This window comes from Zobellella endophytica (assembly GCF_003012775.1).
In the GTDB taxonomy this organism is placed as follows: Bacteria; Pseudomonadota; Gammaproteobacteria; order Enterobacterales; family Aeromonadaceae; genus Oceanimonas; species Oceanimonas endophytica.
Genome location: NZ_PXYG01000001.1, coordinates 1 through 56415 on the forward strand (window position 1 = coordinate 1; position 56415 = coordinate 56415).

Here is a 56415-nt window from a genome sequence, read left to right on the forward strand (position 1 = left end):
CATCCGGGTCAACGATGACGGTCCGACCGCCGCGGACGACAGGGCCGGCCAGGCGAATGAAAACGAGCCGGTCACCATTGACGTGTTCGCCAACGACAGCGCGGGGGCGGACGGCGTCGACCTGGCCGGCGGCGTGGCGCTGGTGGCGGGCAGCCTCACCGGCAGTGGCAGCCTGGTGTACCACCATGACGGCAGCTTCAGCTATACCCCGGCGGCGGGCGAGGAGGGCGAGGTGCGCTTCCAGTACCGGCTCACCGACGGCGACGGGGACAGCACCACGGCCACCGTGACCCTCACCCTGCAGGACGACTCGACGCCGACGGTCTCGGTGCTGCTGGCCGAGGGGGACGACGGCGTGGTGTGGGAGTCGGCGCTGCCGGCCGGCCGTGGCGGCGGCGACCTGACCGCGTCCGGCGCGCTGGAGATCGACACCGGCCACGACACCCTGGCGCTCATCGAGGTGCAGGACAAGGACGGTGCCTGGATCAGGATCGAGGCCGACGGCACCCTGGTGCAGGGGGACTACGGCACGCTGTCGGTCAACCGGGACGGCAGCTGGAGCTACACCCTCGACACCAATACCCTCGAGCATGATGACCCGAACGCCATCGGCACCGACGACCAGGTGCAGGACCCGTTCCCGGTGCGGGTGACCGACGACGACGGCGACGTCTCGCCGGCGGCGACGCTGACCATCCGGGTCAACGACGACGGCCCGACCGCCATTTCACCAGAGATGTCTTTCCTGTTGAATCAGGCCAACTCCTGTGTTTCTGGAGTAAGGCTGGATCTGGACAAGAATATAGACAACAACTTTGGGGCCGATCAGGGAGGAACTCTCAAGTTTACCGTGGCAAGCGGCACTGTCAGTCCCTTCACAACCAATGGGGCGCCGATTTATCTATACGTAAGCAACGATGGCAAGTCATTGCTCGGCTCTACCTTGAGTCACTCCTCTTATACCGAGGCATCCGGAGTAGCAAAAACAGCCCAACTGATATTTATGATTGAGCTGGCTTTGGACGGCGATTTGGCAACGGCAGATGATACCTATAGTTTCGCGTTATTTCAGCAGATTGATGGCGGTGCCGGGGAGTTCTCGGTAAATGACTCCGGGTACTCGCCCAGTGGAGGAAACAGCCAATATGCTTATTACAACGACAGCTCATCCAATGATCTGGATGTGCTACTGACACCTGTTGATGGTGCTACCGTCAATACCAGCAATAACTCCTGGGGGGTGGCGGATGGCCAAAGTATCGGGTCAGGAGAAGCACTACGAGTGGATTATGTGCATAACGTCAGCGGCAATCCGGCCTCCGGTGGGAGCAGTGGCGGAACCATTTACGATTATGATGAACACTATGTTGTTAATGGGGCCAGTGCCTTATTTACGGCAATTAACGGTAGTTCCGCCATCCGCATCAAGGCATTTGATGATCCAGACAGCAATACCGTCGTTGGGGACGGGACGCCGGATAAAATCACCCATGTGTTGATTGCCTTTGATAGTGATCGGGCTACCTTCAATGTTGCCAGCCTTCCCTCTGTTATCGAGGTGGGAGGACGTGTATTTACTATTACAGTAGATGGCAATGAAGTGATCGTGGGTAATGTGGCCACAGGTACTGAAATTGGTGTATCCACGCTGAATGGTCTCAATAGTGTCGAGTATTATTATGAGTCTGGCGATACCTTCAAGGTCGGCAGCTTTGGCGCTTTGGCGTTTACCCCCGGTGATGCCATCCGGCTGGATTTTGATCTGGCACTGGTTGACGGTGATGGAGACGCGGTGGAAATGGCCAATGCCATCAAGGTCCAGCTAAGCCCGGATACCCATGTTCTTCAGGAAGCGGGCGATGATGGTGCGGTTTTGGGGGTGGCTACCGGCACAGAAGGTACGCTACTGGGAGGCGCGGGAGACGATATCCTGGATGGGAATAGCGGCAACGATATCCTGTTTGGTGCCGATGGTGACGATATGCTCAATGGCGGGGCTGGTAACGATATCCAGTATGGTGGCACCGGTAACGACGAGCTGAACGGTGGTCTGGGTAACGACATGCTGGATGGCGGCTCCGGCGGCGATATCCTGACCGGTGGTGCCGGTAACGACGAGCTGAACGGTGGTCTGGGTAACGACATGCTGGATGGCGGCTCCGGCGGCGATATCCTGACCGGTGGTGCCGGTAACGACGAGCTGAATGGTGGTCTGGGTAACGACATGCTGGACGGCGGCTCCGGCGACGATATCCTGACCGGTGGTGCCGGTATCGATACCTTTACCTGGGAGCCGGGTGCTGACGGCACCCCGTTGTCGCCGGAGGAAGATATCATTACCGACTTCGACAAAGGGGTCGACAGGCTGGATTTCAGCGACCTGCTGGTGGGTGAAGAATCCGGTGACATCGACGATTATATCAATGTGGCGATGGACGGAACCGACACCGTCTTTACCCTGTCACCCGCTGGCGATGGCAATGTCAGCCAGGAAGTCAGGCTGGAAAGTGTCGATCTGTTCAGTCTCTATCCGGGCGCGACCACCAACAGCGAGCTGTTGCAGCAGATGATGGACGACAATACCCTGATTGTTGATAAATGATTAAGTGATGCGAACCGGGCCACCTCAGGTGCCCGCTATTTAGTTGGAGAACAAACCCATGGCCAAAGTCATCGCTGTCGAGCTGCAAGGGGTCAGCTACCGCTGGAACGGTGAGCATATTGTCATCGCGGCCGGTGCGGACAGCTCCTGGATCATGGAAGGGGCCTCGCTGGAACAACTGGAGCTCGTCGATGAAGAAGGCGAAGTGGAAGGGCTGTTCTCCATCGATTTTGAACGCCAGCAGTGGCGCGGTTCCGGCCGTTTGAGCGACGGCGAGCTCACCCTGATCGGAGATGATGGCAGCACCCTGGCTCCCGGGCCGGAGGAGCCGTTGCCGCTGCTGACGGAGACCCTGGAGCTGCCGGTTTTTTCCGACATCGGGTCAACTTCCGACGCAGATCGCCAACTGGCAGATTCGGTGCTGGAGGATATCTTCGAACAGGAACCGCTGCCGCTGCCGGCGATGCAGGGCGGGGCACCGCCCCCGGCGTCGTTGGACAGCGAGCTCATCAACGATGTGGTCAACTGGCTGGACGTATATTCCCATCATGGGTGAACCTACAGGAACCTTTCGGGTCTTATCTCGCAACCACACTCACGGGAACATATCATGCGTTCATTCAAAGCGACTCTTCTGCCCCTGGCACTGTTGTTTAGTACTTCTGCACTGGCGATTACCGTACCGGAAGGCCCGCACCTGATCACTCAGGGCGAAGCCCAGATCAAGGTGGCGCCGGACATGGCCACCCTGTCCCTGGCGGTCACGGCGCTCAAGGACGACAGCCGGGCGGCCAAAGAGGAGGTGGATACCAAGGTCGCGGCCCTGTTCAGTGGCCTGAGCAGCCTGGGTATCAAGAAAGAGGATATCGACAGCGGCAACCTGGTCACCCGGCCCGATTACAGCTACCCGCGCGAAGGCAAGCCGGAACTGAACGGCTATCTGGCAGAGCGCACCATTACGGTGCGCCTGTACCAGCTCGACAACCTGAGCCAGGTGCTCGACAAGGCGCTGGATCAGGGCATACAGAATGTGCAGCATATCGCCTATGGTGCGCGGGAGGCGGAGTCGTACCAGCAACAGGCCAGGGCGGCCGCCATCGCCCATGCCAAGGCGCTGGCCGCGGAACTGGCCGAGGGCTTTGAGCGCCCGCTGGGGGACATCTACGCCATCGAATACCAGAGCCAGCCCCCCGCCTTGCCGCGCCATTACGGCATGGCCAAAATGGCCGCGATGGAATCTGCCGATGCGGGTTATCAGCAGAATGAAATCGAATTCAGGGATCGTATCCAGGTGGTGTTCGCCCTGAAATAACCGCCCTTAATCCAGCCTGCCCGGTCCGGGCAGGTTTAAAAAAAAATTTATAACTTAAAAAAACGTGACTTTAATTACAGAAATTCCCTAAAGCCGATGTTTTTGATACTTTATGGCCCTATAACGCAGTTGTCATAAAGGACCAGGTAATGGCTAACTATTCTTTAGATAAAGAAAAAATCAAAATTTTATTATTGGAAGGTGTGCACCCGGGCACAGTTGAATCTTTCAAAAATGCTGGTTACAGCAATATCGACTATCTGAAGACCTCGCTGGCAGAAGATGAACTTAAAGAGCGCATCAAAGACGTTCATTTCGTCGGTATCCGCTCCCGCACCCAACTGACCGAAGCGGTGCTGGATGTAGCGGACAAGCTGGTGGCCATTGGCTGTTTCTGCATCGGCACCAACCAGGTTGACCTGGCCGCCGCCGAAATTCGCGGTGTTCCCGTATTCAATGCTCCCTTCTCCAATACCCGCAGTGTGGCCGAGCTGGTGCTGGGCGAACTGTTGCTGCTGCTGCGTGGTATTCCCGAGCGCAATGCCCTGGCACACCGCGGTATCTGGCAAAAGACCGCTACCCAGTCGTTTGAAGCCCGGGGCAAGAAACTGGGGATCATCGGTTACGGCCATATCGGTACCCAACTGGGTATTATTGCCGAAGGCATCGGCATGCAGGTGTTCTACTACGACATCGAGAACAAGCTGTCGCTGGGCAATGCCACCCAGGTTGCCAGCCTGGAAGAGTTGCTCAACATGTCCGACGTGGTGTCGTTGCATGTACCGGAAACGGCCCAGACCAAGAACCTCTTCGGCGCCGAAGAGCTGGCGATGATGAAGCCGGGCGCCATTCTGATCAACGCCTCCCGCGGCACCGTGGTGGACATCGACGCCCTGGCTGCCGCCCTGGCAAGCAAGCATGTCGGCGGTGCCGCCATCGACGTGTTCCCGGTGGAGCCCAAGTCCAATGACGAAGAGTTTGTGACCCCGTTGCGTGAGTTCGACAACGTCATTCTCACTCCCCATATCGGTGGCTCCACCCAGGAAGCCCAGGAAAACATCGGTTACGAAGTGGCCGGCAAGCTGGTCAAGTATTCCGACAACGGCTCCACCCTGTCCGCGGTCAACTTCCCCGAGGTGTCGCTGCCCAGCCACGCCGGCACCAGCCGTCTGCTGCATGTCCACCACAACAAGCCGGGTATCCTGAGCCAGATAGCCCAGGCCTTTGCCGCCGACGATATCAATATCGCGGCGCAGTACCTGCAAACTACGCCCAGAATCGGTTACGTGGTGATCGACGTGGAAACCGCCCAGAGTGAGCAGGCCCTGGCCAAGCTCAAGGCCATCAACGGCACCATCCGCGCCCGGATCCTGCACTAAGCAGCAAAAAGAAGGGGCGAAAGCCCCTTTCAGCTTGATGTCAAAGTTCATTACCTGCTTTTTTCCTGATATTCCCTTTGTTTCAGCTATTTAACCATAGTCATCTCCGCGAAGGCGGAGATCCGTGAAACATTGCACTGGACTCCCGCGTGACTACAGAGAACGACGAAGCTTTGTCAGCGGTCTGAAGGAGCGAACCCCCCTTTTTTCTTAGAGCCTGTTTACGATCTTCGCGAGTCTTGTCTGTTGCCTCTTTCAAGCCCCGACACCGTCTGGTGGTAGCGGCAGCAGGCGACACTGGTGCTCATGGGGAGGGCAAAGTGTGCTGCTCTGCCGACCTTCTGTTTCAGGGATGAAACAGAGAGCGTACAGGGAGGTATTCATAGCGTACCGGCGGAGCAGTGCGCTTTGGCCGAATACACCAGATCTCAAACAGGTCCTTATAACGTTTCCGGATGAATATCCAGTTCGTCCACAAATCGTTCCACGCTCAGCTCCGCCTGTTTCACCTCGTCGAAGGTGGCTATGTGACAGACCGCGTCGCCCTCGTTGACCAGCGGCATGGTCAGGCAGCCGATCACGATGCCGTTCTTGGGCGCAATCACCTCGCAGGGCTCCATCCCCAGGGGGGCGGTGATGGTGCCCAGGCATTCCCCCTTGCGGACCCGGTCGCCCAGCCTGGCCCTGAGGTGCAGCAAGCCGTCCTGCTCGGCCCGGATCCAGGTGCTGGACTTGGCGATCATCGGTGTGACCCTGGGCTTGCCGGATGCGGCCTTGAGCATCCCGAGGGTACGCATGACATTGATGATGCCGCGCACCCCCGCCTTGATGGCCAGGGGATCGAAGCGCAGCGCTTCACCGGCTTCGTACAGGATCACCGGTACGCCGCTGGTTTCGGCCACCGCCCGCAGCGAGCCGTCCCGAATACTCGCATCCAGAATAATGGGCGCCCCGAAACTCTCCGCCATCTGCCGGGTAACGGTGCAATCGAGCTTGGCCCGGATCTGCGGCAGGTTGGCGCGGTGGATGGCGCCGGTATGCAGATCGACGATATGACTGCACTTGCTGACGATTTCGTCCACGAAAAAGTGGGCGACCCGCGAGCCGAGCGAGCCTTTTTCCGAGCCGGGGAAGCAGCGGTTCAGATCGCGCCGGTCCGGCAGGTAGCGGGACTTGTGGATAAAACCAAACACATTGACCACCGGCACCGCCACCAGGGTGCCCTTCAGTCGGGCCGGACTGATCTTGCCCAGGACCTGGTTGACGATTTCGATGCCGTTGAGTTCGTCGCCGTGAATGGCGGCACAGATCAGCAGCACCGGGCCGGGTTGCTTTCCGTGCACCACCTCCAGCGGCACCGTCAGCGGTGACTGGGTATACAGCTGGGCCAGGGCCAGCTGCAGCACCTGCCGGCTGCCGGGCGCAACCTGGGTGCCGGCGATGGCAAAGGGGGCCGTCATCAGCCGCGCTCCCGGGTCTTGCGCTTCTTGCCGGCGTGCTTTTCGATGTACTGGATCATCAGATCCGCCACGTCCTGGCCGGTGGCCAGCTCGATGCCTTCCAGTCCTGGGGAGGAATTGACCTCCATCACCAACGGGCCTCGTTTGGAGCGTAATAGATCGACCCCGGCCACGCTCAGGCCCATGGCCCTGGCCGAGGCGATGGCGGTCTTTCGCTCCTCGGGGCTGATGCGGATCAACTGGGCCTCGCCGCCCCGGTGCAGGTTGGAGCGAAACTCGCCTTCTCTGGCCTGGCGTTTCATGGCGGCGATGACCTTGTCACCCAGCACGAAACAGCGGATATCGGCGCCGTTGGCCTCCTCGATAAACTCCTGCACCATGATGTTGGCCTTGAGCCCCATAAAGGCCTCCAGCACGCTTTCCGCCGCTTTGCGGGTTTCCGCCAGCACCACCCCGATGCCCTGGGTGCCTTCCAGCAGCTTGATCACCAGGGGCGCCCCGCCCACCATGTCGATCAGATCCGGCACGTCGTCGGGCTTGCAGGCGAAGCCGGTGATCGGCATGCCGACCCCCTGGCCGGACAGGATCTGCAGCGAGCGCAGCTTGTCCCGGGAGCGGCTGATGGCGGCGGAATGGTTCAGCGAGTAACAGCCCATCATCTCGAACTGGCGCAGTACCGCCGTGCCGTAAAAGGTGACGGTGGCGCCGATACGCGGGATCACTGCGTCGAACCGGTCCAGCTCCCGGCCCTGGTAGTGAATAGAGGGCTTGCTGTCGTTGATATTCATGTAGCACTTGAGCGCATCGATAATGGTGACCTCGTGGCCTCGGGCCTCGGCCGCCGCCAGCAGGCGACGGGTGGAGTACAGGGAGGCGTTGCGCGAAAGAATGGCGATTTTCATGGGGTTGGCATGGCTCTCTATTCCGTGGATCCCCGAGGGGGAAATTCAGGCTCCCTATCTACGCTATCTGAATGATTTGTGCCAACAAGAAAAAACGGGGCTGAACCGAAAAAAATTCATTTTTGTCATTGCCCCGAGGAGCTCATTCGGTGCCTGACAGGGATACGCCGGGTTGCCGGGTTGCCGGGCGATTTGCCGGCGGCGGCTTTATTTGTGTGGTGTTCTGTGCCTAAATAGTTGATCGATATGCCCAGGCGGCATGCCATCGTTGCCGCCCGCCATTGCGATCATGAAAGGAGGAATTATGTCTTCCGGCTCTGCTACTTCATTTACCGATCACCTGACGCTGGGAAACCAGTCCTATCTGTACTACAGCCTGGAGAAAGTGCCCGACGCCAAGGCGCTGGCCAGGCTGCCCAAGTCCCTCAAGGTTCTGACCGAAAACCTGCTGCGCAACCTGGATAACGACACCGTCACCCTGGATGACATCGGCGCCATGGCGGACTGGCTCAAGGCCGGCCGCACCGAGCGGGAGATCGCCTTTCGCCCGATACGGGTACTGATGCAGGATTTTACCGGGGTACCGGCGGTGGTGGATCTGGCTGCCATGCGCGATGCGGTCAAGCGCCTGGGAGGCGAGGTGGAACGGGTCAACCCGCTGTCGGCGGTGGATCTGGTGATCGACCACTCGGTGATGGTGGACGCCTTTGCCGATGATCGCTCCTTCGCCACCAACGTGGACATGGAAATGGCCCGCAACGGCGAGCGCTACGCCTTTCTGCGCTGGGGCCAGAAAACCTTCGACAATTTCCGGGTGGTGCCGCCCGGCACCGGCATCTGCCACCAGGTGAACCTGGAATACCTGGGTCAGGCCGTGTGGCAGCAACGGCAGGATGGGACCCTGATCGCCTGCCCGGATACCCTGGTAGGCACCGACTCCCATACCACCATGATCAACGCCCTGGGCGTGCTCGGCTGGGGCGTGGGCGGCATAGAGGCGGAAGCGGCCATGCTGGGCCAGCCGGTGTCCATGCTGATCCCCGAGGTGGTGGGTTTCAAGCTCTCCGGCAAGCTGCGCGAGGGCATTACTGCCACCGACCTGGTGCTGACGGTGGTGCAGATGCTGCGCCGGAAAGGGGTGGTCGGCAAGTTCGTGGAATTCTACGGCGACGGCCTGGCGACATTGCCCCTGGCGGATCGGGCCACCATCGCCAACATGGCCCCGGAATACGGCGCCACTTGCGGCTTTTTCCCGGTGGATGAAGAAACCCTGCGTTACCTGCGGCTCACCGGCCGCAGCGAGGAGCAGGTCGGCCTGGTCGAGGCCTACAGCAAGGCTCAGGGATTATGGCGTCATGGCGGCGACGAGCCGGTGTTCACCGATACCCTCAGCCTCGACATGAACGAGGTCGAAGCCTGCCTGGCCGGACCCAAGCGGCCCCAGGACCGGGTCGAGCTGTCGAAGGTGCCGGAGGCGTTCGGCCTGAGCAGCGAGCTTAAGGTGGACAGCTCCCAGCAAAACCGACTGGAAGGCGAGGGCGGCCAGACGGCGGTCGGCGCCGGCCAGTCGCTTGCAGGCACCGCCTTTTCGCTCAATGGACAGACTCACCGGCTACAGGATGGCGCCGTGGTGATCGCCGCCATCACCTCCTGTACCAATACTTCCAACCCCAGCGTGCTGATGGCCGCCGGGCTGCTAGCCAAGGCGGCGGTGGAGAAAGGCCTGACCCGGGCGCCCTGGGTCAAGAGCTCGCTGGCCCCTGGCTCCAAGGTGGTGACCGACTACCTCAAACAGGCCGGGCTGATGACCTGGCTGGAGCAGTTGGGCTTTTACCTGGTGGGCTACGGCTGCACCACCTGTATCGGCAACTCGGGCCCCTTGCCCGAGCCCATTGAGCAGGCCATCAAGGAGGATGACATCACCGTGGCCTCGGTGCTGTCGGGCAACCGCAACTTCGAGGGGCGCATCCATCCGCTGGTGAAAACCAACTGGCTGGCCTCGCCGCCGTTGGTGGTGGCCTACGCTCTGGCCGGCAGCATGAAGGTCGATCTGACCCGGGATCCCCTCGGCACCGGCAAGGACGGCAAACCGGTGTACCTCAAGGATATCTGGCCTTCCCAGCAGGCCATTGCCGAGGCGGTAGAGCAGGTAAAAAGCGAGATGTTCAGCAAGGAATACGCCGAGGTGTTCGACGGCGACGAGCGTTGGCAGGCCATTGCGGTGGAGGGCAGCAGCACCTTCAACTGGCAGGCGGATTCCAGCTATATCCAGCATCCGCCGTATTTCCGCACCATGGGCAAGGAGCCGGAACCGGTCGAGGACATCGAGCAGGCCCGGCTGCTGGCCATACTGGGGGACTCGGTCACCACCGACCATATTTCCCCGGCGGGTAACATCAAGGCCGACAGCCCGGCGGGGCAATACCTGCAATCCCTGGGCGTGGAGCGCAAGGATTTCAATTCCTACGGCTCCCGGCGCGGCAACCACGAGGTGATGATGCGTGGCACCTTCGCCAATATCCGCATCCGCAACCTGATGCTGGACGGTGTCGAGGGGGGTGAAACCCGCCATTATCCCAGCGGCGAGCAACTGGCGATTTACGACGCGGCCATGCGCTATGAAAAAGAAGGCGTGCCACTGGTGGTAGTGGCCGGCAAGGAATACGGAACCGGCTCCAGCCGCGACTGGGCGGCCAAGGGCACCCGTCTGCTGGGCGTGCGCGCGGTAATCGCCGAATCTTTCGAGCGCATTCACCGCTCGAACCTGATCGGCATGGGGGTGGTGCCGCTGGAGTTCACCGGAGGCGACAGCGCGGCCGGCCTGGAGCTGAAAGGTGACGAGCGGCTCAGCATCCGCGGCCTTAACGCGCTGACACCCGGCAAGACGCTGAAGGTGCAGATCGAGGACGCAGATGGCAAGAGCCGTGAGATCGAGGTGCGTTGCCGCATCGACACCGGCAATGAGCTGACCTACTACCGCCACGGCGGCATACTGCACTACGTGATCCGCAAAATGCTCTGAAGCCGGAAGCTTGAGGCTGGAAGCAGACCGAGTGGTGGGTAAACTTGGCTTCCAGCTTCCGGCTATCGTCACCCCAGGGTGGCGAGGATCACCTGGTCGGGGGCGAAGCAGGCGAAGGCGCGGCTGCCCGGGGCGGGCAGGGGGTCCTGTGCCGGGCGCAGGGCGTGGATATCATGGCCCTGATCCAGCCGCAGGGTGATTTCGTTGAACTGCTCGCCGCTGGCCACCTCGGTGATGGTGCCGGCCAGGCGGTTGCGGGCGTCGTCGGCCGGCGCCGTTTCAACGGCGACCCAGGGCGCCTTGACCAGCGCCAGTACCTCCTTGCCCGGCGTCAATCCCAACCGGTGGCAGCTGCGCGTGGTGATGTCCGCGTAGAGCAGGGCGCCGCCGTCCAGCCGCAGCCGTACCTTGCGGCTGAGATCGCTCGGATCCAGCCCTTCCACCCGGGCGAAGAACTGATTGCGGGCGCTGGTCTGCAGGCCGAAGCGCGCCACCACCGCCAGCAGGCTGTCGAGGGAGGCGGCCTCGTCCTGCAGGGCGTCCACCGCCATCCGCTCTATCTGCGCCAGCAGATGGTAGATCTTGAGCAGCCGCCCGCCATAGGGGGTGAGGCGGGCGCCGCCGCCGCCCTTGCCGCCGGCCTCGCTCTCCACCACCGGCTGCCCGGCCAGCTCGTTCATCTCGCGCACCGCGTCCCAGGCCGACTTGTAGCTGATGCCGGCAGCCCGGGCGCCCTGGCTGATGGAGCCCTGTTGCTGGATTTGCTCCAGCAGGCGGATGCGCTTGGGGTTGACGAACAGGCGACCCTCACGGTGCAGGCTCAGTAACAGTTCCAGATCCATGGGGTCCTCATGGCTAAATAAGCGCATTCTGACGCGGGAAGGAGCAAGGCACAAATTATTATCCTGACTTTTTAGTCAGTAAGTGGCGTTGTGTTTTTTCTTATATAGCGTTAGAGTGGCCTTCGCTATATACATCTTTATATAACCAAAGGATGGTCTGACCATGAACACCAGGTTCCGCTGCTCCCTGCTGGTCGGCTTGCTGACTACCGCGACCTCATTGTCCGCGGATGAGGTGCGGGTGGCCGTCGCCACCAACTTTATCGATGTCATGACCCATTTGTCCCGGCAGTTCGAAGCAGAGACCGGACATAAGGTGATCCTGTCTTCCGGCGCGACCGGCAAGCTCTATGCGCAGATCAAGAACGAGGCTCCCTTTGACGCTTTCTTCTCCGCCGATGAAGAACGCCCGCTACTGCTGGAGCAGGAAGGGGTGGCGATGCCCGGTAGTCGCTTTACCTACGCCCTGGGCAAGCTGGTGTTGTGGAGCCCGGATCCGGACTATATCGACGAGGACCAGTCGGCCCTGCGCGAGAAGCGGTTCCGTTTCCTGTCCATCGCCAACCCGGCCACGGCGCCCTACGGCCGGGCCGCCCGGGAAGTGCTGGAACAACTGGGGCTCTGGGATGAGCTCAGCGAGCAGACGGTGCGGGGAGAAAACATCGGCCAGGCCTACCAGTATGTCTACAGCGGCAACGCCCAGCTCGGTTTCGTGGCCAAGGCGCAGGTGTACCGGCAGGGTGAGTACGCCGATGGCTCATACTGGCAGGTGCCCGACGAGCTCTATTCCCCCATCGTCCAGCAGGCGGTGTTGCTGCAGGACTCCGAGGCGGCCCGGGCCCTGCTCGACCATGTACGCAGCCCGCAAACGGTAGAGTTGATCGAGTCTTATGGTTACGGTGCCGAGGCCGGGGAACCCGTTGCCCGGCATGCGCACTGAGGAGGACGCATGCTCTCTCCCCAGGATATGGCCGCCCTCGGCCTGACGCTGCGGCTGGCGGGGGTGACGGTGCTGGTGCTGCTGGTCATCGGAACGCCGCTGGCCTGGTGGCTGAGCCAGAGCCGGTGGCGATACAAGGCCCTGATCGAAGCGCTGGTGGCCCTGCCGCTGGTGCTGCCGCCGACCGTGATCGGCTTCTACCTGTTGCTGGCATTGGGGCCGAGTGGTCCCATCGGTGGCCTGTCCCGGGCCTTGGGGGAGGGCACCCTGGCCTTTACCTTCACCGGCCTGGTGATCGGCTCGTCCTTTTATTCCCTGCCGTTCGTGGTGCAGCCCCTGCAGGGTGCCTTCAGTACCATCGGCCGGCGCCCGCTGGAGGTGGCGGCCACCTTGCGGGCTTCCCCGCTGGACTGCTTCTTCTCCGTGGTGCTGCCGCTGGCCCGCAACGGCTTCCTGACCGCCATCGTACTCGGCTTTGCCCATACCCTGGGTGAATTCGGCGTGGTGCTGATGATCGGCGGCAACATTCCCGGGGTGACCCAGGTGATCTCCATCGCCATCTACGATCACGTGGAGACGCTGCAGTACGCCGAGGCCCACCTGTTGTCCGGCATACTGCTGGTCTTGTCGTTCACTATCCTGATGGCGGTCTATGTGCTGAATCGCCGTTTCGCGGTGGTGCACCCATGATGCTCAGCGCCGAATTCAAACTTCAGCGGCGGGAGTTTTCCCTGGATGTCGGGTTCGAGTTGCCGTTGTCGGGGGTGACGGTGCTGTTCGGCCCTTCCGGCTGCGGCAAGACCACCCTGCTGCGCGCCCTGGCCGGGCTGGAGCCGTGCCAGGGCCGGCTCTGGCTGGGAGATGAATGCTGGCAGGACGGCCAGCGGCGGGTGCCGACCCACCGGCGCCGGCTGGGCTATGTGTTCCAGGAAGCCAGCCTGTTTCCCCACCTGTCGGCCCGGGGCAACCTCGACTTCGGCTGGAAACGGTTGCCGCCGGCAGAGCGCCAGCTCGAACCGCAGACGGTGATCGACTGGCTTGGGCTGGCTCCCCTGCTCGGTCATCGGGCCCACGAACTGTCTGGAGGGCAGCGCCAGCGGGTGGCCATAGGGCGGGCGCTGTTGACCAGTCCCCGCATCCTGCTGCTGGACGAACCCTTGTCGGCCCTGGACCGGGCGGCCAAGCAGGAGATCCTGCCCTACCTCGAGGAGCTGGCCGCCCAGAGCGGGGTGCCCATCTTTTACGTGACCCATGCGCCGGAAGAGGTGGAGCGGCTGGCGGACAGGGTGATCCTGATGGAGCAAGGACAGATCAGTCGCATCGAGTCCCTGCGCGACGCCCTGGCCCGCCCGGATTCCCCGCTCTTCGTCGAGGAAGGGGCGGCCAGCATTCTGGAAGGGGTAATAGGGCAGGGCCTGGACGATGGCCGAACTCCCTTCGATTTCGGCGAACAGCGACTCTGGTTGGTCAAGCCGCTGCGCCGGCCCGTGACCCGGGCCAGGTTGCGGATACAGGCCTCGGATGTCAGCCTGTCGCTGACGCCGCTGGAAGGGGTCTCCATCCTCAATCAGTTACCGATGCAGATCCGCCGGGTACATCCGGTCAGGGAGGGCAGGGTGCTGGTGAGCGGGGAATTGGCCGACGGCCAGGGCCTGCTGGCCGAGGTGTCCGCCTATTCCGCCGGCCAGCTCCGGCTGGCGGAAGGACAAGGTTGTTATGCCCTGATCAAGGCGGTGGCGCTGCTGAGCTGAAGGCTTGGCCCCACAGGGGCCACCGGACATCCTCAGGCGCCCTTGCGCATCACGCCCTCGGGGGTGCCGATCAACAGTACATCGGCGCCACGCTCGGCGAAGAGGCCATTGGTGACCACGCCGACAATGGCGTTGATGCGGGTCTCCAGGCCCTTGGGATCGGTGATCTTGAGATCGTGCACGTCCAGGATCTGGTTGCCGTTGTCGGTGATCACCCCTTTCCGGTATACCGGCTTGCCGCCGAGCCTGGTCAGCTCGCGGGCCACGTATTCGCGGGCCATGGGGATCACTTCTACCGGCAGTGGAAAGGCGCCCAGCACCTCGACGGTTTTAGTACCGTCGACGATGCAGACGAACTTGTCGGCCACGGCGGCCACGATTTTCTCCCGGGTCAGGGCCGCGCCGCCGCCCTTGATCATCGCCATGGCGCCGTCGATCTCATCGGCGCCATCCACGTACACCGCCAGCTCGCCGACCTCGTTGAGATCGAAAATCTGGATGCCCAGTTGTTGCAGCCGGGCGGTGGAGGCCTCGGAACTGGATACCGCCCCCTTGATCTGGTCCTTGATGGAGCCCAGGGCGTCGATAAAGTGGTTGACGGTGGAGCCGGTGCCCACACCCACCAGGGTGCCCGGGGTTATGTACTCCAGCGCCGCCCAGCCGGCGGCCTTTTTCATTTCGTCTTGTGTCATGGCTGTGCTGTCTCCTGCAAAAGTGCCGCGCATTATAGCAAAGGCGGCCCTGCTTGCATGCGGCTTTTACCAGCGCCAGTGCCGGCTCGGGGTGAGCAGCTCGGGTAGGGGCACGTCCCAGTGGTCGGTGGGAATGGTGGCCAGTTGCTGGCAGTCGTGGGCCAGGCCCACCGGGCGTGGGCCCTGGCCCCGGTGCCAGCCGGACAGGGTTCTGTCGTAGAAGCCGCCGCCCATGCCCATGCGGTTGCCGGCGGCGTCGAAGGCCACCAGCGGGGTGTAGATAAGATCCAGCTCCGACTTGGGCAGCAGCAGGCGCACATCGAGCCGGGGCTCGGGAATGCCGAAGCGGTTGGCGATGAGCGCCGTGTCCGGATCGTAGCGCAGAAACAGCAGGTGGCCGGGGCTGAAGTGGTGCAGTACCGGCAGGTAGACCTGGGCGCCCTGGGACCAGTACCAGTCGATCAGGGGCCGGGGGTCGAGCTCGCCGTCGTTGGCCAGGTACAGCGCCACCCGTCGGGCCGAGGCCAGGTGGGGGGTGTCGGCCACCCGCTCCGCTATGGTGCGGGCTGCGGCGTCCTGTTCGGCCGCAGTCAGTCGGCGGCGCGCCTGGCGTATCTGCTGCCGGATCTGGTGTCTGTCAGTCATGGCGGGTTCCGGTAAAAAAGAGACTAGTCGCAGGTTATCGCACTCTTCGCCGGCAATGCAAAGCGGCCGTCAGCGGTGCCAGGGGCTGTTTTTCAGCCGCAGGTACAGTGCCTCGACCTCGGTGCGGGCCCAGGGGGTGCGGCGCAGGAACTTGAGGCTGGACTTGATGCTGGGATCTTTTTTAAAGCAGTTGATATTGACCCGGCGGGCCAGCTCTTCCCAGCCGTAGCGTTCGACCAGCTCGGTCAGCAGGGCTTCCAGGGTGATACCGTGCAGGGGATTGTTGGGCTGTTCATGCATCAGGGATGGCCTTGCTGAAGAAAATTAAGTGGATCTGACCAAACCGGCTTGTGCCGTAAGGATGCTTCGGCCATGCCGGCGGGAAGCGAAAATATACGGTGAAGGGGTCCCCAGGGTGCCGTTGCGGGTGTTAGTCCTTGAACCCTGTGGTTCAAGGCGGAAACCCGGTATCTACCGCAGGCGTCTCGGTCGGGCCGAGCATGCTCAATAGTAAATAACGCGGCTTTCCTTTGCTGTTGATATCGGCTCAGGGACGCCACCCTACTGACGAACACCCCAGGGAAAACAAAACGTGTTGTGAAGCCGCTCAGCCTACCTTGCTGGCCAGCGCGTCCTCTATGGTATGCTGCAACATCTTGATGCGCTTGTCCATGGCGTCAGCATATTGATGATTCTTGTCCTTTTCAAGCTCGAGCTCATGGCAGACATTGAGCGCTATCATGATGGCCAGTTGCTCGTTGGAGGCGGACTTGCCGTTTTGCTTGAGCTCGCGGATCCGCTCGTTGAGCATGTTGGCCGCCCTGTGCAATGCCGCTTCCTGTCCGACAGGACAGGCCACCTTGTAAGGGCGCCCGAGAATAACGATGTCGATTGCCGCTGTGGTCATGTGGTCCTCAGGTGGCTTGCAATAGGCAATAAAATTGTGGCGACTATATAGTGGCGCTCCAGAAGTTTCAAGGGGTTGCTGGCCTGGGACGGGCGGCAATGCTAGGATCCGGGGTAATAACGCCCATCTTTTCCCGATTGAGTAAACGATGAACGACAACGCCCGTCTCAACTACGAAGCTTTCACCTCCCTGCTGGAACAGCACAACATGGTGGTCACCGCCGCCGAGGTGCATGGCGTCATCAGTGGCTTGATCTGCGGCGGCATGGCCAAGGACGACGTTCGCTGGCAGCGGCATTTCGACGAGCTGCTGAACGACGGCTTCGGCTTGCCCGCCGAGCTGAAAAAGGCCGTGAACCTGCTGTTTTACCGGGTCTATGACGAACTGCTCAGCCAGGCCCGGTTCGAGCTGCTGCTGCCCGAGGACGACATGCCGCTCGATGAACGGCTGGATGCGATGATGGAATGGGCCGGCGCCTTCCTGGCCGGCTTCGGGGTGGTGCAGCAGGAGCTGAACAAGGCTTCGCCCGAGCTGCAGGAAATGATCCAGGATATCAGCAACATCACCCAGGTTTCCGGCGAATTCGAGCAGGAAAACGAAGAGAACGAAGCCGCCTTCGTGGTGCTGTACGAACACCTCAAACTCGGCGCCACCCTGGCGTTCGAGGAGTTCGGCAAGGGCCAGCCGGCCGCCCGGCGGCCCACCCTGCACTAAAGGCCACCAGAACGCAGACAGGTTATGACTCATTATGACGTGGTAATCAACGGTGCCGGCATGACCGGCGCCGTGCTGGCGCTGGGATTGGGCGCCCTGCGCCGGACGGACGGCTCGGCGCTTAGCATCGCGGTCATCGAAGCGGCCTCGCCGGATCTGCAGGCCCATCCGGGCTTCGATGCCCGCAGCATCGCCCTGGCACAGCACAGCCGGGAGCTGCTCGAGCGGCTCGGCCTCTGGTCCTGCTTTGCGCCACTCGCGACCCCCATCACCCGTATCCAGGTATCGGATCAGGGCCACATTGGCCAGGTGCTGATGGCGGCGGAAGAATACCGGGTGCCGGCCCTGGGCTACGTGGTGGAGCTGAACCCCGTCGGTCAGTCGCTGTACTGGCAACTGGCGGCCGCGGACAACATCCGGCTGATTTGCCCGGACCGGATCGCCGGTTTTCGCCAGCATGCCGACGGCGTCGAGCTGGTGCTGGCGAGTGGCCAGTCGCTCGGCACCCGGCTGTTGGTGGCCGCGGACGGCAGTCGTTCGCTGGTCAGGGAGCAGTTGCGGTTGCCGAGCCGACAACTGGACTACGGCCAGAGCGCGGTGATCGCCAACGTGCAGACGGCCGAGCCGCCCGACGGGCGTGCCTTCGAGCGGTTTACCCGGGAAGGGCCCCTGGCCCTGCTGCCGATGAGCGAGGGGCGCAGCTCTCTGGTCTGGTGCGCCTCCACGGCGCGGGCCGAGGCCATCATGGCGCTCGATGACGACGCCTTCCTCGCCCAGTTGCAACGGGCGTTCGGCTACCGGCTGGGACGCTTGCAGCGCACCGGCACCCGGCACTGCTACCCCTTGCTGCTCGATGAAGTGGAAAAGCCCTGGCACCACAGGGTGGTGTTGCTGGGCAACGCGGCGCACCTGCTGCATCCCATCGCCGGCCAGGGCTTCAACCTGGGGCTGCGCGACGTGGCCGCCCTGGTGGCGGCGGTGGGCTCGGCACTCGGGCTGGGGCAGGATTTTGGCGGCTACCCGGTGCTGGCCGGCTATGGTCGGGAGCGACAGCCGGATCAAGCCGCCATCGTCGGCCTGACCACGGGGCTGGCCCTGCTGTTTTCCAACGACAACCCGGCCCTGGCGGCCGGGCGCAACCTGGGGCTGATGGCCATGGCGGCCTGCGCCCCCTTCAAAGAGCAACTGGCCTGGCGGGCCATGGGCAAGAGGTAACAGATGCAAGCGGCGGACATCATCATTATCGGTGGCGGCATGGTCGGGCTGACCCTGGCGCTGGCCATGGAGCACAGCGGTCTGCGGGTGGCGGTGGTGGAAGGGCAGGAAGACGACGGCGAGCTGCCCGCCATTCCCGACAACCGGGTCAGCGCCATCAACCTGGCCTCCCAGACTCTGCTGGAGCGGCTCGGCGCCTGGCCGGGCGACAGAGGCCGACTCGGCCCTTACACCGAGATGGAGGTGTGGGAGGCGGACAGTGCCGCCCGCATCGGTTTTTCCGCCGCCCTGCTGCACCAGCCCCGCCTCGGCCACATCGTGGAAAACCGGCTGTTGCTGCAGTCCTTGCTGGCCCGTGCCCGACGGTGTCCCCATATCAGCCTGCATATGCCGGCGCGGGCGGCGTCGCTGTCGGTGAGCGAGCAGGGGGCCTTCGTGCTGCTCGACGACGGCACCCCCATCACCGGACGGCTGCTGGTGGGGGCCGACGGCGCCCGCTCCTGGCTGCGTGGCCAGTTGCAGCCGGGCATGACCGAGTGGGACTACGATCACTGCGCCCTGGTGGCGACCGTGGCCACGGCCGAGCCCCATGGCCGCACCGCCCGCCAGATCTTCCGCGGCAACGATATCCTGGCCTTCCTGCCCCTGGCGGATGCGCACCAGTGCTCCATCGTCTGGTCCTGCGCCCCGGAGCGGGCCGGAGCCCTGGTGGCCCAGCCCGAAGCCGGATTCAACAAAGCGTTGTCCCATACCTTCGATCTGCGCCTGGGCCTGTGCGAGGTACTGGGGCCGCGCATGGCGATACCGCTTAAGGCCCGTTTCAGCCAGCAGTTCTGCGGCCCGCGCTGGGCGCTGATCGGCGACGCCGCCCACACCATACACCCGCTGGCGGGGCAGGGGGTCAACCTGGGGTTGCAGGATGCCGCCGCCCTGGCCGACACCCTGGCGCGCCTGCACGGCCAGGGTAAGGATATCGGCACCTTGGCCGGGTTGAGATCCTTCGAACGCTGGCGCAAGGCCGAGGCGGCTACCCTGCTGGCAACCATGGAGGGACTCAAGCGGCTGTTCGGCACGGCCCACCCGCTGGTGAAGGGGATGCGTGGCCTGGGGTTGGGGATGACCGACCGGCTGACCCCGCTCAAGCGCAGGCTGGCCGCTCATGCCCTGGGGGTCGGCGGGTTGCAGCCGAGGCTGTCCAGCCTTGAGAAAAACTAATCCGAGTGCTTTTAAAGATTAGTTTTTCTGGCATTATTTTTTGCCGCCCGGTGAGCAAATAATTTGTGCTTGTGCTTATTGGTAGGCTTTTAAATACCTAAAATATTAATTTTTTGTTATTTATTGGTGTAAAAAACCAAATTAAGCGCTTCCTTTCGTTTAAAAAACTGTTGCTTGCTGGCTCACATTTTATCTTGGTGGATAAAACGATAAGTTTTTTTTAAGTGTTCCTCGGTTTTATCCCGGGCCGGCTTGAGTATAATCGGAGGGCAATACCGGATTATCGCTCACAGGCCAGGCCTGGAATAAAAGGAAGCGCCATGACTCAGCAAACAGTTCTGCACCCCCAGCACCTGGAAGCCGGTGCCAAGATGGTGGATTTTCACGGTTGGGAAATGCCCATCAACTACGGCTCCCAGCTGGAAGAGCACCATGCGGTGCGCCAGGACGCCGGCATGTTCGACGTCTCCCACATGACCATCGTCGACGTCAAGGGCAGCCAGGCCAAGGCCTTCCTGCAGAAGCTGCTGGCCAACGACGTGGGCCGCCTGACCCAGCCCGGCAAGGCCGTGTACAGCGGCATGCTCAACGAGCAGGGCGGTGTCATCGATGATCTGATCACCTATTACTTCGCCGAAGACGATTACCGCATGATCGTCAACTCCGCCACCCGCGAGAAGGATCTGGCCTGGATGAACCAGCAGGTGGCAGGCTTCGAGGTCACCCTCACCGAGCGGCCCGAGCTGGCGATGATCGCGGTGCAGGGCCCTAACGCCAAGGCGAAAGCCGCCACCGTGTTCAGCGCCGAGCAGAATGCCGCCGTGGACGGCATGAAACCCTTCTTCGGGGTGCAGGCCGGCTCCCTCTTTATCGCCACCACCGGTTACACCGGGGAAGACGGCTATGAAATCGTGGTCCCCGCCGAGCAGGCCGCCGCCCTGTGGAACGCGCTCAGGGACGCCGGCGTGCGCCCCTGCGGCCTGGGCGCCCGGGATACCCTGCGCCTGGAAGCGGGCATGAACCTTTACGGCCAGGATATGGACGAGTCGGTTTCTCCGCTCGCCGCCAACATGGCCTGGACCCTCGCCTGGGAGCCCGCCGAGCGCGACTTTATCGGCCGCCAGGCGCTGGAAGCCCAGCGCGCCGCCGGCGACCAGCCCAGGCTGGTGGGCCTGGTGATGAAGGAAAAAGGCGTGCTGCGCGCCGGCACCATCGTTCGTTTTACCGACGGTCAGGGCCATGAACAACAGGGCGTTATCACTTCCGGCACCTTCTCGCCTACACTGGGTTTCAGCATTGCCCTGGCGCGGGTGCCGCGCTCCATTGGGGCCAATGCACAAGTGGAACTGCGTAAAAAATGGATGCCGGTGTCCGTGGTGAAGCCGACTTTCGTACGGTTCGGCCAAGCGGTCGCCGAGTTTTGAGAATCAAGAGGAACAACTGATGAGCAATATCCCCAGTGAATTGAAGTATGCCCGCTCCCACGAATGGGTACGGTTGGAAGGGAACGGTGAGGCGGTGGTCGGCATTACCGAGCACGCGCAGGATCTGTTGGGTGATATGGTGTTTGTTGAGCTGCCCGAAGTGGGCCGCACCCTGGACGTGGGCGAAGACTGCGCCGTGGCCGAGTCGGTCAAGGCCGCGTCCGACATCTATGCCCCGGTGAGCGGTGAAATCATCGCCGTGAACGAGGATCTGGAAGACAGCCCCGAGCTGGTCAACTCCGATCCTTACGGCGATGGCTGGTTGTTCCGTATCAAGCTGGCCGACGAGTCCGATCTGGACGAGCTGCTGGACGCCGAAGGCTACGAAAACAGCATCGACGAAGAGTGATCCCAAGCCCCCTTTTCGGGGGCTTATTGATATTTGATGCCTTTGGCCGACTTGCAATCCCACCTCAGACATTTGCCGGCAAGCGGAATCCCGGGGCCGGTTGCCTGCATGCCTTCAGGCTGCCGGCCTATTAAGGAAGTGAAAGAAAATGACCCAGTCTTTGTTAGAACTTGAGCAGAACAACGCATTCATCGGCCGCCATATCGGGCCCTCCGAGCAGGAAGTGGCCGAGATGCTGGCGGTGGTGGGCGCCGAGTCCCTGGACGATTTGATCCACCAGACCGTCCCCGCCAACATCCTCAACGACCAGCCGCTCGGCATCGGTGCCAGCCGCACCGAGGTGGAGGCGCTGGCCTACCTGAAATCCCTGGCCCGGCAAAACAAGGTATGCAAAAGCTATATCGGCATGGGCTACCACGACACCCATGTGCCCCTGGTGATCCAGCGCAACGTGCTGGAAAACCCGGGCTGGTATACCGCCTACACTCCCTACCAGCCGGAGATCGCCCAGGGCCGGCTGGAAGCGCTGCTCAACTTCCAGCAAATGACGCAAGACCTCACCGGCCTGCCCCTGGCCAGCGCCTCGCTGCTGGACGAGGCCACCGCCGCCGCCGAGGCGATGGCCCTGGCCAAGCGGGTGAGCAAGAACAAGAAGGCCAACAGCTTCTTCATCGCCGATGACGTCCATCCCCAGACCATCGACGTGGTGCGCGAGCGGGCCGAACACTACGGCTTCGACATCATCGTCGCTCCCGCCGAGGCGGTGGTGGAGCACGAGCTGTTCGGTGCCCTGTTCCAGTATCCGTCCACCACCGGCCAGATCCGCGACCTCCAGGATCTGATCGCCAAGGTGCAGAGCCAGAAGGGCATCGCCTGCGTGGCCGCCGACATCCTGTCGCTGGTGCTGCTGAAGGCGCCGGGCCAACTGGGTGCCGACGTGGTGCTGGGCAACGCCCAACGCTTCGGCGTGCCGATGGGCTACGGCGGTCCCCACGCCGCCTTCTTCGCCACCCGCGACGAGCACAAGCGTTCCCTGCCGGGGCGCATCATCGGCGTGTCCAAAGATACCCGTGGCAAGCCGGCCCTGCGCATGGCGATGCAGACCCGCGAGCAGCATATCCGCCGGGAAAAGGCCAACTCCAACATCTGTACCGCCCAGGTGCTGCTGGCCAACATGTCCAGCTTCTACGCCGTTTACCACGGCCCCGAAGGCCTCAAGCGCATCGCCGAGCGGGTGCACCGGCTGACCGACATCCTGGCCCTGGGCCTCCAATCCAAGGGTGTGCAGCTCAAGCACGACAGCTGGTTCGACACCCTGACCATCGTCACCAATGACAAGGATGCCATCCAGGCCCGGGCCCTGGCCGCCGGCGTCAACCTGCGCACCGATCTGGACGGCGCCCTGGGCGTGTCCCTGTCCGAAACCACCACCCGCAATGATGTGGCCGAGCTGTTCGACCTCTTCCTGGGGACAGGCCACGGCCTGGAGGTGGCGGCGCTGGACGCCGTTGCCGCCAGGGGCACCGGCTCCATTCCCGAGCGCCTTCTGCGCGACGAGCCCATCCTGACTCACGAGGTGTTCAACCAGTACCACTCCGAGAGCGAGATGCTGCGCTACATCCACAAGCTGGAGATGAAGGATCTGTCGCTCAACTACGGCATGATCTCGCTCGGCTCCTGCACCATGAAGCTCAACGCCACCGCCGAAATGGTGCCGGTGAGCTGGCCCGAGTTCGCCCGGATCCACCCCTTCGCGCCGCTGGATCAGACCCAGGGCTACCAGCGGATGATCGGCGAGCTGGAAGACTGGCTGGTCAAGATCACCGGCTACGATGCCATCTGCATCCAGCCCAACTCCGGCGCCCAGGGCGAATACGCCGGCCTGCTGGCCATCAAGAAATACCACGAGTCCCGGGGTGAAGGTCATCGCGACATCTGCCTGATCCCGAGCTCCGCCCACGGCACCAACCCGGCGTCGGCCCAGATGGCCAACATGAAGGTGATAGTGGTGGCCTGCGACAAGAAAGGTAACGTGGACATGGCCGACCTCAGGGCCAAGGCCGCCGAGGCGGGCGAGAACCTGTCCTGCATCATGGCCACCTATCCCTCCACCCACGGGGTGTACGAGGAAAGCATCCGCGAGATCTGCGAGGTCGTGCACAGCCATGGCGGCCAGGTGTACATGGACGGCGCCAACATGAACGCCCAGGTAGGCATCACCTCGCCCGGCTTTATCGGCTCCGACGTGTCGCACCTCAACCTGCACAAGACCTTCGCCATCCCCCACGGCGGCGGCGGCCCCGGCATGGGCCCCATCGGCGTCAAGGCGCACCTGGCGCCCTTCGTGGCCGGCCACGCCGTGGTCAAGACCGGCAAGGAAAGCCGGGACAATGGCGCCGTGTCCGCGGCTCCCTTCGGCTCCGCCAGCATACTGCCGATCAGCTGGATGTACATCGCCATGCTGGGCGACGAGGGGGTCAAGCGCTCCACCCAGGTGGCCATGCTCAACGCCAACTACCTGATGAAGAGCCTGGCCGAGGACTTCCCCATCCTCTACAGCGGCCGCAACGATCGGGTGGCTCACGAGTGCATCGTCGACCTGCGCCCGCTGAAGGAAGAGTGCGGCATCAGCGAGATGGACGTGGCCAAGCGGCTGATGGACTACGGCTTCCATGCCCCCACCATGAGTTTCCCGGTGGCCGGCACCCTGATGATCGAGCCGACCGAGTCCGAGTCCAAGGTGGAAATCGACCGCTTTATCCATGCCATGAAGCAGATCCGCGAGGAGATGCGCCAGGTGCAGAGCGGCCAGTGGACGCTGGAGGACAACCCCCTGGTCAATGCCCCGCACACCCAGGACGACGTGATGGACGCCGAGTGGAGCCGGGCCTACAGCCGCGAGCAGGCGGTGTTCCCCTCCGCCGAGGTGCGCCGCGCCAAGTTCTGGCCGACCGTCAACCGCATCGACGACGTCTACGGCGACCGCAACCTGTTCTGCAGCTGCCTGCCCACCGAGGCCTACGGCGAATAAGAGTACCAGGTTCCGGATAACGACAAGGGCGCCCGCGAGGCGCCCTTTTTGTCGCCTGGGGGGGATGCCGGTGGTGGAGGCGTTGTTTTCAAGGCCGAAGGGTCCCGCTGGGCGGGAAGGCAGGCGAGCCGCCTGCGCTCCGGTTGGTGCTGGCTGCAGGGCCTGAGCATGTATCGTGCTCAGCAAAAAAAAAAGCGCCACCAGGGCGCTTTTAACGTATTCCGCGGTGATGGACTCAGGCGGCCTTGGGCTTGCCGGCGGCCAGGGTGCGCTGCACCAGCTTCTTGATCAGCGGGGAGAACAGCGACAGCGCGGCCAGGATCAGCAGCCACATGGAAATGGGCTTGTCGACGAAGGTCATCCAGTCGCCACCGGAGATCTGCAGGGCACGGCGCATGGACTCTTCCATGATGGCACCCAGGATCAGCGCCAGGATCAGCGGCGCGGTGGGGAAGCCGAACAGCTTCATGCCGAGGCCGATCAGGCCGAAACCGAGCAGCAGCAGCAGGTCGAACACGTTGAAGCTGAGGCCATAGACGCCGATCATGCAGAAGATCAGGATCATCGCCAGCAGCAGCGGCTTGGGCATGTCCAGGATTTTGGCGATGTAGGGGATCAGCGGCAGGTTCAGCACCAGCAGGAAGATGTTGCCCACGTACATGCTGGCGATTACCCCCCAGAATACGTCCGGACGCTGTTCCAGCATCATGGGGCCGGGGGTCACGCCCATCACCAGCAGGGCGCCGAGCAGCACGGCGGTGGAGCCGGAGCCGGGCACACCCAGGGTCAGCAGGGGCACGAAGGAGCCACCGCAGGCGGCGTTGTTGGCGGACTCGGGGCCGGCGACGCCCTTGATGTTGCCCTTGCCGAAGGTGTCTCCGTCCTTGGCCAGGCGTTTTTCCAGGCTGTAGCCGAGGAAGGACGCGACGGTGGCACCGGCGCCGGGCAGCACGCCGATAAAGAAGCCGAGTACCGAGCTGCGGCCGATGGGGCCGGCGATTTCCTTGACTTCACTCTTGCTGAGCTTGAGCGAGCCGATGTTGTTGCGCGGCTGCTCCTTGCTGCCGCCCTTGAGCAGCATATAGAACACTTCCGCCAGGGCGAACACGCCGAGCGCCACCACCAGGAAGTCGATGCCGTCGATCAGCTCCAGGCTGCCGAAGGTGTAGCGCTCGGTACCGGTCTGCAGATCGATACCGACGATGGAGATCATCATGCCGATCACGGCGGCGATCAGGCCCTTGACCAGGGACTTGTCGGACAGGCTGACCACGGCGGTCAGGCCCAGCAGCATGAGCGCGAAGTATTCGGCAGGGCCGAAGCTCACCGCCACCTTGGACAGCAGCGGGGCGATCAGCATCAGGCCGATCACCGAAACGGTACCGCCGATAAAGGAGGCGTAAGCGGCAATCGCCAGGGCTTTGCCCGCCATGCCCTTCTTGGCCATGGGGTAGCCGTCGAAGGAGGTGGCCACGGTGCCGGCCACGCCCGGGGCATTGAGCAGGATGGAGGAGGTGGAGCCGCCGAAGATGGCGCCGTAATAGACCCCGGACATCAGGATCAGGCCGGAGGCGGGATCCATGCTGAAGGTAATGGGGATCATCAGCGCCAGGGCACTGATGGGGCCCAGGCCGGGCAGCATGCCGATAATGGTGCCGGCGAAGACACCGACGAACACGTACATGATATTCATCGGGTCCAGGGCGATGCCGAAGCCGTACACCAGACTGTTGAATGCATCCATCATAATGATAAACCTTTGATTTTTCCTGATTAAAGGTAAGTCAACGCGACCGCTCTTTTAGAAGGGCAAGATCCCGGTGGGGAGATAAACATCCATCACGTAACTCATCATGAAATACAGTGCCAGCACGACACCGCTCGATGCCAACAGGTTGGCCTTGTGGTTGCGATAGCCGTAGTAGTAGGCCAGGCCGCAGCACAGCAGGATGGAGGTGACGACAAAGCCAATCGGCTGCAGGGCGAAGGCGTAGGCGATAATGGCCACCGAGGTGACTGCCACCCGCATGCGCGGGCTGGTCCAGAAACCGCCTGTTTCCTCGATGATGTCGTCCTGCTCGTCGTCGTCCTGAACGTGTTGCCTGGGTTTTTCCAGGAACAGCAGTACGGCCAGCACCAGCAGGGCGCTACCCAGGGCCTTGGGGAAGGTGTCCGAGTCGACGGGGCGGGGCAGCGAGAACCCGGGGATCTGGAACGCCATCCAGATGTAACCCAGGGCAAACAGAGCCAGAATAATACCTATTTTCTGGTTGATGTTGAGTTTGTTCATAACAATACCTGTACATGGCTGGGTGACGGGGAAGTCCCCGTCACCGCTATCCGTTAGCGCCGCAGCAGACCCAGGTCACCCAGGATGGTGCTGAACTGATCGAGCTGGGAGTCGAGGAAGGCGCCGAAGGCCTCACTACCCTGGTAGGCGTCGATCCAGCCCATCTGGGCGCTGGCCTGCTTCCACGCATCGGTTTTCACCATGCGGGCGAACAGGTCTTCGTAATAGGCCCGCGCTTCGGGTGACATGTCCTTCGGACCCATGACGCCACGCCAGATGTCGAAGGTGTAATCGAGTCCCTGCTCCTTGAAGGTGGGCACACTGGCCAGGGTGCCGCCCAGGCGCTCGGGAGAAGAGACCGCCAGCGCGCGCAGCTCGCCGCCTTCCAGCTGGCCCGCCGACTCGCCGGCACCGCTGACCACCGCTTCCACGTGCTTGCCCATCAGGCTGATCATGGCTTCGCCACCGCCGGAGAAGGCGATGTAGTTGACATTACGCGCTTCCAGGCCGGCCTCGGCGGCGGCACCGGCGATGGCGATATGATCCATGGAGCCGGCCGCCGAGCCGCCGCCCACGCTCAGGCCGGGGTTGGCCTTCATCGCGTTGAACAGGTCATTTACGGTCTGGTAGGGAGAATCCTTGCGCACCAGAATGATGGAGTAGTCGGTATTCAGCTGGGCGATGGGGGTGAAGTCCTTGTGGCTGAAACGGGAGGTGCCGGCCAGGGGCACCAGGATGATGGGCGGACTGGTGGCGAACAGCTTGTGATCGTTCTTGGCATCGCGGGCGATCTGGGCCCAGGCCACGGCGCCGCCGCCGCCGGGCACGTTGATGGGGGCGAAATTCTGCGGCGCCAGCTTCTCGGCCTGGATCACCATGCCGGCGGTGCGCACCAGGGTATCCCAGCCGCCGCCCGGATTGGCGGGGGCGATGAACTCCACCGGTCGGGTCGGCTGCCAGTCCTGGGCCTGGGCCGGCATCTGGGCGCCGAGGGCCAGCAGCGGCAGGGCGGCCAGGCCCAAGCGTTTGAACGGTTTGCGTAGAGCGTTGAACATACAGTTCTCCTTGGTTCGTCCTTGTTAACATCTGGTGTAAAAATAGATGCACAGCTGTTAGGCAACAAGCTTTGGGGCATAAATAGAAAAAACGGCATTAAGGCGATTTTGTTTATTTTGTTCACAGGCGGGAAAATAATGACGGCCCCGGGGCGGGCTGCTATTGCTTAACAGTGGCAGCGGCGGCCACCGGCGGTCGGTGGCCGTGCGCACTTGCCGGCAGCGGGGGATTTATGAGTCATGTTTACAAGCTGATCGAGGTCGCGGGCTCGTCCACCAGCGGTTACGACGATGCCATCAGGCAGGCGGTGGCCAAGGCGGCCGAAACCGTCGAGCACCTGGACTGGTTCGAGGTCACCGAGATGCGCGGCCATATCAAGGACGGCCAGATCGCGCACTTTCAGGTGGTGGTGAAAATCGGTTTCCGCCTGAGCTGATCAGCGGTTGAGGCGGTAACGCCGCTCGGGCCGGCCCACTTCACCGTAGGCCTGTTCGGCGCAGGCCCGGCCCTGGGCCACCAGGTATTCCAGGTAACGGCGGGCGGTGGAGCGGCTGGCGCCGATGGTCTTGGCCAGTTCCACCGCGGTTTGCGGCGCCTGGGTCTGGGCCATGGTATTGACCACGGTATCCAGGGTCAGGCGGTCGATGCCCTTGGGCAGGGTGCCGGTGCCCGGCGCCGCCGGTGCCGGCTCGCTGACCACGGGCCGGCGGTTCAGGGCCATGTCCAGTTCTTCCTGGCTCATTTCCTGCTTCTGTTCGAGCAGGGTCCGTTCCTGTACGAAGCGGCTGAGCATATGGGCCATGCGCTCGCTCTGGGTGGGCTTGATCAGGTAGTCGAACACGCCGCCGCGCAGGGCCTCCTGGATGGTGTCCACTTCCCTGGCGGCGGTCACCATCACGATGTCGATATGCCGGTACAGCCGGCGGATCTCCCACAGCAGTTCCAGCCCGGTGGCATCGGGAATGTAGGCGTCGAGCAGCACCAGGCTGATCTGGTCGGCATGGTCGGCCAGGAACGCCAGCGCCTCGGCCTTGGTGCGGGCCTCATGGAGCACCTTGAAGCCCGCGCTCTGCTCCACGAATTGCCGGTTGATTTCGGCGATGCGAAAGTCGTCCTCGATAATCAGTACGCCGTGGTTCTTCAGGGTCATGCCAGGGTTTCCTCCTGCCCGGCCATCCGCGCCTTGGCCAGGGTGACGATAAAACAGGCGCCGCCGAGGTCGCCGTCTTCCAGGCTGACATCACCGCCGTACTCCAGGCACAGCTGGCGCACCAGGGCCAGGCCGATGCCCATGTGCTTGCCGGGCTTGGTGGTGAAGCCTTCCCGGAAGATGTGCGCCAGCAGGGCGGGATCCACCCCCGGGCCGTTGTCTTCCACCTCGAACAGCAGCTGTTCCCCGAGATCGGTGAAAAACAGCCGCACCCGGGGTGGCGTCTGTCTGCCCAGCAGGGCGGCGTCGACCGCGTTGTTGAGCAGGTTGCCGAGCACCGAGATCAGCACCTCCTGGCCCTGGGGACCGAGCGGGGTATGCAGGGCGCTGTCTTCCACTATCTCCAGCTGCACCCCCTTCTGCTCGGCGTCCGCCAGCTTGCCGAGCAGAATGGCGCCCACCAAGGGGTCTTCCACCTGCTCCAGCACCGTCGCCAGGCGGGCCTGCTCGCGGGCGGTCTCCTGGTTGATCAGCGCCAGCGCCTGCTGTGGCTTGTCAAGCTGCAGCAGGCCGGAAATGGTATAGAGCTTGTTGGAAAACTCGTGGGCCTGCACCCGCAGGGCATCCCGGTCCCGGTTGACCGCGTTCAGCGCCAGGGACAGATCGCGGATCTCCTGGCGGCTGCGGAAGGTGGCCACGGCGCCCTGCACCCGGCCGCCGTGGATGATGGGAACCCGGTTGACCACCACCGGGTGTTCGCCGATCCACATTTCCTGATCGAACTGGCGCTCGCCGCTGGACAGCACCTCCCGCAAGCGGGAATTGGGCACCAGCTCCTGTACCGGCCGGCCCACCGCATTGCTGTGCGGCGGCAGGCCGAGAAAGCGCCGGGCGGCCTGGTTGAGCAGGGTGATCTGTCCCTGTTGGTTGACCGCCACTATGCCTTCGTGGATGGACTGCAGAATGGCGTCCTTTTCCATCACCAGACGGGCGATTTCGTGGGGTTCCAGCCCCAGTATCACCTTTTTCAGGTGCTGGGCCAGCCAGCCGGCGCCGGCCAGGCCGAGCACCACCATCAGGCCGATCAGGCCCCAGCCGAGGGCGAGGGAGTTGTCGATATCGATATCGACCTTCTCCAGCATGAAGCCGACCGAGACGATACCGATGATGTCGCCGTTGGCGTCGAACACCGGCGCCTTGCCGCGAATGGCTTCGCCCAGCGAGCCTTCGGCCTCGGAGATATAGGCTTCGCCGCCGAGCAGGGCCCGGTCGTTGTCGCCGCCCACCATCGGCAGCCCCAGCCGCTCGGGCAGGGGATGGGCGTAGCGGATGCCGAAGCGGTTGCCGACCACCACGTAGCGGGCACCGGTCTCGATGCGGATCTGCTCCGCCAGCGGCTGGATGATGGCGGCGGGATCGGCGCTGTCGAAGGCGTCGATGATAGCCGGGATCTGGGCCACGGTTTGCGCCACGCTCATGGCACGCATGCCTATCTGTTCGGTGATGATCTGGCTCTGGCGATGATTGAGGTAGGCGCCCTGCACCAGCAGGGTGGCGGCCACCAGGGTGCCGACCAGCAAGAGTACCTGGGTGCGGAATCGGAGTGGGGGGAAGAAGCGCTTTGTGTTAACGGACACCTGAACACTGCCTGTAAAGGGGAGCTGGCCCTATTGTACCCCCCATCTGCCAGCCGGCCCAATACGGGACGGCAATAATGTGAGGGCTGTTCTGCCCGGTGTTTGCTGAATCAGCTGCGGTAGTCCCCGATATCGGGCCGGCGGCTGGGGCCGTGCAGGGCCAGGTCCACCGGATGGAAGGCCTTGATCGCCTCGAAGCAGAAATCCCCCACCGCCCGGTGCAGCGCCTGGGGATCGTGGTTGGTGATGATGATCACGCTCTTGGACAGGTTGCGCCGGCGGCGCAGCAGGTGGCCGAGAAAGCTGGACTGGCTTTCCGCCAGCCGGGCGCGGTTGGCCGCCACCTCGTCCAGGATCAGCAGGTCGACCTCCTCCAGTGCCCGGCGGTACTGATTGCGGCTTTCCTGATCCTCGATCACCCCGAAGAACAGCCGGTCCACCACCGAGGCCCACTGCTGGAAGATCACCGACTTCTGGTGCTGGCGGATCAGCTCGTGGGCGATGGCGCCGGCCAGGGTCGACTTGCCGGTGCCGAAGTCACCGTAGATCAGGATGGCGGCGCCGCCTTTCTGCTCCCAGTGATCGAAGGCATTGATAAAGTGATGGGCGGTATCGATATGGTGACCGAGCGCCGGATCGTCCCTGTCCATGTTGGCGAAGATCCAGTCCGGATTCAAATCGGCCTGGGCCAGCAGCCGCTCGGTCCGTTTCTGGCGCGCTTCCTGCTGGGCCTGGCGTACCTCGGCGTTGGCCTGCTGCTCGTACTGGCGCTTGAGGGCGGCATAGTCGTACTGGGGCAGGGTGCCGCTGGCGCGCAGCCGCTGCAGCCGGCTCAACAGTCCCTGTACCTGCCGATCGCCGCCGGCGGCCGGTGACAGATCCGGCTCGGGCCGTTTGCGCCGCCGCCGGGCGATATCGGCCAGGTCGGCGGCGATTTCTTCAGGCGTCTTCTTCATCGTGTTCTCCGTGAGCGCCGCCGCCGAGACGCCGGGCTTCTTCCATCATCTCCCGGGCCCGTTTGCTGGGGCCGGTCTCGGTTCTGGCCGGTGGTGGCTGGTAGCCGGTGGTGGCGGCCGCCGCCACGGCGGGCGGGCGCCTGATGCTGCGCTGGCTCTTGAGCTGGCGCACGAACTTGAGGGTCCACTGGTGCTGGTTGGCGAATGCTTCGGGCCGGCCCAGCCAGTAGGCGATAAATTCACCCAGTTCGGCCTCGTCGAAGTGGCTGTCGAGCAGGCCGCACAACCTGGCCAATTGGTCGAGCTGCGGGTCCGGGCGCCACTCCGGATGCATGGCAAACTGCCGGGGCGGCAATGGCGACAGCCCGGCGAGCCGTTTCAGCGGCAACATGAAAGTGGCGCCATGGTAGTGCTGGGAATGCGGCTTTTCCTGCGGGCTCAGCAGCCCCGCCGCCTGCAGCTCGTCGAGCAGGGCGGTCAGCTTCAGCGGCGTCACCCGGTACTGGTAGTCGCCGTCCTTCTGCACCGCCAGGGCCTTGCCCAGGCTGGGGTAGTCGAGCGGCGGGGTACAATCCCCCCGGGCCTGGTGCCTGAGATGCAACAGGTACAGGCTGCGTGCCGGATGAGACAGTCTGGGGGAGGTCAGTGCCTGATATTCTGCCGGAGTCATAATGCCACTGTTGCTGCATGGGACGGCCATTATCCACCAAAGTGCCGGCAGAATACAGCCGCCCGCCCGGGCCGCTTTCACTGTGGCCAAAATCAGCTAGTCTCAGTGTATACATTCTCATTACCAGAAAAGCAGGCCCATGTTCGACTTTTGCCCACAGATCCTACTGATAGAAGACGACCCGGTATTCCGTCGGCTGATGGTGGCCTATCTCGAGCTGTGGGGAGCAAAAGTAACCGAGGCGGACAGCGGTGAGGACGGGCTGCAGCAGGCCTTCCGGCAAAAGCCCGACCTGGTGCTGAGCGATTTATTGCTGCCGGCGCCCGCCGGTCACGAGGTGATCGCCTGCCTGAAACAGCGTTACCCGGAACTGCCGGTGATCGCCATTTCCGGCCAGCAGAAAATGGCGGACGTGTCCCGGGCGCTGCGCGCCGGGGCGGAAGATTACCTGATCAAACCCATCCGCAACTGGGCCATGGTGGCGGAGGTGATCGGCGCCAGCCTGCGTCCGGATCCGCAACGGCTGCTGGCCGAACTCAACGAACACCTGGCCTTCTACCGCAAGGAAGACATCGCCGCCAGCCGGCTGATGCAGAGCTGGCGGCAACAGCCCGAGCGCGAGTTCGGCCCCTGGCGGCTGAGCTGCCGGCAGAGCTCGCCCTGGGTGCTGACCGAATACCTGCACCTCAACCAGGATCTGCTGCTGCTGCTGGCCGAATTCGACCCGCTCAACATGGACACCCCTGTGGTGATGTCGCTGGTGGCGTTCCTGCTCAACGAGCCCCTGCGCCACTACCGCGGCGACCAGGACAACATGCTCGACAGCCCGGCCCGGACCCTGGAGTACATCAACCGGCTGATCCTTGATGTGGGCCTGGATACCCGGGTCAACCTGGCGCTGTTCCGGCTCGATGCCCGGGCCCGGGTGGTGGAGGTGGCCAACGGCGGCATGGCCGGCAGCGACTGGTTGGAGCATTGCGACGCGGGCCCGCTGGGGGTGGAGGAACTGAGCGTCAGCCAGTTCCGGTACCCGTTTTCATTCCCGCTGGAGCTGAGCCTGAAGGGCGGTTTCGGCAGCGAAATCCAGTTCACCGCCCATCACGGCGATCACTGAACGGGGAGCCCGCGCAGGTAGTCGGCAAAGTCCGCCCCCAGCTCGGGATGGCGCAGCCCGTATTCCACATTGGCCTTGAGGTAGCCCAGCTTGCTGCCGCAGTCGTGGCTCTTGCCCCGGATATGATGAGCCTCGACCGGCTCCTGCTCCATCAGCATGGCGATGGTGTCGGTCAGCTGGATCTCGTCGCCCTTGCCGAGCGGGGTTTTCTTCAGCAACGGCCAGATATTGGCGGACAGCACATAGCGGCCCACCACCGCCAGGTTGGAGGGGGCCTCTTCGTGCCGGGGCTTCTCGACGATGGCGCAGAGCGGGGCAGAGCGGCCCTGCTCCAGGGTACCGCCGTTGATATCGACGATACCGAACTGATCCACCCGCTCATGGGCGACCGGCTCCACCAGGATCTGGCTGTGCCCCCCGTCGGCAAAGGCCCGGATCATCGCTGCCAGGTTGTCCTGGCGCAGGTTGCTGGCCGCCTCGTCGATCAGCACATCGGGCAGCAGTATGGCGAAGGGGGCGTCGCCCACCAGCGGCTGGGCGCACAGAATGGCGTGGCCCAGCCCTTTGGCCTCGCCCTGGCGGACGTGCATGATGGTGACGTCGTGCGGGCAGATGTTCTGCACTTCGCTCAGCAGCTGGCGCTTGACCCGCTTTTCCAGGGTGGCCTCCAGCTCGAAACTGGTGTCGAAGTGGTTTTCGATGGAGTTCTTGCTGGCGTGGGTGACCAGCACGATTTCTTTTATTCCGGCCTGTACCGCCTCGTTGACCACGTACTGGATCAGGGGCTTGTCGACCACCGGCAGCATTTCCTTGGGAATCGCCTTGGTGGCGGGCAGCATGCGGGTGCCGAGACCGGCGACGGGAATGACCGCTTTGCGGATCGGGGGCTGAGAGGACATCACGGGCACCAAAAAAACAACGGACCCGTATCATAACCAATAGCGCCACTCCCGGCCATGGCCGGGAGTGGCCGGAGCTTCAGTGGCTCAGCAGGTGGCGGTTTTTCTCCACCGTGGCCGGGCCGATGCCGCTGACCTTGGCCAGGTCATCGACCGAGCCGAAGGGGCCGTTGGCTTCCCGGTACTCGACGATGGCCTCCGCCTTGGCCGGCCCGATGCCGGTGAGCAGCGACAGCTGTTCCGTGGTGGCGGTATTGATGTCGATGCTGGTGACCGCGGCCTGCTCGGCGGCGGCCTGGGCATGGACCAGGGCGGGGGTGGTGACGGCCAGCAGGGCGGCCAGCAGGGCGGATAGCAGTGGTTTGTTCATTCCCGTCTCTCCTTGTTGTTGGGCATGCTGAGGTTTGTCCCCAGACGCTTCAAGCCTTGCCAAGGACGGCGCATTGCGCAATGCCCCTCGGGCAAAACCACCCAAACGGGTGAGGAGAGCCGCAGGGGGACAAACAGCGGGGAGAGCGTTGCAAACAAGGGGCAATGCAGGAAGCCGGCGTTGTCGCCGGCTTCCCGTGATTATCGTCGGTTATCGTGGATTACCTGCTGATAGTCTGCTGCAGGGCGTCGATCGAGGACTGGATGCCCGCCTCGGTGGACATGGTGAAGTCTTCCATCTCCAGGCTGACCCAGCCGTTGTAGCCCTGCATGCGCACCACCGAGAAGAACTCCTTCCACCACTGCAGATCGTGGCCGGCGCCGACGGCGACGTAGTTCCAGGCGCGGTTGGCCACGTCGGTGACCTCCTTCAGCTCGAGCAGGCCGTTCACATCGGCCAGGCCGCGCTCGATGCGGGTGTCCTTGCCGTGCACGTGGTGGATGGCATCGCCCAGGGCGCGGGCCGCGGCGATGGGGCAGGCCCCCTTCCAGAACAGGTGCGAGGGGTCGAGGTTCAGACCGACCTTGGGGCCCACTTCATCGCGCAGGCGGAACAGGGTCTCGGGGTTCCACACCAGCATGGCCGAGAAGTTTTCCAGCGCGTATTTCTCCACGCCCACTTCGTCGGCGAGCTTCACCAGCCGGTGCCAGAGCGGGAAGGCGCAGTCTTCCCACTGGTAGCGGTCGCGCTCGGGCATCTCGTCGGGCCAGCTCTTGGTGTAGACCAGCCAGTTCGGCACGCTGTCGCCGGGGGCGGCGGCGGGCAGGCCGGACATGGTGACGATCTTCTTCACGCCGATTTCGCCGGCCAGGCGGATGGTCTGCTCCATCTCCTTGAGGTGGCGCTCGCCCATGGCGCCCGGATCGAGCGGGTTGGCCGAGCAGTTGAGCGCGGCGATCTCGAGGCCGCGGGCCTCGATTTCGGCCAGCTTTTTCTTCAGCAGGCCCTTGTCGGCCAGCAGTTCGTCGGCGCGGAAATGGGGCCCCTTGGACCAGCCGCCGCCGGTCATCTCCAGGCCTTCGACGCCCAGTGCCACGCAGTTGTCGAGCATCTCGGTGAAGGAGAGGTTACCCATCACATCGGTACAGATGGAAAGTTTCATGTTGGTTGATCCTTGCTTGCTAAGACGGTTGATGACCGGTTATTGGTAGTCGACCCAGGCGGCGCCGGCGTCGGCCGAGCGCACGCAGTTTTCGAGCCAGCGCACACCTTCGGTGCCGGCCTCGATGCCCGGGTAATGATGGCTGCTCAGGAAGGCCTCGTCGCCGCGTTGTTTGGCGTCGATGGCCTGGGCGATCCACAGGTAGATATTGGCCCAGCTGTCGCCCAGGCCCTCGGTGTGCAACGCGCCCATGCGATCGACCGCCAGGCTTTCCTCTTCGAGATAGGGCATGCCGTGGTGCAGGGTGCGGTTCGGCTCGCCCTGTACTTCGTAGATCAGCTGGTCGGGATGGGCGTCGGACCACTCGACGGAGGCCCTGGAGCCGACGAAACGGTAGCGCTGGGAGCCCATGTTGCCGGCGTTTACCGACGACACCCAAAGACGGCCGCGGGCGCCGTTGTCGTAGTGGGTCAGCACGGTGGCGTGATCTTCGAGCGGGGCCCGGGTCGGAATGAAGGCCTTGCGATCGCACAGCAGCTTGTCGATCTTCAGGTGCGGCAATACCACCTCGGACAGGTAGTAGAGGTGGGTGCCGATATCGCCCAGTACGAAGGTCGAGCCCGCAGTGGCGGGGTTGGTACGCCATTTCACCGCCTCGCCCGCACCGGTGTCGTCGCCGGAGTTGAAACCGTGGGTGTACTGCATGTCGACAATGCGGATATCGCCCAGCATGCCTTTCTTGACCATGGCGGCCATCTGGTGCACCAGCGGGTGGCCGGTAAAGCCGTAGGTCACTCCCACGATCAGTCCCTTTTCCCTTGCCAGGGCTGCCACCTCATCGCACTCGGCGACGGTGAAGAACAACGGCTTTTCGCAGATCACGTGCAGGCCTGCTTCCAGGCACGCCTTGGTGATCTCGAAGTGAGTGAAATTGGGGGTGGCGATTGACACCACCTCGACACCGTCCTCGCGGGCGGTTTCGCCCGCGATCAGCTCCTGATAGGTGGCGTAGCAGCGATCCTCGGCCACGCCGAGCCGGGTGCCGAAATCGCGGCCGCGGGCCGCGTCCAGATCGAAGGCGCCGGCCAGCAGCTGGTAGGTGCCGTCGCGCAGGGCGCCGGTGCGGTGCTTGTAGCCCACCTGACCGGTGCGGCCGCCGCCGACCATGCCCCAGCGCAGGGGCCGCGCTATTGTTCTCTCTCCGTTTATCATGATCTTATCCTCTTCAAAGCGGCGACCGAGTCGCTCGTGTTCTGCCTGGTCTTGCAATCGGGTGCAAGACAACTTGAAAATTTTTGCCGAATCGGGCCGGGTGGTAATGCACCCGGTTGCAAAATGGTTTATTAAAAAACCGACGAGCGTCGTCGGTGACTCAGTGAACCGAGGGGAGCATTAATCCCTTTTCTTTTGCACCCGGTTTCAAATACACTAGATCGCATGATAAGAAACTGTCAACAGTAAATTTAAAAATGGTTAAAAACACACAGGAACAGGGAACGCGCAAAGCCACCGCCAGCGACGTGGCGGAGCGGGCCGGCGTCTCCAAATGGACGGTGTCCCGGGCCTTTACCGAGGGGGCGTCCATCTCTCCCAAGGCCCTGGCACGGGTGCGGCAGGCCGCCGAGGAGCTGGGTTACAAGCCCAACCTGCTGGCGCGCAGCCTGACCACCCGGCGCACCAATATCGTCGGGCTGGTGGTCGACGAGCTGGGCAACCCCAATCTCGCCATGATCCTGGACGAGATCACCCGCCAGCTGCAGCGCAAGGGCTACATGGCCATGCTGCTCAACATCACCTCGGAGCAGAGCTACCGCGCCGCCATGTCGCTGGCGGACCAGTTCCAGGTGGACGGGCTGATCTTCCTCGGTACCATACTGAGCGACGAACTGCTGCAACTGGCGAGAAATATCGGCAATATCCCGCTGATCGTGCTCTATCGAAACAGCGATAATCCGGATATCCACGTGGTCAGCACCGACGGCTATCGGGCCGGACAGGAAATCGCCGCCCTGATGGTGGCCGAGGGACACCGCCGCATCGGCTATATGGCGGGGCCGCCGTCGGAAAGCACCCAGCTCCGGCGCCTGGACGGCTTCCGGGACGGCCTGGCCGAGCGGGGGAAAGAGCTGGCGCTGATGCTCGGCGCCGAGCATTACCAGCGGGAGCAGGGTTATCGGAGCCTGCTCCATTATCTGGACACCACCCCGAGGGAGGCCCGGGTAGAGGCGCTGTTCTGCGAGAACGACATACTGGCGATAGGGGCCATGGAGGCGCTGAAGGTGCGGGGGGAGGAGGGCAGTATGGCCATCGTCGGTTTCGACGACATCGATCAGGCCGCCTCGCCCTGTTACCAGCTGACCACTTACCGGCAGCCGCTGCAGGTGCTGATCGGCGAGGCCATCCGGCGGCTGACGGCAGACGAGGCACCCTCACGCTACCTGGCGCCCGGCGCCCTGGTGTTGAGAACATCGCATTTACGAGGGGATCAGTAATCAAAAAAACCGGTCCGGGGCCGGCTTGGCGAACTCAGGGCAGGACTTTCCTGAAGGGCTTGACGATAACCGAAGCGTAGACGCCGGCGGCGTTGTAGGGATCGGCGTCGGCCCAGGCGCGGGCGGCGTCCAGCGAGTCGAACTCGGCGATCACCGTGCTGCCGGTAAAGCCGGCCTCGGCGGGGTCTTCGGCATCGATGGCCGGGTTGGGGCCGGCCACCAGCAGCCGGCCTTCATCGGCCAGGGCCTGCAGCCGGGCCAGGTGGGCCGGGCGGGCTTCCTTGCGCTTGGGCAGACTGTCGGGGGTGTCTTCACTGAAAATCACGTACCACATGAGCGTTATCCTTACTGGGGTTTATTGTCTTGCGCCGGTTGCTGGCGATAGAGGTAAAAGGCGGTGGCCAGGGTAAAGGCCAGGGTCAGGCCGAGCAGGCCGAATACCTTGAAGTTGACCCACAGCTCCTGGGACAGGTTGAACGCCACGTACACATTCAACGCGCCGCAGAAGGCGAAAAAACCGACCCAGGCCAGGTTGGCCCTGTCCCAGATGGTGTCCGGCAGGGTGAGCTCCTTGCCCAGCATCTGCTTGATCAGGTTCTTGCCGAAGCCGTAACGGCTGACCAGCAGCCCCAGGGCGAACAGGGCGTTGACGGCGGTCACCTTCCATTTGATAAAGGCGTCGTCCTGAAAGAACATGGTCAGCCCGCCGAAGAACAGCACCAGCACCAGGGTCACCAGGTGCATCTTTTCCAGTGTCTTGTGCCGGAGCCATTGCACCAGCATCTGCACGCAGGTGGCGGCCATCAGGGCGCCGGTGGCGGCGTAGATGTCGACGGTCTTGTACACCACGAAGAAAATGATCAGCGGGATGAATTCGGCGAACTGCTTCATTGAGATAACCTGTACTGCGAATGAGCGCCCAGTTTACCCCCATGGCCGGCCACAGGCCAAGTGGCCGTTGTTTATTCACTGCAATCTACTGACAAATCTTCGGAGTCCCTATTTCGTCATGCCCGCGAAGGCGGGTATCCAGTGCAATATTTCATGGACCTCCGCCTTCGCGGAGGTGACGGACATTAAACAACGGTGCTGACAGGGAAATATCTGGCGAAGAAACGGATGGTGAACGTTGCCATCAAGCCGAAAGGGCCCCGCTCCGATACGGAGCCAGGGCCCTTTGTTTATGGGGAGACGACGAGGGGGGCGGAGGCTTAGCCCTGCACGCCCTCGGCGATGAAGTTCATGCTGGCCTGCACCGCCGGCACCGGCTCGTCCAGCTCGCACACTTCCTTGGCGAAGGGTTCGAACGAGAAATAGCCCTGGTAGCCCTGGCCGAGCAGGGTCTTGATCTGCGTCAGGTTGTGCAGCCGGTCTGCGGGGCCGACCAGCACCCGGTGGGCGTCCAGCATCTGCTCATAGCCGATGGTGGTGTCTTCCACCCCGGAGATGTGCACCAGGCCGGTGAACTCGGGGAAGAACTCGGTCTCGCCCGCCACCATGTGGTGGAAGGTGTCGTGCACCAGGGCGAAGCGATCTTCGCCGCCCACCGCCTGAATGGCGGCCACCGCGTCTTTCTTCAGCCGCAGGGAGGAGACGGGGAAGCCCAGCGGCTCCACAAAGCCCTTGAGGCCGTGTTGCTCCAGTATCGGCTTGAGGCCGTGCAGGGCCTGCTCCAGGCTGGCGGCATCCGAGCCCTGGAAGCTGCCGTCGTTGAGCGGGCACAGCACCAGGCCGGTGGCGCCACAGGCGGCGGCCAGCCCGGCCAGCTTCTCGGCCTGGGCGGCGCGCTCCTCGTTCCAGATGTTGAACGGATAGAGGGCATTGATGCTCAGGATCTCGATGCCGAGCTCGTGGGCCTTGGCGCCGATGGCGCGGGCGTGATCCAGCTCGCTGACGCTGTTGTCGGCCACGTCGTTGCGCAGCTCCACCGCCTTCAGGCCCAGGGCCCTGGCGGTGTCGAGCAGTTCGAAGGCGCTCAGCTTGGGCGCCGTCATATGGTTCAGGGAGAAGGTCGGGGTCAGTCGGGACATCTTGGTTCGGCTCCGTACATCATTTGTTGTAGAAGGTGGGGCGCTCGGCCATCACCACCGGTTCAATCTGGCCACTTTCCTGGGCCAACACGCAGGCATCGGCGGCCACGGCGGCGGCATAGCCGTCCCAGGCGGTGGGGCCGGACAGCTGTTGCTGTTCAATGCCCTTGATAAAGTCCTGCAGCTCGATGTCGTAGGCTTCGATAAAGCGCTGTTTCCAGTCGGTGAGGATGTTGGTGGCCAGCTTGGCCTCGGTGCGCAGCAGCAGGCTCTGGGGCTCGGGCAGGTTGGCGACACCGGTTTCGCCCACCACCGAGCACTGGATGTCGTAGCCGTACTGGCAGTTGACGAAGATTTCCAGATCGATGCGCACACCTTTCTGGGTTTCTATCAGCACTATCTGCGGATCGGCCAGGTGCTCGAAACGGTGACGGGTGCGCTTGGGATAAACCACCTGCACCGTCTTGTAATCGTCGTCCAGCAGCCAGCGCAGCACGTCCAGCTCGTGAATGGCGGTGTCGACGATGGCCATGCTGGTGACATAGCTGTCGGGCACCGTCGGATTGCGGTGGGCGCAGTGCACCATCAGCGGCTCGCCGATCTGGTTGTTGTCGATGGCCTGTTTCAGCAGCTGGTAGCCCTTGTCGTAGGGGCGCATAAAGCCCACCTGTACCAGGCGCTGGCCGGCGGCCACCTCGGCCTCGACGATATTGAGGCAACCCCGGGCGGTGGTGGCCAGGGGCTTTTCGCAGAACACGTACTTGCCGGCCTTGATGGCGGAAAGCACGAATTCCTCGTGGGTGGGGCCCCAGGAGGTGACCAGCACGGCGTCCACATCCGCGGCCTGGATCAGCTCATGACCGTTGTCGTAGACCTTGGCGTCCAGCCCCAGGCGCGCCACCACCGCCTCGGCCTGGGCCCGGTTGACGTCGTTCACCGCCACCACCTGGCCGCCGGACAGGGTCTGGGTAATGCGTCGGGCATGGTCTGCGCCGATGGCGCCCGTGCCGATAACACCGATTCTGATTGTCATGACTTCCTCCAGATTAAACATCATCTTGCCGGCTCGAGTCGCCGACGGTCCGCGGTATCCATCCCACCCGGCCCGCATCTTTCGATGTTACGGGCTGTTGGAATTTATGTTTCATGGTCATCACTATAGGCAGCGGTGGGGATAAAACGCCAAGGCGATGATGATGGAAAGCCATCATTGCGGCTATACTGGAACAATTTCCGGGATCTGGAGTGAAAAAACATGAAGAAGATCACACTGGCGGAGGTGGCCAGGCAGGCCGGGGTGGGGGAGGCCACGGTGGATCGGGTGCTGAATGAGCGGGGCAATGTGGCGCCGGCCACCGCCGAGCGGGTGCTCCGTATTGCCCGGGAGTTGGGGCTTAAGCGGGTCTTGCCCGACGAATGGCGCCGCTTGCGCCACGTGGAGGTCTTCCTGAGCGACAGCGACACCTATTTCTTCAAACAGCTGAGTCAGAGCTTTATGGCGGCGGCGGAGACTCTGGGCAAGCGGCGCCTGGTGCTGCATCGCACCTTTGTCGGCGAGCGGGAACCGGATCGACTGGCGAAAAAACTGACTCAGGCCGCCGCCGGGCGGGACGGCATCATACTGTTCGGCTCGGATCACCCGGCGGTGGTGGCGGCGGTGAACGCCGCCACCGACCAGGGCGTGCCGGTGATCACCCTGGTCACCGCGCTGCCGGGCACCCGCCCCCTCGCCCATGTGGGCATCGATCAGTATGCCGCCGGGCGCACCGCCGGCTGGCTGCTGGATCAATGGTGCCGGGATCCCGGGGAACTGCTGGTGGTGTGCGGCCCGCAGGAGGTGCTGGTGCACCGGGAGCGGGTGCGCGGCTGCCGGGAGCGGCTGGCGGAGTCCGGCTCCCGGCTGTTGCCGCTGGTGCTGGAGGGCCGGGAGCGGAACGAACTGATCGAATCCCTGGTGCGGGAGCGGTTGGCATCGGGCCGGGTGGCGGCGGTGTACAACACCGGGCCCGGCAACGCCATCATCGCCCGCCTGCTGGCGCGCCGGGGGCTGGCCGGGCGCTGTATCTTTATCGGCCACGAACGCCACGCCACCACCGAGGCCCTGCTGCGCCAGGGGCAGATGCACCTGACCCTGGATCAGAACCCCAGGCTGCACGCCTTTCGCGCCCTGGAGCTGTTGCTCTGCCAACTGGAGCAGGGAACGCCGCCGGCCGCCGGGGGGCATATCGACTTTTCCCTGATCACCCGGGAGAACCTGGGTCACTGAGCGGTTGCCTCCGCCGTTGAAATTTATATTTCATTTTATACCTGCCAGCGCCGGGCCGTTTCCAGCCCGGGAGAGCCTGTTTTAGCGTTTTTCCTCCCGATTTCACCGATCGCTGTCAATTATATGATTTAAAAGAAAATTTCATACTAACTCCGGGGCTGTCACGGCGCCGCCCGCCACCAGAACACGATCCATGTCAAAGAATTGTTATTTTTTTGCTGTTCGACGGTGAAGTCGCCTTGCGAAAAATCATAAATTCCAACATTATTAATTTTGAAATAAACGTTCAATGAATGGTTCGCCATCACCGGTAGCGATTTTATCGGGCTGTTGAGTGGTTGAATGGCCCGGTCAAGGAATGAAACACCCTCGGTTTCTCACAAGGAGTAAGACCATGAAATTTAAAAAGCTGATTGTTGCCTCCGCCCTGGCCGCCACCCTGCCGTTCGGCGCCTATGCCGACGAGATCAAGCTCGGCGTGTCCATGGCGCTGTTCGACGACAACTTCCTGACCCTGGTGCGCCAGGCGATGCAGGAGAAAGTCGCGGAACTGGAAGGGGTTGATGCCCAGTTCGAGGATGCCAAGAACGACGTGGGCCAGCAGCTGCAGCAGGTGGAAAGTTTCGTTAATCAGGGGCTGGATGCCATCGTGATCAACCCGGTGGATACCCAGGCGGTGGCGCCGATCATCAAGCGCGCCGCCGATGCCGGCATTCCGCTGATCTTCGTCAACCGTCGGCCCGAAGCCGAACTGCCCGAGGGAATGGCCTTCGTGGGTTCCGACTCCAAGGTGGCCGGGGTGCTGCAGATGGAATATATCGCCGAGCAGCTGGGCGGCAAGGGCAACGTGGCCATCCTGATGGGCGCCCTGTCCGACGAAGCCACCCGCGACCGCACCCGCGGGGTGGAGGAAGTGGCCGCCAGGTACCCGGACATCAAGATCATCACCAAGGAAACCGCCAAGTGGGGACGCAAGGAAGGCATCGACATCACCAACAACTGGTTGTTGTCCGGCTACGAGATCGACGCCATCGCCTCCAACAACGATGAAATGGCCATCGGCGCCATCATGGCCCTGGGCAAGGACCGGCTGGAAAATGTGATCATCGGCGGGGTGGACGCCACTCCCGACGCCCTGGCCTTCGTGGACAAGGGCATGCTGGACGTGACCGTGTTCCAGGACGCCAAGGGACAGGGGTCGGCGGCCATCGAGACCGCCTACAAGATGGCCAGGGGCGAAGCGGTGGAGCAAAGCGTAATGATCCCCTACGAGCTGGTCACCCCGGAAAACTACAAGGAATACGTTGGACGTAACTAAGCCATCAACAGGGGCCCGCGGGGCGGGCCCCTTGATACGTCTTGGAGGTAATCAGATGTACCCATATGTGCTCGAGGCCGAAGGCATCAGCAAAGGCTTCCCCGGTGTCAAGGCACTGGACAACGTCACCCTGAAAATACGGCCGGGCAGCGTGCATGCGCTGATGGGCGAAAACGGCGCCGGCAAGTCGACCCTGATGAAATGCCTGATCGGCATCTACACCCCGGATACCGGCACCATCAAGGTCAAAGGCAAGGCAATGAACTTCCGCGATACCATGGACGCGCTGCACTCCGGCATTTCCATGATCCACCAGGAGCTGAACCTGGTGCCGCACATGACGGTGGCGGAAAATATCTGGCTGGGCCGGGAGCCGATGAAAGGGCCCTTCGTCGACCACGACACCCTCTACCGGGAAACCGACAAGCTGCTCAGGCAGCTCAGCATCAAGGTCAAACCCGATGAACTGGTGGGCGAGCTGAGCATCGGCACCCAGCAGATGATCGAAATCGCCAAGGCGGTGTCTTACGACGCGGACGTGGTGATCATGGACGAGCCCACCTCGGCGCTGACCGAAGGCGAGGTGTTCCACCTGTTCCGCATCATCAACGATCTCAAGGAGCAGGGTAAGTCCGTCGTCTACATCAGCCACAAGATGGACGAGATTTTCGAAATTACCGACGAGATCAGCATTTTCCGGGACGGCGCCTACGTCGGCTCGGACAAGACCGAACACTTCGACCGCCAGAGCCTGATCACCAAGATGGTGGGCCGCGAGCTGACCCAGATGTTCCCCAAGTTCAACGACAACATCGGGGAAGAGGTGCTGGCGGTGAACAACCTCTGTCGCGCCGGCAAATTCCACGATGTCAGCTTCTCCCTCAAGCGCGGCGAGATCCTGGGGGTGGCCGGCCTGGTCGGCGCCGGGCGCAGCGAAGTGATGGAAAGCCTGTTTGGGGTATACCCGGCCGACAGCGGCACCATAGTGCTCGAAGGGCAGGAGGTGCAGATCCATTCCCCCGCCCAGGCCATCGACCTGGGGCTGGCCTTCCTCACCGAGGACCGCAAAAAATCCGGCCTGTTCCTGGTGCTGTCGGTGCTGGAAAACATGAGCATCGTCAAGATGCCCCAGTACATCGACAAGAAAGGCTTCGTCAAGCATTCCGACATGGCCAGGGACTGCCTGGAGCAGATCCAGAGACTCAATATCAAGACCCCGACCATGGATCAGATCATCAACAACCTGAGCGGCGGCAACCAGCAGAAGGTGCTGATCGCCCGCTGGCTGCTGGCCCAGCCCAAGCTGCTGATCCTGGACGAGCCGACCCGGGGCATCGACGTCGGCGCCAAGGCGGAAATCTACAAGCTGATCAGCGAGCTCGCCAACCGGGGCGTGGCCATCATCATGGTGTCGTCGGAGCTGCCGGAAATCCTGGGCATGAGCGACCGGGTGATGGTAATGCACGAGGGGCATATCACCGGCATTCTGGATAAAGTGGACGCCACTCAGGAAAAAATCCTCGAGCTGGCCTCGGAATAAGCGGTTAAAAGGACTTGGATTATGGAAAACGTAAAGATGAACAAAGACGTGGCGGCGACCGCTGCTAACCAGGCCAGCACCTGGGACAACCTCAAGAAGAAAATGCCCAAGGACATGGGCATCTTCCTGGTGATGATCGGTATCGCCCTGGTGTTCGAAGTGTTGGGCTGGGTGTTCCGCGGCCAGTCCTTCCTGATGAACCCGGGCCGACTGGTGCTGATCGTGCTGCAGGTGGCGATCATCGGTATCATCGCGGTGGGGGTGACCCAGGTCATCATCACCACCGGCATCGACCTGTCTTCCGGCTCGCTGGTGGCGCTGACGGCGGTGGTGGCGGCCAGCCTGGCGCAGACCGCCGACAGCATCTCCCCCATGTATCCGGCCCTGCTCGACCTGCCGGCCATCGTGCCGATACTGGCGGGCATCGGGGTGGGGTTGCTGTGCGGCGTGCTCAACGGCTGGCTGATCACCAAGACCGGCATTCCGCCCTTTATCGCCACCCTCGGCATGATGGTGTCGGCCCGCGGCCTGGCCCAGTTCTATACCCAGGGCAACCCGATCAGCTTCCTGTCCGACGGCTTTACCTCCATTGGCCAGGGCTCGGTGCCGGTGGTGATCTTCCTGGTGGTGGCGGTGATCTTCCATATCGCCCTCAAGCACACCCGCTACGGCAAATACGTGTACGCCATCGGCGGCAACATGACCTCGGCCCGGGTATCCGGCATCAACGTCGATAAATATCTGATCATCGTGTACTCCATCGCCGGGGCGCTGTCCGGCCTGGCGGGCATCGTGATGGCGGCGCGGGTGAGCAGCGGCCAGTCCAGCATGGGCCTGGCCTACGAGCTGGACGCCATCGCCGCGGCGGTGATCGGCGGCACCAGCCTGATGGGCGGGGTGGGGCGCATCACCGGCTGCGTGATCGGCGCCATCATCCTCGGGCTGATGAAGAGCGGCTTCACCTTTATCGGGGTGGATACCTATGTGCAGGACATCATCAAGGGCGCCATCATCGTCGGGGCCGTGGTGATCGACATGCGTCGCAACAGAGTCAAACGCTGATTCAATAGCTGTTCGTAGGGCAGCTCAGCGGAGGCACGACATCATTCAGGCCACGCCGGATAAGCAGCATGCTCGGCGTGGTCTGAAACGTTCCTGGAGATAGTAAATAATGCGCTTTGGAGTCGTTGGATACGGTACTGGCGGGCAGCATTTTCATACCCCCTTCATTAAAGCCGCAAGGAATTGTGAACTGGTGGGCATTGTTGCGCGTGCGCCCTCGACCATTGCAAAGGTGAAGGCCGACTGGCCCGAGGTCAGCATCTTCCCGAGTCTCACCGCGATGATTGAGGCCGGGGTGTGCGACGCGGTCACCATCACCACGCCCCCCGCAACGCGCCGCGAACTCGTACTTGAAGCCATTGAGGCGGGATTGCATGTGATTGCCGACAAGCCCTTCGCGCCCGACGCCAAAGGTGGCCGCGAGCTTGGCGACGCGGCCAGGGCCAAGGGCGTCACGCTTGGCGTCTATCAAAACCGCCGCTTCGACTCCGACCTGCAAACGCTGCGCAAGCTCATCCTGGATGGCAGGCTCGGGGATATAAGGCGTATTGAGTCGCGTATGGATCAAGACAGCCCGGAGACCCTGGAAGCGGGGCCAATGGGTGGCCTGCTGCGTGATCTTGGCAGCCATGTCGTCGATCAGATGCTGTACCTGCTTGGCCCGGTGACGTCGGTCGATGCGCAGATGGACGTCGTGGAACTCGCCGAAGGGGAAACCGATGTGAGCTTCACCATCACGTTGCGCCATGAAAACGGCGCGCACAGTCACCTGTCGGCAAGCAAGTCGAACCATATCGATTGCCGTGAGCTTCGCGCCTATGGCTCGCTTGGCAGCTATGTGGCGTCGAGCGTGGACGTCCAGGCACAGGACATCTTTGCGGGCAAGCGGCCCGCGGATAATCCCGAGACCTGGGGTTTCGAACCCGAGAGCAACTGGGGTACGCTTTATCGCGCACAAGGCGCGGTGCGTGTTGCCGCGGAGCAGGGGCGCTATCACTATTACTACGAGGCCTTTGCGGAGGCCGTTCGTACGGGCAATCTGCCCCCCGTCACCGCTGAAGCAGGTGCGGCGACCCTGGCCATTTTGGATGCCGCGCGCCAGAGTGCAAAAGAGGGGCGTTCCATCAGCCTCTAATAATGAAATGACACCGTTACAGGCTCGGACTGCTGACAACGCTTCGTATTTCTCCGTAGCCACTCCGGTGTTTTTCCCTGTCACTCCCACGGAGGCGGGAGTCCGGTGCACCATTTCATGGATCTCCGCCTGTGCGGAGATGACGGCCGTTGAACAGCGGTGATATCAGTCGGTTAAAGGTTGCGATTTGCCCTTTTTCAGGCAGGCGGCTTCGGCCCCTGCCTGTTTTTTTATGCGCGCGGCCCGGGCGGAAAATGAAATAAATCACGGGTATCGGGCCCGGGTGTTTCATCCTCCGATGGCTCCCTGGAAGGGAAAAGTGGGAGCCGGATCAAACAAAAATTCACAATGACGGCACAAATACCGATCCAGATCATAGAATTTTTGTTTCAAAATTGATCATAATGAATTATTCGTTTAGATTCGTTATTGAGATGGATTGATAACAACAACGCTACGTTATTTTTACGCAGGCCCATGGCCAGGCAGCTATTCAGACGGAGGCATCATGACGCCGCAAGGAAGATACAACATCAAGTACGTACTGCTGATCTGTGCAGTATCCGCATTGGGAGGCCTGTTGTTCGGCTACGACACGGCGGTGATTTCCGGCGCCATCGGCCCCATCAAGAGCTATTTCGGACTGGACGCCGCCGGTGTGGGCTGGGCGGTCTCCAACGTGGCCATCGGCTGCATCGTCGGCGCCTTTGCCGCCGGTGCCATCGCTGGCAAGCTGGGTCGCAAGAAGGCGCTGGTGCTGGCGGCGCTGCTGTTTACCGTTTCCGCCCTGGGCTCCGCCCTGGTGGATACCTTCTCCTGGTTTATCGTCTACCGCCTGATCGGCGGGGTGGCGGTGGGCCTGGCCTCGGCGGTGTCGCCCATGTACATGTCGGAAGTCTCGCCCAAGGACATGCGCGGCCGGGCGATCGGCATGCAGAACTTCGCCATCGTGTTCGGCCAGGTGGCGATTTTTACCATCAATTACCTGATCGCCAAAGGGGCGAGCGAAGCCTGGCTGGTGGACATGGGCTGGCGGGTGATGCTGGGCTCGGAAGTGATCCCCTGCCTGCTGTTCTGCCTGGTAGTGATGTTCATCCCCGAATCGCCCCGCTGGAACGTGATAAAGGGCAACGACGCCGCGGCCCTGGCCACCCTGCGCAAGATCTACAACGGTCCCTACCCGGAAAAAGTGCTCAGGGAGATCAAGGACTCGCTCAAGCAGCGCCAACTGGAGCAGCAGCAAAAGCGCAAGATCGACTACCGCAACGACAAGGCGTTCTGGTTTATCGCCTTCGTGGGTTGCATGATCGCCGTCCTCCAGCAGACCACCGGCGTCAACGTGATGATGTATTTCGCCCCCGTGGTGCTGGAGCAGGCCACCGGCAACAACGAGGCCGCCCTGTTTATGACCATCTGGATCGGGGTGGTGCAACTGGTCGGGACTTCCATCGGCGCCTTTCTGATGGACAGGGTCGGGCGGGTGCCGCTGCTGCGCATCGGCGCCATCGGCTCGACCGCCGGCTTGCTGGTGACCTCCTACTTCCTCTACCACGCGGCGGGCCTTGCCGGGGCCGAAGCGGTGCGCAACGGCTATTTCATCCTCTCCGGCATGTTGCTGTTCATGCTGTTCTTCGCCTTCTCCTGGGCGGTGGGCGCCTGGGTGGTGGTGTCCGAAATCTTCCCCAACCGGATGCGTTCCGAGGGCATGTCGCTGGCGATAGCCGCCATGTGGGTGAGCAACTTCATTATCGGCCTTGGCTTCCCGCTGATGAACGACAACGCCTTCCTGCTCGAGCACTTTAACGGCGCCTTCCCCATGTGGCTGTTCGCCGGTTGCTGCGTGCTGTCCTACTTCTTTGTCACCCGTTTCCTGCCCGAGACCAAGGGCGTGACCCTGGAACAGATGGAAGAAACCATGTTGGCCAGGACCAAGCTGGAGGCCAAGGAGGTACCGGTCGAGATGGCCCGGGCCAACGGCTGAAGAGTTACTAAGGTGGGGATGGCGACCCTGTGGGGTCTGCCGTAGGGTCCGTTTCAACGGACCTTCCTGCCATCGGCGCCGGGATTTGGTCGACTGAAGTCGACCCTGTGGGGGGCCGTAGGGTCCGTTTCAACGGACCTTCCTGCCATCGGCGCCGGGGTTTGGTCGACTGAAGTCGACCCTACGGGGGGGCCGTAGGGTCCGTTTCAATGGACCTTCCTGCCATCGGCACCGGGGTTTGGTCGACTGAAGTCGACCCTTGAAGCTTTGTCTGTAGTTTGAAACCGGCCCCTGGGCCGGTTTTTTTGAGGGACCATGATGATCACCGATCCCTATTTCTACCTGGTCGCCGTGCCCGCCGTGCTGATCTACGGCATCGCCAAGGGCGGCCTGGGCGGTGCCCTGGGGGTGGTGGCGGTGCCCCTGATCAGCCTGACCACCCATCCTTCCACCGCCGCCGCCGTGCTGCTGCCGCTGCTGTGCCTGATGGACCTGTTCGCCGTGGCTTGGCACCACCGCCATGTGTGCTGGCGCCAGATCCGCCAGATCATCCCTGGCGCCCTGCTGGGGGTGGCGCTGGCGGGGCTGCTGATGGCCCGGGCACCGGCCTGGCTGCTCACCGGCTTCGTCGGTATTGCCTCCATCCTGTTCTGCCTGCACCACTGGTTCAGCCCGCCGGTGCCGGCCCGGGCCGGCGGCCTGGGGCAGGGCACCCTGTGGGGCACTCTCACCGGCCTGTTCAGCACCACCATCCACGCCGGCGGGGCGCCGGCCAGCATGTACCTGTTGCCCCAGCAACTGGAGAAACGGCTGCTGATCGGCACCATGGCGGTGCTGTTCGCGCTGGTCAACCTGATGAAGCTGGTGCCCTATGCCCTGCTGGGCCAGCTCAACCCCGGCAACCTGCAAACCTCGCTGATGCTGGTGCCGCTGGTGCCGGTCGGGGTTTGGCTCGGGGTCTGGCTGGTCCGGACCGCCAGCCAGCAACTGATCTACCGGTTGTGCTACGGGCTGCTGTTCCTCTCCGGCCTGCATTTCCTGCAACTGAGCCTCCGGGCCTGGTGGTGATCAGCCCGCCATGTTGAAGGGGGTGACTACCAGCACCCGGGAAAAGTCCGGCGGGGCGGCACCGGCCGGCAGGAAGCCATGGAAGCGCAGCAGTTGCATAAAGGCCCGGCGGGCGTCCTGCTGCAGGTCGTGGTCGATGAGCGCGGCGATGCGCCCCTCCGCCAGCAGATGGCGGTTTTCCCGGTCCAGATCGTGCCCGATCAGCACCTCGAGCGGACGGCCCCGGGCGGCGAAGGCATCGACGATGGCCCTGTTGCCGCCGCCCACGCTGTAGACGGCGGTCAGATCGGGGTGGCGGTCCAGGCAGTCGGTCATCAGCCCCAGGGTCTTGTTGTATATCCCCAGTCCGCCGCTCAGCTCCACCACTTCGAGGTGCGGCGCCAGCTCCCTGAGCCACTGGCGAAAACCGCTCTCCCGCTCTTCCTCGCCGCGAAAACCCTGGCTGCTCAGCACCACCGCCACCCGGGCGGGGGTGGGCGGCAGCCAGCGGCGCATCAGGTAGGCGGCGGTGCGCCCGGCGCTGCGGTTGTCCATGCCGATGTAGCCGATGCGCCGGCTGGCGGGCAGATCGGTGACCAGGGTGACCACCGGGATGCCCGCCTCGGACAGCCGGTTGACCGCCTCGTTGACCGGCGGCTCGTCCGGCGCCTTCAGGATCACCCCCTGGCTGCCCTGCTCGAGGCTGCGTTGCAGCAATTTGACCAGTTCGGTAACGCCGATGTCTTCGAACAGGTGAAAGCGGGGGCTGATCCGGTAGGGGGCCAGGCTGCCCACCTGGCCGGTCATGGCCTCCGCCACCGCCCCGCTGAACCGCTCCGGCGCCTGCATGACAACATCGAAATACAGGGTGCGGCCGGCGGCCAGCGCCGCCCGTTGCTGGCTGTCCAGCTCGCGGATGGCCTGCTCCACCCGTTTGAGGGTCTGGTAGTGCACCTGGCCGCGGCGATGCAGCACCCGGTCCACCGTGGCCTTGCTGACCCCGGCCTGGGCCGCGATCTGTTTGATGGAGAATTTCTTGCGGTCGAGTTCGTTCATGAGGCGTTTTTGAGGCGTTGCCGAGGTCTTGTTGCCGAAGTGTAAATGCTACTATCGATTTGAAATTAACAAAAACGAAATATCTATTTTATCTGAGCATTACCGGAGGGACAGATGAGCCAGAATGACAAGCGAGACTTCGAGGGACGTTATTTCGTGGTGACCGGCAGTACCCAGGGGCTGGGGGCGGCGGTGGCCGGCTTGCTGGCGGCGCGGGGAGCGGCGGGCCTAGTGCTGTGCGGGCGCAGCCGGGACAAGGGGCAGGCCCAGGCCGACCGGCTGACCAACATGGGCTGCCCGTCCTGGTTCGTGCCGGCGGATCTGGAGCGGGCGGAGGACTGCCAGGCCATTATCGACGAGGCCGAGCGGCGCTTCGGCACCCTGCACGGCCTGGCCAACTGCGCCGGCATGTCGGATCGGGGCGGCATCCTCGACACCAGCCCCGAGCTGTTCGACCGCATCTTCGCGGTCAACGTGCGGGCGCCCTTCTTCCTGATGCAGGCGGCCATCAAGCTGATGATCCGCACCGGAACAGCAGGCAGCATCGCCAACATCATCACCATGACTTCCCACGGCGGCCAGTCCTTCCTCACCCCTTACGCTTCCTCCAAGGGCGCCCTGACCACCCTCACCAAAAACGTGGCCTACAGCGCCATGCGCAACCGGATCCGGGTCAACGGCCTCAATATCGGCTGGATGGATTCGCCCCACGAGCACGAGATCCAGCGCCAGTACCACGGTGCCGACGACGACTGGCTGGACCGGGTGGAGCAGGCGCAGCCCTTCGGCCGCCTGCTCAAGCCGGAGGAGGTGGCGCGGGCACTGGCCTTTATGCTGTCCGACGAGTCGGGCATGATGACCGGCGCCATCATCGACTTCGACCAGGGGGTGATCGGCTGCGGCGACGAAGGCACCCCCAAGCCGCCGGCGGCCCTGGCCCTGCCGGAAGGAGGCGCGGCATGACGGCGCTCTATCTGCAACCGGAGCGGCTGGAGCTGGCCGGGTTCGCCGCCCTGTGCGAACAGTCTCCGGCCCTGGCCGACTACCCCCTGGCGGCCGGTATCGAACGCCGGGTGCTGGTCTATCGGGCGAACACCCTGAACGCCGCCGTCCAACGACATCGCACCGAAGTGCTGGCCGAGCTGCACCGGGCCCTGGCCCAGGGGCCGGGGGTGCTGGTGATCAAGGGCGGCTATGCCGATCAGGGGGTCATCGAGCGCAACACGGCGGTGTTCGGGCGCATCTTCGCGGAGGAGGCGGAGCGCGGGGCGGCGGCGGATCACTTCGCCCAGGCCGGCCACAACGGCCGCATCTGGAACTCACTGCAGAAGGTGGCGGAGCGGGACGCCGAGGCCTTTATCGACTACTACGCCAACCCCCTGCTGGCGCTGGTGTGCGAGGCCTGGCTGGGGCCCTGGTACCAGATCACCGCCCAGGTCAATGTGGTGCGCCCGGGCGGCCAGGCCCAGCAGCCGCACCGGGACTACCACCTCGGTTTCCAGTCGGCGGCCGACGCGAGCCGCTTCCCGCTGCCGGTGCAGCAATTGTCCCAGTACCTGACCCTGCAGGGGGCCGTGGCCCACTCGGACATGCCCCTGGCCGCGGGGCCCACCCTGCTGCTGCCCTTTTCCCAGCGGTATGAGGGCGGCTACCTGGCCTGGCGGCGGCCGGACTTTATCGACTATTTCGAGCGCCATGCGGTGCAGCTGCCGCTGGAGCGGGGGGACCTGCTGTTCTTCAGCCCGGCCCTGTTCCACGCCGCCGGCAGCAACAGCACCGAGGATGTGGTGCGCACCGCCAACCTGCTGCAGGTGTCTTCCGCCTTCGGCAAGCCGATGGAAACGGTGAACCGGGAGCGGATATTGCGGCACCTCTATCCGGCGCTGCTGGCCCGCTATCGTCAGGGCCAACTGGCGGAGCCCGAGCTGTCGGCGCTGATCGCGGCCGCCGCCGATGGGTACTCCTTTCCCACTAACCTGGACCGGGATCCGCCCCTCGGCGGCCTGGCGCCGCAAACCCAGCAGCAACTGCTGCGCCAGGCGCTGGAAGCAGGCTGGACGGAAGCGGACTTCGGCCGGCAACTGAGCCTGAGCCAGCAAAAGCGGCAGGCGTGAAGGCGACCCCTGCCACTTTAACCGGCGGCCAAACACCGCCGTTTGCAGACGGGCGCCTTGCCGGTGGGGCGCAGGCGGCCCGCCCACGCCCCAACGGGGCGGGCAACACCCAAACCATGGCAGCAGCCCGCTTACCAGGAAGCACCTTGCCCGAGTTTTAAACTATATGGTGCTCTGTTCAGACGGTCGGACTGGTGCCCAAGCGCCTGGCCTGAAGGTACAAGGGGCAGCCTGATCTGTCCCTAAAGCAAGAAAATAAAGTTTTTCTCTGTTTTTTTTCTTGTGGTCCACTCCGATGCGCCATATGGCGCAATTCCCGCCCTCTGCCTGCATTCACAAAGCGCAAGAAATCGAATATGGACCCTGCCGGCTTTTGCTCTAATAACAGCACATTAACAACGGCTGTAAGCCCTATCCGAGGTGCCATCATGACCATGCATATCACCAGTGCCCCCTGCTGCTGGGGCGTGGACGACGTCAACAATCCCCACCTGCCGCCCTGGGAAAGGGTACTGAGCGAGGCGGCCCAGGCCGGCTACCGGGGCATCGAGCTCGGCCCCTACGGCTACCTGCCGCTGGATATCGACCGGGTCGGCACGGCGCTCGACGCCAACGGCCTGAGCGTGGTGGCGGGCACCATCTTCGACGATCTGGTGGACCCGGCCAACCTCGACAACCTGCTCCGCCAGACCCGTGACATCTGCGACCTGCTCACCCGCTTGCCCCGGTTGCCCAAGGCGCCGGGTCAGCGCTTCGCCGCCCCCTACCTGGTGCTGATCGACCATGTGCACGCCGAGCGCAGCCTGGTGGCCGGCCACCCGGAGCGCGCGCGCCGGCTCTCGCCCGAGCGCTGGCGGCAGACCATGGCGCATATCGAGGCCATCGCCACCCTGGCCCGGGACCGGTACGGGGTGCGGGCGGTGATCCATCCCCACGCGGGCGGCTATATCGAATTCGAGGATGAAATCGAGCGACTGGTAGAGGACATCCCCGCCGAGGTGGCCGGCCTGTGCCTGGACACCGGCCATCTCTACTACTCGAAGATGGATCCGGTGAGCTGGCTGCGGCGCCATGCCGGGCGCATCGACTACCTGCATTTCAAGGACATAGACCCCGAGGTGTACGCCGAGGTGATGGCGGAGCCGGTGGACTTCTTCGCCGCCTGCGCCCGGGGCGTGATGTGTCCCATCGGCCGGGGCGTGCTGGACTACGACGCCATCCACGCCCTGCTCAAGGAGCTTGACTACCAGGGCTATATCACGGTGGAGCAGGAGCGGGATCCGCGCAACGCCGCCGGCAGCCTGCAGGATGTGACCGCCAGCCTGGCCTTTCTGCAAAGCAAGGGGTTTTAGGGCAGTCAATACCAATGTCAAAGGGGCGGGCAAAGGGAGCTGCTCCGCCGACCGTCACATGCCAGGGATGGCATGTGCGAGTGTACAGGGATGTATTTACAGCGGGTCGGCGGAGTAGTCCCTTTGGCCGGACTCGGGATACCTACAGACGACTGGAACAAGGAGAAACCGCAATGATTTATGGAGAACGCAAGGTCAAGGCGCCCATCCGCTGGGCCATGGTGGGCGGCGGCAAGGGCAGCCAGATTGGCTATATCCACCGCTCGGCGGCGCTGCGCGACCACAGCTTCCAACTGGTGGCCGGCGCCTTCGACATCGACCCCGAACGGGGCCGGGATTTCGGCGCCGGCCTGCAGGTGGCGCCCGAGCGCTGTTACGCCGACTACCAGACCCTGTTCGCCGAAGAGGCCAAACGGGAAGACGGTATCCAGGCGGTGTCCATCGCCACCCCCAACGGCACCCACTTCGCCATCAGCAAGGCGGCGCTGGAAGCGGGCCTGCACGTGGTGTGCGAAAAACCCCTGTGCTTTACCCTGGCCGAGGCCGAGGAACTGCGCGCCCTGGCCGAACGCCGGCAGCGCATGCTGTGCGTGACCTACGGCTATGCCGGCCACCAACTGATCAGCCAGGCCAGGGCCATGATCGCCAACGGCGAGCTGGGTGAAATCCGCATGGTGCACATGCAGTTCGCCCACGGCTTCCACAACGAGGCGGTGGAACTGGCCAACCCCAGTACCCAGTGGCGGGTGGATCCCCGTTACGCCGGGCCCAGCTATGTGCTGGGGGATCTGGCTACCCATCCGCTCTATTTGTCCGAGGTGATGCTGCCGGAACTGAAGATTGAGAAGCTGCTGTGCGCCCGCCAGAGCTTCGTGCAGAGCCGGGCGCCGCTCGAGGACAACGCCTATGTGCTGATGCAGTACAGCGGCGGGGTGATGGGGCACCTCTGGGCCAGCGCGGTCAACGCCGGCTCCATGCACGGCCAGAAGATCCGGGTGATCGGTTCCCGGGCCAGCCTGGAATGGTGGGACGAACAGCCCAACCAGCTGCGTTTTGAAATCCAGGGCGAGCCGGCGCGCATCCTGGAGCGGGGCATGGGCTACCTCTACCCCGAGGCGCTGGAGGACGACCGCATCGGCGGCGGTCATCCCGAGGGCTTGTTCGAATCCTGGTCCAACCTCTACTACCGTTTCGCCCTGGCGATGGAAGCCTGCGACGCGGGCGAGCACGACCGGGTGCAGGCCCTGCATATCCC

Annotated in this window: 51 protein-coding genes and 1 other RNA gene (1 of these 52 only partly in view); 28 read left to right on the top strand and 24 right to left on the bottom strand. The window is 63.2% G+C overall.

Translation table 11 applies throughout. The annotated features are described in order from the left end of the window. The 4 genes from C7H85_RS20180 to serA form a co-directional block, all read left to right on the top strand. A partial coding sequence (locus tag C7H85_RS20180) for an Ig-like domain-containing protein (protein WP_146140391.1) occupies positions 1-2602 on the top strand: 2602 nt, incomplete at its 5' end. Positions 2603-2660: 58 nt separating this feature from the next. Continuing rightward, positions 2661-3158 (top strand): hypothetical protein, encoded by a 498-nt coding sequence (locus C7H85_RS00010; protein ID WP_106727681.1) that lies wholly within the window; start codon positions 2661-2663, stop codon positions 3156-3158. A gap of 54 nt (positions 3159-3212) precedes the next feature. Further along, positions 3213-3914: an SIMPL domain-containing protein gene (locus C7H85_RS00015; RefSeq protein WP_245879519.1), complete on the top strand. Its 702-nt coding sequence runs from the start codon at positions 3213-3215 to the stop codon at positions 3912-3914. Positions 3915-4063: 149 nt separating this feature from the next. Beyond that, positions 4064-5293, top strand: a complete 1230-nt coding sequence (serA, locus tag C7H85_RS00020; protein WP_106727683.1) for a phosphoglycerate dehydrogenase — start codon at positions 4064-4066, stop codon at positions 5291-5293. A 440-nt stretch (positions 5294-5733) separates the two neighbouring features. Here serA and C7H85_RS00025 read toward each other — a convergent pair whose 3' ends face one another. Next, positions 5734-6753, bottom strand: coding sequence for a succinylglutamate desuccinylase/aspartoacylase family protein (locus C7H85_RS00025; protein WP_106727684.1), 1020 nt, complete (start codon positions 6751-6753; stop codon positions 5734-5736). After that, on the bottom strand, positions 6753-7655 hold the full coding sequence (gene rimK / locus C7H85_RS00030) for a 30S ribosomal protein S6--L-glutamate ligase (protein ID WP_106727685.1): 903 nt from the start codon (positions 7653-7655) through the stop codon (positions 6753-6755). Before rimK ends, C7H85_RS00025 begins: the two co-directional genes overlap by 1 nt. Before the next feature lie 304 nt (positions 7656-7959). Between rimK and acnA the strand changes: the two genes are divergently transcribed. Beyond that, positions 7960-10677 (top strand): aconitate hydratase AcnA, encoded by a 2718-nt coding sequence (gene acnA / locus C7H85_RS00035; protein WP_106727686.1) that lies wholly within the window; start codon positions 7960-7962, stop codon positions 10675-10677. 68 nt (positions 10678-10745) lie between these two features. On the opposite strand, the gene C7H85_RS00040 is transcribed toward acnA, so the two are convergent. Further along, positions 10746-11519, bottom strand: a complete 774-nt coding sequence (locus C7H85_RS00040) for a TOBE domain-containing protein (protein ID WP_106727687.1) — start codon at positions 11517-11519, stop codon at positions 10746-10748. Between the two features lie 163 nt (positions 11520-11682). Here C7H85_RS00040 and modA point away from each other — a divergent pair, with 163 nt between their 5' ends. Genes modA through modC form a run of 3 tightly spaced genes read left to right on the top strand, consistent with a single transcriptional unit; the run spans position 11683 to position 14210 of the window. Further along, positions 11683-12459 (top strand): molybdate ABC transporter substrate-binding protein, encoded by a 777-nt coding sequence (gene modA / locus C7H85_RS00045; RefSeq protein WP_106727688.1) that lies wholly within the window; start codon positions 11683-11685, stop codon positions 12457-12459. A 9-nt stretch (positions 12460-12468) separates the two neighbouring features. Continuing rightward, on the top strand, positions 12469-13149 hold the full coding sequence (gene modB / locus C7H85_RS00050; protein ID WP_106727689.1) for a molybdate ABC transporter permease subunit: 681 nt from the start codon (positions 12469-12471) through the stop codon (positions 13147-13149). After that, positions 13146-14210 (top strand): molybdenum ABC transporter ATP-binding protein, encoded by a 1065-nt coding sequence (gene modC, locus C7H85_RS00055; protein WP_245879520.1) that lies wholly within the window; start codon positions 13146-13148, stop codon positions 14208-14210. Before modB ends, modC begins: the two co-directional genes overlap by 4 nt. A gap of 32 nt (positions 14211-14242) precedes the next feature. Here the strand turns inward: modC and rpiA are convergent, their stop codons facing one another. The 5 genes from rpiA to zapA form a co-directional block, all read right to left on the bottom strand. After that, a complete protein-coding gene (gene rpiA, locus C7H85_RS00060; RefSeq protein ID WP_106727690.1) occupies positions 14243-14902 on the bottom strand; it encodes a ribose-5-phosphate isomerase RpiA in 660 nt (219 codons plus the stop codon). Positions 14903-14968: 66 nt separating this feature from the next. Next, a complete protein-coding gene (locus C7H85_RS00065) occupies positions 14969-15547 on the bottom strand; it encodes a 5-formyltetrahydrofolate cyclo-ligase (RefSeq protein ID WP_106727691.1) in 579 nt (192 codons plus the stop codon). A gap of 69 nt (positions 15548-15616) precedes the next feature. After that, complete coding sequence (locus C7H85_RS00070) at positions 15617-15847, bottom strand: VF530 family protein (protein ID WP_106727692.1); 231 nt, start codon at positions 15845-15847, stop codon at positions 15617-15619. A gap of 103 nt (positions 15848-15950) precedes the next feature. Then, a non-coding RNA gene (ssrS, locus tag C7H85_RS00075) (6S RNA) lies at positions 15951-16133 on the bottom strand. A gap of 21 nt (positions 16134-16154) precedes the next feature. After that, on the bottom strand, positions 16155-16454 hold the full coding sequence (zapA, locus tag C7H85_RS00080) for a cell division protein ZapA (RefSeq protein ID WP_106727693.1): 300 nt from the start codon (positions 16452-16454) through the stop codon (positions 16155-16157). Positions 16455-16602: 148 nt separating this feature from the next. Between zapA and C7H85_RS00085 the strand changes: the two genes are divergently transcribed. The 6 genes from C7H85_RS00085 to gcvP all read left to right on the top strand — a co-directional run bounded on the left by C7H85_RS00085 (position 16603) and on the right by gcvP (position 24463). Beyond that, on the top strand, positions 16603-17169 hold the full coding sequence (locus C7H85_RS00085) for a UPF0149 family protein (RefSeq protein WP_106727694.1): 567 nt from the start codon (positions 16603-16605) through the stop codon (positions 17167-17169). Positions 17170-17193: 24 nt separating this feature from the next. Beyond that, entirely contained in the window at positions 17194-18384 is a 1191-nt protein-coding gene (gene ubiH, locus C7H85_RS00090) for a 2-octaprenyl-6-methoxyphenyl hydroxylase (RefSeq protein WP_106727695.1), read from the top strand. Positions 18385-18387: 3 nt separating this feature from the next. Continuing rightward, positions 18388-19599, top strand: a complete 1212-nt coding sequence (locus C7H85_RS00095) for an FAD-dependent monooxygenase (RefSeq protein ID WP_106727696.1) — start codon at positions 18388-18390, stop codon at positions 19597-19599. Positions 19600-19919: 320 nt separating this feature from the next. Further along, positions 19920-21023, top strand: coding sequence for a glycine cleavage system aminomethyltransferase GcvT (gene gcvT / locus C7H85_RS00100; RefSeq protein WP_106727697.1), 1104 nt, complete (start codon positions 19920-19922; stop codon positions 21021-21023). 19 nt (positions 21024-21042) lie between these two features. Beyond that, a complete protein-coding gene (gcvH, locus tag C7H85_RS00105) occupies positions 21043-21432 on the top strand; it encodes a glycine cleavage system protein GcvH (RefSeq protein ID WP_106727698.1) in 390 nt (129 codons plus the stop codon). Between the two features lie 148 nt (positions 21433-21580). Further along, positions 21581-24463, top strand: a complete 2883-nt coding sequence (gene gcvP, locus C7H85_RS00110) for an aminomethyl-transferring glycine dehydrogenase (protein WP_106727699.1) — start codon at positions 21581-21583, stop codon at positions 24461-24463. Positions 24464-24698: 235 nt separating this feature from the next. Here the strand turns inward: gcvP and C7H85_RS00115 are convergent, their stop codons facing one another. Genes C7H85_RS00115 through C7H85_RS00125 form a run of 3 tightly spaced genes read right to left on the bottom strand, consistent with a single transcriptional unit; the run spans position 24699 to position 27808 of the window. After that, complete coding sequence (locus C7H85_RS00115; protein ID WP_210433521.1) at positions 24699-26210, bottom strand: tripartite tricarboxylate transporter permease; 1512 nt, start codon at positions 26208-26210, stop codon at positions 24699-24701. A 54-nt stretch (positions 26211-26264) separates the two neighbouring features. Beyond that, a complete protein-coding gene (locus C7H85_RS00120; RefSeq protein WP_106727700.1) occupies positions 26265-26753 on the bottom strand; it encodes a tripartite tricarboxylate transporter TctB family protein in 489 nt (162 codons plus the stop codon). A 53-nt stretch (positions 26754-26806) separates the two neighbouring features. Continuing rightward, complete coding sequence (locus C7H85_RS00125; protein ID WP_106727701.1) at positions 26807-27808, bottom strand: tripartite tricarboxylate transporter substrate binding protein; 1002 nt, start codon at positions 27806-27808, stop codon at positions 26807-26809. A gap of 233 nt (positions 27809-28041) precedes the next feature. On the opposite strand from C7H85_RS00125, the gene C7H85_RS00130 reads away from it, so the two are divergent. After that, a complete protein-coding gene (locus C7H85_RS00130) occupies positions 28042-28245 on the top strand; it encodes a dodecin (protein ID WP_106727702.1) in 204 nt (67 codons plus the stop codon). On the opposite strand, the gene C7H85_RS00135 is transcribed toward C7H85_RS00130, so the two are convergent. The 4 genes from C7H85_RS00135 to C7H85_RS00150 form a co-directional block, all read right to left on the bottom strand. After that, on the bottom strand, positions 28246-28959 hold the full coding sequence (locus C7H85_RS00135) for a response regulator (protein ID WP_106727703.1): 714 nt from the start codon (positions 28957-28959) through the stop codon (positions 28246-28248). After that, positions 28956-30596 (bottom strand): ATP-binding protein, encoded by a 1641-nt coding sequence (locus C7H85_RS00140; protein ID WP_106727704.1) that lies wholly within the window; start codon positions 30594-30596, stop codon positions 28956-28958. The genes C7H85_RS00135 and C7H85_RS00140 overlap by 4 nt, the downstream gene beginning before the upstream one ends. 110 nt (positions 30597-30706) lie before the next feature. Further along, positions 30707-31552 (bottom strand): DnaA ATPase domain-containing protein, encoded by an 846-nt coding sequence (locus tag C7H85_RS00145; RefSeq protein ID WP_106727705.1) that lies wholly within the window; start codon positions 31550-31552, stop codon positions 30707-30709. After that, positions 31536-32222, bottom strand: coding sequence for a DnaT-like ssDNA-binding domain-containing protein (locus C7H85_RS00150; RefSeq protein ID WP_106727706.1), 687 nt, complete (start codon positions 32220-32222; stop codon positions 31536-31538). Before C7H85_RS00150 ends, C7H85_RS00145 begins: the two co-directional genes overlap by 17 nt. A 139-nt stretch (positions 32223-32361) precedes the next feature. Here C7H85_RS00150 and C7H85_RS00155 point away from each other — a divergent pair, with 139 nt between their 5' ends. After that, entirely contained in the window at positions 32362-33336 is a 975-nt protein-coding gene (locus tag C7H85_RS00155; protein ID WP_106727707.1) for a response regulator, read from the top strand. Here C7H85_RS00155 and galU read toward each other — a convergent pair. The 4 genes from galU to C7H85_RS00175 form a co-directional block, all read right to left on the bottom strand. Continuing rightward, entirely contained in the window at positions 33330-34235 is a 906-nt protein-coding gene (gene galU / locus C7H85_RS00160; protein ID WP_106727708.1) for a UTP--glucose-1-phosphate uridylyltransferase GalU, read from the bottom strand. The genes C7H85_RS00155 and galU overlap by 7 nt on opposite strands. A gap of 79 nt (positions 34236-34314) precedes the next feature. Continuing rightward, a complete protein-coding gene (locus tag C7H85_RS00165) occupies positions 34315-34605 on the bottom strand; it encodes a ComEA family DNA-binding protein (RefSeq protein WP_106727709.1) in 291 nt (96 codons plus the stop codon). Between the two features lie 220 nt (positions 34606-34825). Further along, the gene (locus tag C7H85_RS00170) at positions 34826-35767 is read right to left on the bottom strand and encodes a sugar phosphate isomerase/epimerase family protein (RefSeq protein ID WP_106727710.1); all 942 of its coding nucleotides are present in this window, start codon (positions 35765-35767) and stop codon (positions 34826-34828) included. Positions 35768-35806: 39 nt separating this feature from the next. Further along, on the bottom strand, positions 35807-36979 hold the full coding sequence (locus C7H85_RS00175; RefSeq protein WP_106727711.1) for a Gfo/Idh/MocA family protein: 1173 nt from the start codon (positions 36977-36979) through the stop codon (positions 35807-35809). 257 nt (positions 36980-37236) lie between these two features. On the opposite strand from C7H85_RS00175, the gene C7H85_RS00180 reads away from it, so the two are divergent. Beyond that, on the top strand, positions 37237-38259 hold the full coding sequence (locus C7H85_RS00180; protein WP_106727712.1) for a LacI family DNA-binding transcriptional regulator: 1023 nt from the start codon (positions 37237-37239) through the stop codon (positions 38257-38259). 34 nt (positions 38260-38293) lie between these two features. Here the strand turns inward: C7H85_RS00180 and C7H85_RS00185 are convergent, their stop codons facing one another. The 4 genes from C7H85_RS00185 to iolG all read right to left on the bottom strand — a co-directional run bounded on the left by C7H85_RS00185 (position 38294) and on the right by iolG (position 41322). Continuing rightward, the gene (locus tag C7H85_RS00185; RefSeq protein WP_106727713.1) at positions 38294-38593 is read right to left on the bottom strand and encodes a YciI family protein; all 300 of its coding nucleotides are present in this window, start codon (positions 38591-38593) and stop codon (positions 38294-38296) included. An 11-nt stretch (positions 38594-38604) separates the two neighbouring features. Further along, positions 38605-39150, bottom strand: coding sequence for a septation protein A (locus C7H85_RS00190; RefSeq protein WP_106727714.1), 546 nt, complete (start codon positions 39148-39150; stop codon positions 38605-38607). A gap of 320 nt (positions 39151-39470) precedes the next feature. Next, positions 39471-40289: a TIM barrel protein gene (locus C7H85_RS00195; protein ID WP_106727715.1), complete on the bottom strand. Its 819-nt coding sequence runs from the start codon at positions 40287-40289 to the stop codon at positions 39471-39473. 19 nt (positions 40290-40308) lie between these two features. Next, positions 40309-41322, bottom strand: coding sequence for a bifunctional inositol 2-dehydrogenase/D-chiro-inositol 1-dehydrogenase (gene iolG / locus C7H85_RS00200; protein ID WP_106728576.1), 1014 nt, complete (start codon positions 41320-41322; stop codon positions 40309-40311). A gap of 222 nt (positions 41323-41544) precedes the next feature. Here iolG and C7H85_RS00205 point away from each other — a divergent pair, with 222 nt between their 5' ends. The 7 genes from C7H85_RS00205 to C7H85_RS00235 all read left to right on the top strand — a co-directional run bounded on the left by C7H85_RS00205 (position 41545) and on the right by C7H85_RS00235 (position 50659). Continuing rightward, on the top strand, positions 41545-42555 hold the full coding sequence (locus C7H85_RS00205; RefSeq protein WP_106727716.1) for a LacI family DNA-binding transcriptional regulator: 1011 nt from the start codon (positions 41545-41547) through the stop codon (positions 42553-42555). Between the two features lie 394 nt (positions 42556-42949). Beyond that, entirely contained in the window at positions 42950-43873 is a 924-nt protein-coding gene (locus tag C7H85_RS00210; protein ID WP_106727717.1) for a sugar ABC transporter substrate-binding protein, read from the top strand. Between the two features lie 55 nt (positions 43874-43928). Then, positions 43929-45413 carry a sugar ABC transporter ATP-binding protein gene (locus C7H85_RS00215; protein ID WP_106727718.1) on the top strand — a complete coding sequence of 495 codons (1485 nt, stop codon included), beginning with the start codon at positions 43929-43931 and terminating at the stop codon, positions 45411-45413. A 21-nt stretch (positions 45414-45434) separates the two neighbouring features. After that, positions 45435-46475, top strand: a complete 1041-nt coding sequence (locus tag C7H85_RS00220) for an ABC transporter permease (RefSeq protein ID WP_106727719.1) — start codon at positions 45435-45437, stop codon at positions 46473-46475. Between the two features lie 109 nt (positions 46476-46584). After that, a complete protein-coding gene (locus C7H85_RS00225) occupies positions 46585-47610 on the top strand; it encodes a Gfo/Idh/MocA family protein (protein ID WP_106727720.1) in 1026 nt (341 codons plus the stop codon). Between the two features lie 508 nt (positions 47611-48118). Continuing rightward, entirely contained in the window at positions 48119-49591 is a 1473-nt protein-coding gene (locus C7H85_RS00230) for a sugar porter family MFS transporter (RefSeq protein ID WP_106727721.1), read from the top strand. A gap of 315 nt (positions 49592-49906) precedes the next feature. Continuing rightward, positions 49907-50659 carry a sulfite exporter TauE/SafE family protein gene (locus C7H85_RS00235; protein WP_210433522.1) on the top strand — a complete coding sequence of 251 codons (753 nt, stop codon included), beginning with the start codon at positions 49907-49909 and terminating at the stop codon, positions 50657-50659. Here C7H85_RS00235 and C7H85_RS00240 read toward each other — a convergent pair whose 3' ends face one another. Then, positions 50660-51694, bottom strand: coding sequence for a LacI family DNA-binding transcriptional regulator (locus C7H85_RS00240; protein WP_106727723.1), 1035 nt, complete (start codon positions 51692-51694; stop codon positions 50660-50662). Positions 51695-51808: 114 nt separating this feature from the next. Here C7H85_RS00240 and C7H85_RS00245 point away from each other — a divergent pair, with 114 nt between their 5' ends. The 4 genes from C7H85_RS00245 to C7H85_RS00260 all read left to right on the top strand — a co-directional run. Continuing rightward, positions 51809-52657, top strand: a complete 849-nt coding sequence (locus tag C7H85_RS00245; RefSeq protein ID WP_106727724.1) for an SDR family oxidoreductase — start codon at positions 51809-51811, stop codon at positions 52655-52657. Beyond that, on the top strand, positions 52654-53808 hold the full coding sequence (locus C7H85_RS00250; protein WP_106727725.1) for a phytanoyl-CoA dioxygenase family protein: 1155 nt from the start codon (positions 52654-52656) through the stop codon (positions 53806-53808). Before C7H85_RS00245 ends, C7H85_RS00250 begins: the two co-directional genes overlap by 4 nt. A gap of 428 nt (positions 53809-54236) precedes the next feature. Next, positions 54237-55160, top strand: coding sequence for a TIM barrel protein (locus tag C7H85_RS00255; protein WP_106727726.1), 924 nt, complete (start codon positions 54237-54239; stop codon positions 55158-55160). Between the two features lie 173 nt (positions 55161-55333). Then, positions 55334-56415: the 5' portion of a Gfo/Idh/MocA family protein gene (locus C7H85_RS00260; RefSeq protein WP_106727727.1), read on the top strand. The gene runs 91 nt beyond the window's last position; the window shows 1082 of its 1173 coding nt (coding positions 1-1082); its start codon is at positions 55334-55336; the stop codon falls past the right edge of the window.

Bases quoted from the DNA above. Each gene is read 5' to 3' on its own strand.
- C7H85_RS00025 (WP_106727684.1), bottom strand. From the start codon at position 6,753: ATGACGGCCCCCTTTGCCATCGCCGGCACCCAGGTTGCGCCCGGCAGC.
- C7H85_RS00165 (WP_106727709.1), bottom strand. From the start codon at position 34,605: ATGAACAAACCACTGCTATCCGCCCTGCTGGCCGCCCTGCTGGCCGTC.
- modA (WP_106727688.1), top strand. From the start codon at position 11,683: ATGAACACCAGGTTCCGCTGCTCCCTGCTGGTCGGCTTGCTGACTACC.
- C7H85_RS00215 (WP_106727718.1), top strand. From the start codon at position 43,929: ATGTACCCATATGTGCTCGAGGCCGAAGGCATCAGCAAAGGCTTCCCC.
- C7H85_RS00155 (WP_106727707.1), top strand. From the start codon at position 32,362: ATGTTCGACTTTTGCCCACAGATCCTACTGATAGAAGACGACCCGGTA.
- C7H85_RS00180 (WP_106727712.1), top strand. From the start codon at position 37,237: ATGGTTAAAAACACACAGGAACAGGGAACGCGCAAAGCCACCGCCAGC.
- ubiH (WP_106727695.1), top strand. From the start codon at position 17,194: ATGACTCATTATGACGTGGTAATCAACGGTGCCGGCATGACCGGCGCC.
- C7H85_RS00120 (WP_106727700.1), bottom strand. From the start codon at position 26,753: ATGAACAAACTCAACATCAACCAGAAAATAGGTATTATTCTGGCTCTG.
- rpiA (WP_106727690.1), bottom strand. From the start codon at position 14,902: ATGACACAAGACGAAATGAAAAAGGCCGCCGGCTGGGCGGCGCTGGAG.
- rimK (WP_106727685.1), bottom strand. From the start codon at position 7,655: ATGAAAATCGCCATTCTTTCGCGCAACGCCTCCCTGTACTCCACCCGT.
- C7H85_RS00195 (WP_106727715.1), bottom strand. From the start codon at position 40,289: ATGTCCCGACTGACCCCGACCTTCTCCCTGAACCATATGACGGCGCCC.
- C7H85_RS00255 (WP_106727726.1), top strand. From the start codon at position 54,237: ATGACCATGCATATCACCAGTGCCCCCTGCTGCTGGGGCGTGGACGAC.
- C7H85_RS00070 (WP_106727692.1), bottom strand. From the start codon at position 15,847: ATGCATGAACAGCCCAACAATCCCCTGCACGGTATCACCCTGGAAGCC.
- C7H85_RS00225 (WP_106727720.1), top strand. From the start codon at position 46,585: ATGCGCTTTGGAGTCGTTGGATACGGTACTGGCGGGCAGCATTTTCAT.
- C7H85_RS00170 (WP_106727710.1), bottom strand. From the start codon at position 35,767: ATGAAACTTTCCATCTGTACCGATGTGATGGGTAACCTCTCCTTCACC.
- C7H85_RS00040 (WP_106727687.1), bottom strand. From the start codon at position 11,519: ATGGATCTGGAACTGTTACTGAGCCTGCACCGTGAGGGTCGCCTGTTC.
- C7H85_RS00150 (WP_106727706.1), bottom strand. From the start codon at position 32,222: ATGACTCCGGCAGAATATCAGGCACTGACCTCCCCCAGACTGTCTCAT.
- acnA (WP_106727686.1), top strand. From the start codon at position 7,960: ATGTCTTCCGGCTCTGCTACTTCATTTACCGATCACCTGACGCTGGGA.
- C7H85_RS00115 (WP_210433521.1), bottom strand. From the start codon at position 26,210: ATGATGGATGCATTCAACAGTCTGGTGTACGGCTTCGGCATCGCCCTG.
- C7H85_RS00230 (WP_106727721.1), top strand. From the start codon at position 48,119: ATGACGCCGCAAGGAAGATACAACATCAAGTACGTACTGCTGATCTGT.
- modB (WP_106727689.1), top strand. From the start codon at position 12,469: ATGCTCTCTCCCCAGGATATGGCCGCCCTCGGCCTGACGCTGCGGCTG.
- C7H85_RS00175 (WP_106727711.1), bottom strand. From the start codon at position 36,979: ATGATAAACGGAGAGAGAACAATAGCGCGGCCCCTGCGCTGGGGCATG.
- C7H85_RS00240 (WP_106727723.1), bottom strand. From the start codon at position 51,694: ATGAACGAACTCGACCGCAAGAAATTCTCCATCAAACAGATCGCGGCC.
- C7H85_RS00085 (WP_106727694.1), top strand. From the start codon at position 16,603: ATGAACGACAACGCCCGTCTCAACTACGAAGCTTTCACCTCCCTGCTG.
- C7H85_RS00210 (WP_106727717.1), top strand. From the start codon at position 42,950: ATGAAATTTAAAAAGCTGATTGTTGCCTCCGCCCTGGCCGCCACCCTG.
- C7H85_RS00095 (WP_106727696.1), top strand. From the start codon at position 18,388: ATGCAAGCGGCGGACATCATCATTATCGGTGGCGGCATGGTCGGGCTG.
- serA (WP_106727683.1), top strand. From the start codon at position 4,064: ATGGCTAACTATTCTTTAGATAAAGAAAAAATCAAAATTTTATTATTG.
- C7H85_RS00145 (WP_106727705.1), bottom strand. From the start codon at position 31,552: ATGAAGAAGACGCCTGAAGAAATCGCCGCCGACCTGGCCGATATCGCC.
- galU (WP_106727708.1), bottom strand. From the start codon at position 34,235: ATGTCCTCTCAGCCCCCGATCCGCAAAGCGGTCATTCCCGTCGCCGGT.
- C7H85_RS00235 (WP_210433522.1), top strand. From the start codon at position 49,907: ATGATGATCACCGATCCCTATTTCTACCTGGTCGCCGTGCCCGCCGTG.
- gcvT (WP_106727697.1), top strand. From the start codon at position 19,920: ATGACTCAGCAAACAGTTCTGCACCCCCAGCACCTGGAAGCCGGTGCC.
- iolG (WP_106728576.1), bottom strand. From the start codon at position 41,322: ATGACAATCAGAATCGGTGTTATCGGCACGGGCGCCATCGGCGCAGAC.
- C7H85_RS00015 (WP_245879519.1), top strand. From the start codon at position 3,213: ATGCGTTCATTCAAAGCGACTCTTCTGCCCCTGGCACTGTTGTTTAGT.
- C7H85_RS00205 (WP_106727716.1), top strand. From the start codon at position 41,545: ATGAAGAAGATCACACTGGCGGAGGTGGCCAGGCAGGCCGGGGTGGGG.
- gcvH (WP_106727698.1), top strand. From the start codon at position 21,043: ATGAGCAATATCCCCAGTGAATTGAAGTATGCCCGCTCCCACGAATGG.
- zapA (WP_106727693.1), bottom strand. From the start codon at position 16,454: ATGACCACAGCGGCAATCGACATCGTTATTCTCGGGCGCCCTTACAAG.
- C7H85_RS00220 (WP_106727719.1), top strand. From the start codon at position 45,435: ATGGAAAACGTAAAGATGAACAAAGACGTGGCGGCGACCGCTGCTAAC.
- C7H85_RS00250 (WP_106727725.1), top strand. From the start codon at position 52,654: ATGACGGCGCTCTATCTGCAACCGGAGCGGCTGGAGCTGGCCGGGTTC.
- gcvP (WP_106727699.1), top strand. From the start codon at position 21,581: ATGACCCAGTCTTTGTTAGAACTTGAGCAGAACAACGCATTCATCGGC.
- C7H85_RS00130 (WP_106727702.1), top strand. From the start codon at position 28,042: ATGAGTCATGTTTACAAGCTGATCGAGGTCGCGGGCTCGTCCACCAGC.
- C7H85_RS00065 (WP_106727691.1), bottom strand. From the start codon at position 15,547: ATGACTGACAGACACCAGATCCGGCAGCAGATACGCCAGGCGCGCCGC.
- modC (WP_245879520.1), top strand. From the start codon at position 13,146: ATGATGCTCAGCGCCGAATTCAAACTTCAGCGGCGGGAGTTTTCCCTG.
- C7H85_RS00010 (WP_106727681.1), top strand. From the start codon at position 2,661: ATGGCCAAAGTCATCGCTGTCGAGCTGCAAGGGGTCAGCTACCGCTGG.
- C7H85_RS00190 (WP_106727714.1), bottom strand. From the start codon at position 39,150: ATGAAGCAGTTCGCCGAATTCATCCCGCTGATCATTTTCTTCGTGGTG.
- C7H85_RS00135 (WP_106727703.1), bottom strand. From the start codon at position 28,959: ATGACCCTGAAGAACCACGGCGTACTGATTATCGAGGACGACTTTCGC.
- C7H85_RS00125 (WP_106727701.1), bottom strand. From the start codon at position 27,808: ATGTTCAACGCTCTACGCAAACCGTTCAAACGCTTGGGCCTGGCCGCC.
- C7H85_RS00185 (WP_106727713.1), bottom strand. From the start codon at position 38,593: ATGTGGTACGTGATTTTCAGTGAAGACACCCCCGACAGTCTGCCCAAG.
- C7H85_RS00245 (WP_106727724.1), top strand. From the start codon at position 51,809: ATGAGCCAGAATGACAAGCGAGACTTCGAGGGACGTTATTTCGTGGTG.